Below are 57,671 nucleotides of genomic sequence, written 5' to 3' on the forward strand. Positions count from 1 at the left end.
CGAGATGGGCGCACCGAACAGTCGCGCCGACAGGAAGGACTGCACGTCCTCGACGCTGAAGAAGTAGTTCGGCGTCTCGGCGTTGACCTCGGGGGTCAGACCCAGCTGACCGATACCGGTACCGGTGCGGTTGAAGGACCGGAGCACATGGAACAGGCCGATGAAGACCGGTGCCTGCGCCAACACGGGGAGGCAACCCATGATCGGATTGAAGCCGTGCTCCTTCTGGAGCTTCTGCATCTCCACGGCAAGCTTCTGACGGTCCTTGCCGTACTTCTTCTGCAGTGCCTTGATCTGCGGCTGCAGCTCCTGCATCTGTCGCGTCGTGCGGACCTGCTTGACGAAGGGCTTGTAGAGAATCAGCCGGAGCGTGAAGACGAGGAACACCACCGACAACGCCCACGCGAAACCGCTGTCCGCGCCGAGAACGGCACCGAACACTTTGTGCCAGACCCAGAGAATTCCGGATACCGGGTAATAGATGAAGTCGAGCACGGCTCTATGTACTCCTCTGTTGGTTCACCCTCACGGGGTCATGAGACTGCGGGGAAGCGTGTTCGGTCGCATCGCGGCGACGCGGTGGAACCGGGTCCCATCCTCCAGGGTGCCAGGGCGCGCACTTGAGGAGTCGAACCACGGCGAGAACTGTGCCGACGACCAGGCCGCGTGAGCGCAGCGCATCGACGGCGTACTCGCTGCATGTCGGTGTGAACCGGCAGGTGGGCATCCGCATCGGGGACACATACGTGCGGTAGAGGTCGATCACGAAGATGGCCAGCCGGGCAGGTGACGCGATCACCCGCTTCGCCATGTGCCTCGCCGATCCCGTCATCCCGTCACGGACCTGGCCGAGGCAGCGTTGCTCTCGGAGGGGACCGGGGGAGAGGAATTCATGGCGGGTAGTGCTCCGAGTCGACGCAGGCTCGACACCACCTGGCGCTCGAGGTCCGACGACGTTGCGACGGCAGCACCGGGAAGTGCGCGAAGTACGACGTCGACGTCCTTGGACACGACAGGAAGTACCGAGCTGCAGATATGACGAAGCCGGCGTGCGACTCTGTGTCGAGTCACCGCCGGCCCCACTGCTTTACTCACGACCAGTCCGAACCGAGCGCCGATCGGCGACTCCAACGACGTCGTGTCGTCCCGCGCATACAGGTGGACGACGACGTCGTGTCGGCCGGTTCGGCGACCGCGGCGGACAGCGTTCTGGAACTCGGACGTGCGGTGCAGCCGATGCTGCTCGGGAAGCACCGCGCGTCCAGGTAGGAAGAACTGTCAGGCAGTCAGCGACGCGCGGCCCTTGCCGCGACGTGCGGACACGATCGCGCGACCGGCACGCGTCCGCATACGCAGACGGAAGCCGTGCACGCGTGCACGACGACGGTTGTTCGGCTGGAACGTCCGCTTGCCCTTGGCCACGGTGGTACTCCTCGAAGATATCGGCAGTCGTGACGACGTACCGGTGTGTGCTGGTGGTCGCGAGTTCGGCGAACTCGAGTGTGTGGACTCCCGCGCAAGAGGAGGACGGCACAACCGTCCCGCGCACATGCTGCAGGTGACCGTTCGAGGGTACTGACGCCGTCGAACGAGGTCAAACTGCGCTACCTCACCGGACGCCGCGGCGCACGCACGACACGCCACGGACGGGCCTCGCCGTCCGGACCACCGACGGAACCGTTCGTCTTGTTACGACTCACTGATCCTGCTAGCTTCGCTGCTGACGAGTTCACGGACCCGGGGTCCGTGCACTCCGCCGCCGGTCACCCTTTCTCCACAGGGACGACTGCCTGCACGCATGTCCGCTGTCCGCCCTCCCGTCGAGGCCTGACGACGAGACACGACGAACCTGCAGGTCAGAGCGTCACGCTGTCGGATCGACTGTCGGGAACCCGCCGCGGAGCTACACCGATGTCGTTTGTCCACAGCTGTGGATAATTATGTGGAAACACAGGTCGGGTGGCATATTCGACTCGTCGGACAGGGCCCGTGGGGACTGCCGGCGAACTTCGGCCGAGGCACCGTCCACGGCCCGATCGGAGGCACCGTGGAGGACGATCCGGACGTGTTGGCCGCAGTGTGGCCGACGGTCGTCGCAGAGTTGACTGCCGAATCGAACTCGGGTGCATCTCTGTCCCGCGCACAGAAGGCATGGCTCGCTCTCGTACGTCCCATCACTCTGGCGCAAGGTTTCGCTCTGCTGTCGGTCCCGTCCTCGATCGCGCAGGAAGCGGTCGAGCGGGGCCTGCGCGAACCGATTCTGGCGTCGCTCGGACGGCATCTCGATCAACCCGTCGAAGGACTCGGAGTCCGTCTGGCGCCCAACGCCGAGGTTCCGGACGCCGTCGCCGTGGATATCGAGACCGACCGCAAACCCGAGGTGACCCACAGTGCACCCGTCTACCGGCGACGGCTGCTGACGGAGTCGACGGCCGGCGAACCGTCCGACTCGGAGAGCAGCGACTACGGAGACCACGAGGAAGTCGACGACGACCGCGACGCACTGACCAGCGTGCAGAACTCGTGGCCGACGTCCTACACAGTTCCTCCACGGTCCACGTCGATCCCGACCGGCAGCACGAGCCTGAATGCGAAGTACACCTTCGACACGTTCGTCATCGGGGCGTCCAATCGTTTCGCCCACGCCGCCGCCGTCGCTATCGCCGAAGCCCCCGCCCGTGCGTACAACCCGCTGTTCGTCTGGGGAGCATCCGGTCTGGGAAAGACCCACCTGCTGCACGCTGCCGGCCATTACGCCCAACGTCTCTTCCCGGGGATGCGCGTCAAGTACGTCTCGACCGAGGAATTCACGAACGACTTCATCAACAGCCTCCGAGACGACCGCAAGGTCGCGTTCAAGCGCCGCTACCGCGAGACGGACGTGCTGCTGGTCGACGACATCCAGTTCATCGAGGGCAAGGAAGGCATCCAGGAGGAGTTCTTCCATACCTTCAACACGCTCCACAACGCCAACAAGCAGATCGTGGTCTCCTCGGACCGCCCGCCCAAGCAGCTGGCGACCCTCGAGGAACGTTTGCGCACCCGCTTCGAGTGGGGCCTCATCACCGACGTCCAGCCGCCGGAACTCGAGACGCGCATCGCGATCCTGAGCAAGAAGGCGCAGATGGATCGCCTGGACGTGCCGCACGAGGTGCTCGAGCTGATCGCCAGTCGTATCGAGCGGAACATCCGTGAACTCGAGGGTGCGCTGATCCGTGTGACGGCGTTCGCGTCACTCAACGGCCACACGCTCGACACGGCGCTGGCCGAAGCCGTGCTGCGTGACCTGATGCCCGACTCCTCAGGCCTCGAGATCACCGCTGCCACGATCATGGCCGTCACGGCCGAGTACTTCGACACATCGATAGACGAGCTGTGCGGGCCCGGCAAGGCGCGCGCACTGGCGCAAGCCCGGCAGATCGCGATGTACCTGTGCCGTGAGCTGACCGATCTCTCCCTGCCGAAGATCGGACAGACGTTCGGCCGCGACCACACGACCGTGATGTATGCCGACAAGAAGATCCGCAAGGAGATGGCCGAGCGGCATCGCACGTACAACCAGGTTCAGGAACTGACCGCAAGGGTCAAGCAGCGCTCCAAGCGCTGATCTCGGTGACCGATCACGGCCGTCCGGACGCCCCTCGTGGGCTCCGGGCGGCCGTTCTCGTTCCGGCGGCAGTCGAATTCCCACTCGACGAACACCCGATTCGGCTCGATACACACCTGTGGACAACTGTGTGAATAACGTGGATACCCCGGGGATGAAACGTGTAGTTCGCGCACAGTCCACCGTTCGTCCACATGCCACCCCGTCGAACCGGTCATCGATGCCCGGGTTCATCCTCGAGCCGCCACGCCGTACCACCAGCACCGGACATACTCGATCCACAGATTCCACAGGACCTATGACTGTTGCTTGTATCTCTATCCAAGAAGATCCTTTTGAAAACAGGGTGGGGACAGATCCATTCACAACCCTCCGCCCCGGTCCCGGATCGAGGGTGGCCCGACTTTTCAGCGCGCCCTCGAGGGCATACGGTGTGGTTTGCCCACCAACTCGTGTGGAGCAGGTCAGCGAGAGGATCAACCGGGCGATGGAGCTTGGCAGTGTGAAGTTTCGAGTTGCTCGAGAAGATTTCTCCGATTCGGTGGCCTGGGTAGCTCGATCGCTCCCGTCCCGGCCCGCGGTTCCTGTTCTCGGTGGCGTGTTGTTGTCCGTCGACGACTCCGGCCTGACGGTCTCCGGCTTCGACTACGAGGTCTCGGCGCAGGTTCGCGTCCCCGTCGAGGTCGCCGGCGGCGGCCAGGTCCTCGTGTCCGGCAAGTTGCTCGCCGACATCACGCGTTCGCTGCCGAACAAGCCGGTCGACGTCTCGGTCGACGGCACCAAAGTTCTCATCACCTGCGGCAGCGCGAAGTTCTCGCTCCCGACGATGCCGGTCGAGGACTACCCGCAGCTCCCGGAGCTCCCCTCGCAGACCGGCACCATCCCGGTCGAATTGTTCGCCGAGGCCATCGGTCAGGTCGCCATCGCCGCCGGTAAGGACGACACTCTTCCGATGCTGACGGGTATCCGCATGGAGATCGACGGTGACTCCGTCGTCCTCGCGGCGACCGATCGCTTCCGCCTCGCCGTGCGCGAGTTGGACTGGACCCCCGCATCCGCAGGTACTGCCGCCGCGGTGCTCATTCCCGCCAAGACTCTCTCCGAATCCGCGAAAACCATTGGTGGAGGCGCGGAGTCGGCTGTCGAGCTGGCTCTCGGCTCGGCGTCCCACATCGGCAACGACGGTCTGCTGGGCATCGTGAGCGACGGTCGTCGCACCACGACACGTCTGCTCGATGCGGAATTCCCCAAGTTCCGACAGCTGCTGCCGTCCGAGCACACCGCGGTGGCGACCGTTCCCATCGCACCGCTGCTCGAGGCCATCAAGCGTGTAGCCCTGCTCGCCGAGCGCGGAGCGCAGGTGCGTCTCGAGTTCGCCGCCGACACCGTCACCCTCTCCGCCGGCGGCGACGACGCCGGTAAGGCCGAGGAGTCCATAGAGGCCAACTTCCAGGGCGAGCCGCTGGTGATCGCGTTCAATCCGGGGTACCTCATCGACGGGTTGAACTCACTGCACACGGAGCGGGTGTCGTTCGGTTTCACCACACCCAGTCGGCCGGCTGTTCTGCGACCGGCGGGCGAGGACGAACTCCAAGCCGACGAGACGGGCACCTTCACCGCTCCCCGCAGTGCGTACACCTACCTGCTGATGCCGGTTCGCCTCCCGGGCTGATTCTTCTCCGTCGGTCCGTTTCGGGGAGCATCCGCGTTCGTCCATCGAAAGGAAGCCACGTATGAACATCGGTCTGATCGGTCTGGGAAAGATGGGCTTCAACATGCGTGAGCGCCTGCGGCGCCACGACATAGAGGTCACCGGATACGACCCCCGTCCCGAGGTCACCGACGTCGAGTCGCTCCAGGCTCTCGCCGAGGCGCTCCCCGCTCCGCGCATCGTGTGGGTCATGGTTCCGTCGGGTCCGGTCACGCGCGACACCGTCACCAGTCTCTCGGAGGTCCTCTCGGAAGGTGACCTGGTCATCGACGGAGGAAACTCGCGCTTCACGGACGACGCTGTGCACGCGGAACTGTTGGCAGCCAAGGGAATCGGCTACATCGACGCCGGTGTGTCGGGCGGCGTCTGGGGGCTCGAGAACGGGTACGGCCTCATGGTCGGCGGTGCCGCGGCGGACGTAGAACGCGCGATGCCGCTGTTCGACGCGCTGCGTCCCGAGGGTGAGCGTGCGGACGGCTTCGTCCACGCCGGACCCGTCGGTGCGGGTCACTACGCGAAGATGGTGCACAACGGTATCGAGTACGGGCTCATGCACGCGTACGCCGAAGGATACGAACTGCTCGCCGCCGAGGACCTCATCGAGGACGTCACCGGTGTGGTGCGAGCGTGGACCAAGGGCACCGTCGTCCGCTCGTGGCTGCTCGATCTGCTCGTCAAAGCGTTGCAGGAGGATCCGGGCTTCACCGACATCTCCGGGTTCACGCAGGACTCGGGCGAGGGTCGGTGGACTGTCGAAGAAGCGATCCGGCATTCCGTTCCCGCGCCGGTCATCTCGGCCGCGCTGTTCGCACGATTCGCCTCGCGTCAGGTGGACTCGCCGGCGATGAAGGCCGTCTCCGCTCTGCGTAACCAGTTCGGCGGTCACGCCGTGCAGCGTGCGCCCAACACGGAGAGCACCGGGGCGTAAGTGTTCGTCCGCTCGGCGACCCTGGTCGATTTCCGTTCCTGGCAGCAACTTTCGGTCGACCTGCGTCCGGGGGCCACGGTGTTCGTGGGCCCCAACGGCCACGGGAAGACCAACATCCTCGAGGCCTTGGGATATATCGCGACGTTGTCGTCGCATCGCGTATCGGGAGATGCGCCGCTGATCAGGACGGGTGCCGAGCGGGCGCTGGTGCGTGCGACGGTCGTGAACGACGGCCGAGAACTCACGGTGGACGTCGAGATCAACGACGGCAGGGCCAACCGCGCACGCATCAACACCTCACCGGCGCGTCGTCCGCGTGACGTTCTGGGCATCCTGAACACCGTGCTGTTCGCACCCGAGGACTTGTCGATGGTGCGGGGAGATCCCAGCGATCGACGACGCTATCTCGACGAGCTGATCGTCGCCCGATCTCCCCGAATGGCCGCCGTGCGAGCCGATTACGACAGGGTCCTGCGTCAGCGGTCGGCCCTGCTCAAGACCGGTGGCGGGGCGCTGCGACGTGGGTCCTCGTCGACGGACGGGGCCAACGCACTGGCCACCCTCGAGGTCTGGGACGCGCAACTCGCGGCATTCGGTGCGGAGATCATCGGTCATCGCATCCGGGCTGTCCGTGATGTCGGGCCGTACGTGGCCGCGTCGTACGGCAGTATCGCCCCGTCGTCGCGGCCGGCGCGGATCGACTACCGCTGCAGTATCGGCGAGTCGATGCCGCCGGAGATTCTCGACACGACGCGCGCCGAAGAACCCGATGACATCGAGGTGCTGGAAGCTGCTTTCCTCCAACAACTCTCGGTGGTGCGCTCTCGCGAGATAGATCGTGGGGTGACTCTGGTGGGTCCGCATCGCGACGATCTGGATCTGACACTGGGCACCGATCCGGCGAAAGGCTTTGCCAGCCATGGGGAGTCCTGGTCGTTCGCGCTGTCGCTGCGGCTCGGGTCCTTCGAGCTTCTCCGTGGCGAGGGGTCGGATCCGGTACTTCTCCTCGACGACGTGTTCGCCGAACTCGATCGAGCTCGGCGTACCGCCCTGGCCGGTGTCGCCGTGACCGCCGAGCAGGTCCTCGTCACCGCGGCCGTCGCGGAGGACGTTCCGCCCGAGCTTGCCGCGAGACGCTTGGACGTGCGCGCACACGATACCGAGCAGGCGCGTGCCTCCGAGCTGACGGAGTTCGACGACACCTCGGTGGATGTCGGAGTACCGATCCATACTGGCGACGACACAGCGGAAGGGGGCGAGCGATGACCGACGACGACGCGGCGGTGCCGTTCGCCGGGGGTTCGGACGAACCACCCCTGCGGGGAGCGGACATCGCGCGTCGAGCGCTGGAGAACGCACGCGCCGCGGCGAAGGCCAACGGTAAGGCCGTCGGTCAAGGACGCGCGTCGACACAGCGTCGGCCGCGTCGGTCCCGCACCTGGTCGGGGTCGCGGCCCGACGATCGTGATCCGCAGGCGCTCGGGTCGTTGGCCAAGTCGTTGGCCAAGTCGCGCGGATGGTCGGCCAAGGTCGACGAGGGAACAGTGCTCGGCAGGTGGAGTCAGGTCGTGGGGGAGGACATCGCCGCACACACCAGTGCGGTCTCCGTGCGCGAGGGCGTTCTGTCCGTGTCGGCCGAGTCGACGGCGTGGGCGACGCAACTCCGTCTGCTGCAATCCCAGATTATCGCCAAGATCGCTGCATCGGTAGGGCACGGTGTCGTGACGTCCCTGCGTATCACCGGTCCGGCCGCCCCCAGTTGGCGGAAGGGCGAACGCCACGTGTCCGGTCGAGGACCCAGGGATACGTACGGCTGACCTCAACGGGTGTTGATCACATCGGCGTGGGTGCGTAGCGTCGATCTCCGAGGGATCGGTCGGATAACCCGGACGTCGGCGTACCTACGGTTTTTTACGGTGCCAACCCGATCCATCGGAGCGACCGGCGGCGAATGATCGAAGGTTCACCGAACGAGAGGGAGACTGTGACGCACGACGACCCGGGACCTGTAGTTCTGCAAGCACGCGACGTCTCGTTCGACTGGGACTCCATGCGCATGCACTACATGGACGACGATCCGCTGGCCACGCACCTGATGAACGTGATGCACCTATTCCTCCCCGAGGGCGAGGAATGGTTCGTTCGCGTGTTCAAGGAAGCGTTGCCGCTGATCCACGACGAGAAGCTGCGCGCCGACGTCATCGGTTTCATCGGGCAGGAAGCGATGCACGCCCAGGCCCACACGGGCATCCACACGTTCCTGAAGGACCAGGGCCTCGATCCCTCGCCCTACGTGAAGCAGATGGAGTACGTGTTCCGGATCGCGCTGGACAAGCGCTCGACGGACACGAAGAACAGCCTGGTGGAACGCCTGTCGCTGATCGCCGCCATCGAGCATCTGACGTCCTTTCTCGGTATGTGGGTTCTCACCGAGAAGGGGCTGGACCGCGCCGACGTCGATCCGCGGATGCTCGATCTGGTCCGGTGGCACGGCGCCGAGGAAGTCGAGCATCGCGCGGTCGCGTACGACGTCCTCCAGTACTTCGACACCCGTCGTTTCCGGCGTATCCGCACGTACGTCCTCGTGGCACCGACAGTCGTCGTCATGTGGGGCCGTGGACTCAGCTTCCTCATGAAGAACGATCCCACTCTGAGCGACGAGCAGCGCAAGTACACCCTCAAGCAGGTCAGGGCCGTCACACAGCGCGGATTGTTCCCCACGGCGAAGGCCGTCGGAAAGGCATCGGTGCGGTATCTGCGGAAGGACTACCACCCGTCCAAGGAAGGTTCGACGTCCTTGGCGGTGGCCTACCTCGCATCGTCCCCGGCGACGAGGGCAGCATCGGTCTGATGGGACAGCGCAGATTCGGACGGGCCATGGAGGCCGTCCGTGAGTACCGCGCATCGCGCACGATCCCCGAGGATCTGCACGGTCGCGGAGGTATGGACGAGATGCTCGCCCAGATCACCGACGGTCTGGACAAGATGTTCGCGATCCTCGACCACTCCGAGTACAAGGCGCGAGCGGCGCCGATGCAGGTGCGCATTCTCGACATGGTCGTGTCGGAGAAGATGTCGATCTGTGTCGACGAGAACGTCGTCGGTCTGACGTTCCGGCGCGCAGACGGTGCCGATGTTCCGCCGTGGCGTGCGGGTAGTCACCTCGACATCGAATTGCCGTCGGGACGGCGTCGTCAATATTCACTCTGCGGTGACCCGCGGGAGACCGACGCGTACTCGATCGCGGTCCGGCTGGTTCCGGACGGCGGCGGTGGATCGGTCGAGATGCACGCGCTCGAGGTGGGTGACCGTGTCTCGATCACCGGTCCCCGCAACGCTTTTCCGTTCGTAGCCTCGGGTTCGGCCCTCTTCGTTGCCGGCGGCATCGGCATGACGGCGATCATCCCCATGATCCGCAAGGCGCGCGAGGTCGGCATGGACTGGCACCTCGTCTACAGCGGCCGCACGACCGAGTCGATGCCGTTCCTCGACGAGGTGTCGACGTGGGAACAGGACCGTGTGACGGTGCGTACCGACGCCGTCGACGGATTGCCGGGCGCTGCCGATCTGCTGAGGGACGCACCCGACGGTGGGTCGGTGTACTGCTGTGGTCCGCCCCCGATGATCGCGGTGGTCCGCGAGGGAATCACCGCGACATCGGCGACGCGTCTGCACTACGAACGCTTCTCGGCGCCTCCCGTCGTAGCCGGCGAATCGTTCTCCGTGGAGCTCGCGCGCACGGGCACCGTCGTGGACGTCGCATCCGACGAGACGGCCCTCGATGCCGTGCGCCGCGTCCGTCCCGGTGTGCCGTACTCCTGCCGACAGGGATTCTGCGGAACGTGCAAGGTTCGCGTTCTCGCCGGGGTTCCGGAGCATCGCGACCGTCGACTCAGCGACGACGAGCGGGCCGACCACATGTTGATCTGTGTGTCCCGGTCGGCGGGTGAGCAGCTGACGCTCGATCTCTGATGTGGCCTGTGGCGATTTCACCCACGAATTCTGTCGCGGGAACCGAGAAAAGTCCGTCTCCGACGCAATGAGGGGCCGTTTCGGGCGTGGACATGAGGCCCGAGGTCGTCCGTACCGGTAGGATGGGCGGGTAAAGACCGACGATCGCGTGCTGGCACGTGGGTCGAGGTCCTCATCCCGTCTCTCCGGTTCCGGCGAGCGCGGGCGTTCGAGGCGAGAAGGAGCACACCGGAAAAGTGGCTGACCGGAACTCAGGCAAGGGTGACAAGCCCAAGGAGTACGACGCATCGTCCATCACCGTTCTCGAAGGACTCGAGGCGGTACGCAAGCGGCCCGGTATGTACATCGGCTCGACCGGAGAGCGTGGTCTGCACCACCTCATCTGGGAGGTCGTGGACAACTCGGTCGACGAGGCGATGGCCGGCCATGCCACCACCGTCGACGTCACGTTGCTCGCGGACGGTGGCGTCCGGGTGATCGACGACGGCCGCGGTATCCCTGTCGGCATGCACGCCTCGGGTGTCCCCACCATCGAGGTCGTCATGACTCAGCTGCACGCCGGCGGCAAGTTCGACTCGGACTCCTACGCGGTGTCCGGCGGTCTGCACGGCGTCGGTATCTCCGTGGTCAATGCCTTGTCGACGCGCCTGCTCGCCGAGGTCGACAACGACGGATTCCACTGGGAGCAGACCTACACGATGTCTGTACCCGGTGAGCTGATCAAGGGTCAGCCCACCAAGCGAACCGGCACGTCGATCTCGTTCTGGCCCGACGCGAACATCTTCGAGAAGACGGTGTTCAAGTTCGACACGGTCGCCCGGCGACTGCAGGAGATGGCGTTCCTGAACAAGGGACTGACCATCAAGCTCACCGACGAGCGCGCGTCGGACATCGAACGCATCGCGGACGAGGCGTCGGAGAGCGAGCTGGCGGAGGTTCCCAAGAACGAGGACGAGTCCGGCTCGACCCCGAAGATCAAGACGAAGACCTACCACTACCCCGGTGGCCTCGAGGACTACGTCAAGTACATCAACCGAGCAAAGACGCCGCAGCACCCGTCGGTCATCGGTTTCGCCGCGAAGGGCCCGGGGCACGAGCTCGAGGTCGCGATGCAGTGGAACTCCACGTACGCGGAGTCGGTCCACACGTTCGCCAACACCATCAACACGCACGAGGGTGGAACCCACGAAGAGGGCTTCCGATCGGCCCTGACCAACGTGGTCAAGAAGTATGCCAAGGAGAAGAAGCTCATCAAGGAGAAGGACGGTGACATGACGGGTGACGACATCCGTGAAGGTCTGGCCGCCATCATCTCCGTCAAGGTCGGTGAGCCGCAGTTCGAGGGTCAGACCAAGACCAAGCTGGGCAACACCGAGGTGAAGTCGTTCGTGCAGAAGGCCGCCGGTGAGCACCTCACACACTGGTTCGAGGCCAATCCCGCCGAGGCCAAGCTGATCATCTCCAAGGCCGTCGCGTCGATGCAGGCACGTACTGCCGCTCGTCGCGCACGAGACCTGGTGCGCCGCAAGAGCGCCACCGATATCGGTGGTCTGCCCGGCAAGCTCGCCGACTGCCGTTCCAACGATCCGTCGAAGTGCGAGATCTACATCGTGGAGGGCGACTCGGCCGGCGGTTCCGCCAAGTCCGGGCGCGATTCGATGTACCAGGCCATTCTTCCGTTGCGCGGCAAGATCATCAACGTCGAGAAGGCTCGCATCGACCGCGTTCTGAAGAACACGGAAGTCCAGTCGATCATCACCGCGTTCGGCACCGGAATCCACGACGAGTTCGACATCGCGAAGATCCGGTACCACAAGATCGTCCTGATGGCCGACGCCGACGTGGACGGCCAGCACATCTCGACTCTCCTTCTGACCCTGCTGTTCCGGTTCATGCGCCCCCTGGTCGAACACGGATACGTGTACCTGGCCATGCCGCCGCTGTACAAACTCAAGTGGCAGCGCGGATCGGATCCCGAGTTCGCGTACTCCGACCGTGAGCGTGACGGACTGATCGAAGCAGGTCTCGCGGCCGGCAAGAAGATCAACAAGGACGACGGCATCCAGCGCTACAAAGGCCTCGGCGAGATGAACGCCAAGGAACTGTGGGAGACCACGATGGATCCGAGCGTGCGTGTCCTGCGTCAGGTGACGTTGGACGACGCGGCAGCCGCCGACGAACTCTTCTCCATTCTCATGGGAGAGGACGTCGAGGCGCGTCGTAGCTTCATCACCCGTAATGCCAAGGACGTTCGTTTCCTCGACGTATAGCGAATTCGCCTGCGCGACTCGGTGATCGAGATGCGCAGGTGACGACGCACGAAAGGTTTCTTCTTCGATGACCGACACCACCCTGCCGCCGTCCGGCGGAGACGGACCCACGTCCGATCGCATCGAGCTGGTCGACATCCAGCAGGAGATGCAGAACAGCTACATCGACTACGCGATGAGCGTGATCGTCGGTCGCGCGCTGCCCGAGGTCCGTGACGGCCTCAAGCCCGTGCACCGTCGCGTGCTGTACGCGATGTTCGACAACGGCTACCGCCCCGACCGCGGCTACGTGAAGTCGGCTCGTCCCGTCGCCGAGACCATGGGTAACTACCACCCCCACGGCGACAGCTCGATCTACGACACTCTCGTCCGCATGGCCCAACCCTGGTCTCTCCGTTACCCGTTGGTGGACGGACAGGGTAATTTCGGCTCCCGCGGCAACGACGGCCCGGCCGCCATGCGGTACACCGAGTGCCGTCTGACGCCGCTGGCGATGCAGATGCTGGCGGACATCGAGGAAGAGACCGTCGACTTCGTCGCGAACTACGACGGACGTACGCTCGAACCCACCGTGCTCCCGTCGCGGTTCCCCAACCTGCTCGCGAACGGCAGCGGAGGCATCGCCGTCGGCATGGCGACCAACGTTCCGCCGCACAACCTTCGGGAACTGGCCGAGGGCGTCTACTGGATGCTCGAGAACTTCGAGGCCAGCGACGAGGTCGCCCTCGAGGCGATGATCGAGCGCATCAAGGGACCCGACTTCCCCACCCACGGCCTCATCGTCGGATCGCAGGGCATCGAGGACGCGTACCGCACCGGTCGCGGATCGATCCGTATGCGCGGTGTCGTCGACATCGAGGAGGGTGAGCGCGGCGGCACCCAGATCGTGGTCACCGAGCTCCCGTTCCAGGTGAACCCGGACAACATGATCGCCTCGATCGCCGAGCAGCTGAAGGACGGCCGCATCGCCGGTATCTCGGACATCGAGGACCAGTCCTCGGACCGAGTCGGCATGCGCATCGTGATCAAGCTGCGCCGCGACGCGGTGGCGAAGGTCGTGCTGAACAACCTGTACAAGCACAGCCAGCTGCAGACCAGTTTCGGCGCCAACATGCTCTCCATCGTCGACGGCGTTCCGCGCACGCTGCGCATCGACCAGATGATCAAGCTGTACGTCACCCATCAGCTCGATGTCATCGTCCGCCGTACCCGGTACCGGCTGCGCAAGGCCGAGGAACGTGCACACATCCTGCGCGGACTGGTCAAGGCACTCGATGCACTCGACGAGGTCATCGCCCTGATCCGTCGGTCCGCCGATGCCGATGTCGCTCGCCAGGGCCTGATGGACCTGCTCGACGTCGACCAGATCCAGGCCGACGCGATCCTCGCGATGCAGCTGCGCCGTCTCGCGGCCCTCGAACGTCAGAAGATCATCGACGAGTTGGCGTCCATCGAGATCGAGATCGCCGACCTCAAGGACATCCTCGATCGTCCCGAGCGCCAGCGCGAGATCGTCCGGTCCGAGCTGAAGGAGATCGTCGACAAGTTCGGCGACGACCGTCGTACCCGGATCATCGCCGCCGACGGCGACGTCAACGACGAGGACCTGATCGCTCGCGAGAACGTCGTCGTGACCATCACGGAGACCGGTTACGCCAAGCGCACACGCACCGACCTCTACCGCTCGCAGAAGCGTGGCGGCAAGGGTGTGCAGGGGGCCGGGCTCAAGCAGGACGACATCGTCAGCAAGTTCTTCGTCTGCTCCACCCACGACTGGATCCTGTTCTTCACCACGAAGGGCCGTGTCTACCGCGCGAAGGCGTACGAACTGCCGGAGGCGAACCGCACCGCACGTGGCCAGCACGTGGCGAATCTCCTCGCGTTCCAGCCGGACGAGCGCATCGCCCAGATCATCCAGATCAAGACCTACGACGACGCGCCGTACCTGGTGTTGGCGACGAAGGCGGGCCTGGTGAAGAAGTCCAAGCTGTCGGACTTCGACTCCAACCGTTCCGGCGGCATCGTCGCGGTCAACCTCCGCGGCGACGACGAGCTGGTCGGAGCCGTGCTGTGCAGCTCGGACGACGATCTGCTGCTCGTGTCCGCCCTGGGCCAGTCGATCCGCTTCTCCGCCACCGACGAGGTACTGCGTCCCATGGGCCGCGCCACGTCGGGTGTGCAGGGCATGCGCTTCAACGGTGAAGACCGGCTGCTCTCGCTCAACGTCGTCAGGGAGGGCACGTTCCTCCTGGTCGCGACGTCGGGCGGCTACGCCAAGCGCACCGCCATGGACGACTACCCGCCGCAGGGCCGCGGGGGCAAGGGCGTGCTGACAATTCAGTACGACCCGCGCCGTGGCACGCTGGTGGGCGCACTCATCGCCGACGACGACGACGAGCTGTACGCCATCACCTCGAGCGGCGGTGTGATCCGCACCGCGGCGCGTCAGGTACGTAAGGCCGGCCGCCAGACCAAGGGCGTTCGCCTCATGAACCTCGGTGAAGGCGATACCCTGCTGGCCATTGCACGCAATGCGGACGAGCCGGAGGACCTCGTGCTCGACGAGGCCGACGGATCCAAGGAGTCATGAGCTGAGTGAGTACTCCCGAACAGCCAGGTTCGGCCGGTAACGGTCGTCCGGCGCAGACCCAGTCCCCTGCCCAGCCTCCGGCCCCTCGGCCGCCGACGGCCGCATGGCCGCCCGTCGAGCAGGACGGGTCGCGGCCGAATCACCAGGACGTGCCCCGCCAGGGTCCCCAGGACGGGCCCCGACCGGCTCCGCAGGACGCGCCCCGTCAGGGTCCGCGTCCGGCTCGAACCGACGGTGCACCTCAACAGCGTCAGCCCGAGCCGGCTCGTCAGCCGGAGCCGCAGCGGCAACCGCAGACGAACCTGCCCCCGCGGGGCTCGGATCAGACGCGGCCCGAGCAGACGCGGCAGGAGCCGAACCGCACCACGGTGCAGCCGGCCGCGCGAGCAGTGGACGGTCAGAAGGCAACGGAGCGTCCTCGTCAGTCCCGGCCTGCCGAAGCCACCGCCAAGGCTGCGGTGATCGACGGTCCGACGCGCAACATCGCGCGCAACGACCTCCCCACCGACATGCCCGACCTCTCGACGGTCCGGCACCCGATGCACGAGGAGCAGCGGTCGGAGCGGCAGGCACCGGTCGCCGTGGCACAGCCTGTCGGGTCCGGTGATCCGCTTCGGGCCACGGTGCAGATCCGCAAGATCGATCCGTGGTCGATGTTGAAGCTGTCCCTGGTGATTTCCGTCTCGTTGTTCTTCGTGTGGATGGTGGCCGTCGGGCTGCTCTACATGGTTCTCGACGGCATGGGCGTGTGGGATCGACTGAACAATGCGTTCTCCGACATCGTCGCCACGTCCGGTGAGTCGGGACTGGTGTCGGCGGGTCAGATCTTCGGATACGCCGCGGTCATCGGTCTCATCAACGTCGTTCTCTTCACGGCGCTGACGACGATCGGCACGTTCATCTACAACCTGTGCTCCGACTTGGTCGGCGGACTGGAAGTGACGCTCGCCGATCGGGATTGACCTCCGGACACCGGCGTTTTGGTCTTCGGCGCCGGTGTACGGTAATCTCGTTCCTCGGTCCGGCTACCACTGGAAACAGTGAGTTGCAGGGCGAGTGCGGGCCTATAGCTCAGGCGGTTAGAGCGCTTCCCTGATAAGGAAGAGGTCGGAGGTTCAAGTCCTCCTAGGCCCACGAACGAGTGCGATGGAGGAAGATCTGTGAAGTTCGGTCTCCCCGCGCTCGTGGCGTCGGTAGTTCTCGTCGTCGTTCTTCGCGCAGTGCGCGTGGAGAGTCAGCGATGGCACGAGCTTCCCGATTCCGATCCGGGGCCTTAGCTCAGTTGGTAGAGCGCTGCCTTTGCAAGGCAGATGTCAGGAGTTCGAATCTCCTAGGCTCCACACCGGTCACCACAACACCCTGTCTCGCATCGCGAGGCAGGGTGTTGTCGTTTCCTGTACATGTCACGACGCCGTCGGAGAACGCTTCGTGCACCCATACGCTCCCTATCGTCGATACTCGACGTGTGAACTCCGGACGACGAACCGACGCGACGACCGCTCTGGTCGTCTATCTGGGGCTCACGTCCATTCTTTTCATCGCCGGCGCGGTGCCGTTCTCGGGAACGACGAGCGGAACCCTCGTCATGGTGCTCGCCGGTATCGCGCAGCTGGGCGGAGCCGCTTTCCTGTACTTCGGCCCGCACCCGACCGATACCGGTCGGCTCGGCATCGTGACCGGCGGCGCAGTGGCTGCGCTGTGTGCCATGTTCCTGACCGCCGACGGTGCGGTCGCGTACCTGTTGCTCAGCCAGTCGGCGATGTTCCTGGGGATGCAGCTGGCGGGCTACTGGAGCGAGCGCGGCGGCTGGGTGTGGGTGACGGTGCTGACGGTCGGCTCCATGGTGTCGGCGGCTCTGGCGTCGTCGTCCTCGATGCCCGCGGTCGCCTACGTGCTGACGGCGCTGGGAATCGTGGCGGGGGCGGAGTTCTTCGGCTCGCACGCCCGACGCATGCGGCACTCGGCGTCCCGTGACGCGCTGACGGGTCTGCTGAACCGTCAGGGACTCGAGGGGCGGGTGGAGAAGCTTCTCCCCGGATACGCCTCACGGGGGCTGCCTGTCAGCATGGCCGTACTCGATCTGGACAACTTCAAGACCGTCAACGACGTCTACGGTCACATCGCCGGAGACGTGCTTCTCGAGCGCGTGTCCGCCGCCTGGATGGGACAGCTCCGCAAGGGTGACGTCCTGGGCCGACTGGGCGGCGACGAGTTCGTGTTGTTCATGCCGGGGACCGACGAGGCCGAGGCGACCGAGGTACTGGCCAGGCTCCGACGCGCGCACTCGGCGGAATGGAGCGTCGGAATGGTGTGCATGCCGACGGTGCGGAAGTGGTCGGAGATCTACCGCGCGGCGGATGCAGAGTTGTACAAGGCGAAGCGGAGCCGCGGAGTCGAGCGCACCTCACGCCCGGTACCGCGCGCTGTCGTCGAGGACACCGGGGTTACAGCAGATCCTCGCTGAGCTGTCCACAGCCTGTGGATGAATCTGCACGCGTCGGATCGTTCGTGCTGTGCACTGCTCGTCGACGACGACGCGGTGGGAGACGGTATGGGCGTGCTGTGGCATGCGGACGACATGTGGACCCGACACACGACTCTGGTGGCATTCGGGGTGCGGCTGGCCGTAGTGGCGGACAGGGTGCGGTCGATCGGCGGACTGTACGGCTGGGACGGTGAGGCTGCCGACGCGGCGCGGTCCGCCGTCACGGCGCTCGCCGACGATCTGGACGACGCAGTGGCGACGCTGCGGCGGACAGCGGCTGTCGCCGCCCGCGCCGGTGACGATCGAGCGTCACTGTCGCTGTGGGACCCGGACGACCACACGGGTGCCGCGTCGGAACTCGATGCACGCGTCGCACTCGAGTTCGCTCGGGCACAGGCTGACGGTGTCGGTCCCGCCGAGCCGGCGCCATCGGGTCCAGCGGCGATCCTGGACGCGGTCAACAGGGCCCGTATGGAACGAACACGCGCCGGCCTCGTCGAGGTCGAGAGGAGTCTGGCGGCGGAGGTCGACCGTTCGCTGTTCGGCGGCCTCCTCACCGACGCCGACGCCGGTCTCGAGCAGACACGCGCTCGGCTGGCATCGATCGACGCTCTGACGACCGTGCTCGCACTCCCCGGTCGGCGGTTGGTCCACTTCGAGGAGGGACCCCGTCGCACGGTGGCTGCCGTGTCGATCGGTGACGTCGACGCCGCCGATCGGTTGGCCGTCTTCGTTCCGGGCGCCGGCACCACGGTCGACGGTGACCTCCTGCATCACGATGCCGAGGCTGCGGCCGTCGTCGCTGCGGCCGGCACGATGTCGGGCTCGGTCGTCGCCGGCATTTCGTGGTTGGGATATGAAGCACCGCAATGGAACTCGGAGCTGGTGAACCCGGACAGCAGTGTCGCATCGAGAACACCGGCTACCACGGGTGCTCCCGCGTTGGCGCGTGCGCTCGACGGACTGCACGGCCGTCGGCACGGGAGCGAGGCTCCCGTCGTCACCGTCATCGCCCACTCCTACGGCACGGTGCTGGCGGCGGAAGCCTTGGGACGAGGTGCCGCGGTAGACGACGTCGTGCTCATGGGATCACCCGGGTGGCAGGACACGACGCCGGACATCCCCGCGCCGTACGTGGCCGAGGCGCGGTGGGATCCGGTGGCCGACCTCGGCTGGTTCGGGCCCGATCCGAGCGAGCGCAGCGATGCCGTCCTCCTGCCGACGGACGGCAGCAGCGGCCATGGCGACTACCTCGTGCCCGGCTCGACGAGTGCACGCGGCATCGCCGCCGTCGTCGCCGGTGTGCCGGGGACCCCGCAGCCGCGACGTATGGACGTCGCGGACCTCGCGCGCCTACTGGTGAGGTTGCTGTGACCGGTCGACGCTGTGATGGCCGTTGCTGCTCGCACTGCCGTTGCTACCCGGCGTGCCCAGGCTGGGCGGCTCCGCTGCCGGCGGCGGGAGGTCGGTGCGTCGGGCCCGCGAGAACGCGACAGCTCCGGCGCCCGCGAGAACGAGCAGGCCGACCAGCCCCGCGCGCCGAGCTGCTGCGAAGCGGCGACGGTCCTTCCGAGCGGGAGCGGGCACGGACGGTCGACCGGCGCGTTGCTGGGCGCGTCGGGACCGGAGAACCGAGACGCCCTTCCGGGTGACGACGAATCCTGTTGCCGCGGGCCCCTTCGCCAGCGTCAACGCGGTGTCGCGGGCGATGCCCAGAGCCTTCTTCGCTGTTGCCGTGTCAGGTGTAGACGTCATCCGTTCACTGTTCCATATCGACCGAGTGGCACGATGGATGACGTGACCTCACCTTTACAGACTCAGACCGCGACCCTGCACACGAACCACGGCGACATCGTCATCGCCCTCTTCGGCAACCATGCGCCGAAGACGGTCGAGAACTTCGTCGGCCTCGCCCAGGGAACGAAGGACTACAGCACCAAGAACGCCGCCGGCACGTCCGAGGGCCCGTTCTACGACGGAGCGATCTTCCACCGCGTCATCTCGGGCTTCATGCTGCAGGGTGGAGACCCGACCGGCACCGGCACCGGCGGCCCCGGATACAAGTTCGGTGACGAATTCCACCCCGAGCTGTCGTTCGACCGCCCGTACCTGCTGGCCATGGCGAATGCCGGTCCCGGCACCAACGGCTCGCAGTTCTTCATCACCGTCGGCCCGACGCCGCACCTCAACCGTCGCCACACCATCTTCGGTGAGGTCATCGACCCCGCGTCGCAGAAGGTCGTCGACCAGATCGGTTCCGCTCCCACCGGCCGCGGCGATCGCCCGGTCGAGGACGTCGTCATCGAATCGGTCACCATTGCGTGACCTGAGCACCCGAGCATGACGGGTCCAGGCTGGGGCGGTACTTCGGGACCGCCCCAGCCCACCTGTGTACGCCATCCGGACAGGCCCACGGGGTTGTCGTGCACCCGCTGCGATCGTCCGGCGTGCCCCGAATGCCTTCGGCCCGCCTCGGTGGGTCAGCACTGCGTGGACTGTGTGGCCGCTGCTGCGTCGTCGGTCCCACGGGCGCGGACTGTCGCCGGTGGTGTGAGTCGACCGGCCTCCACCCCCGTGGTGACCTACGCGTTGATGGCGCTGAACATCCTGATGTTCGCTCTCACCGCAGCGCAGGCGGGTGGTTTGAGCAATCAGACCAGCGCCCTGTTCCGCGAGTGGGCACTGGTTCCGCTGCTGGTGGCCGACGGAGATCTCGTTCGAATTCTCGGCAGCGGCTTCCTGCATTCCGGCATCGTGCATCTCGCCGTCAACATGTTCGCGCTCTACGTCATCGGTCGTGACTGCGAACTCGTTCTCGGCCGCGCGCGATATCTGGCGGTTTACCTCGTCGCCCTCCTCGGCGGCGCTGCTGCCGTCATGTTCCTGTCGAATCCGCTCGTCGCGACCGTGGGTGCCTCGGGCGCCGTCTTCGGCCTGCTCGGAGCGCAGGCCGTGATCCTGGTGAGGCTCCGTCAGAGCCCGACGCCCGTCCTGGTCGTCATCGGCTTGAACGTAGTGCTGAGTATCGCGATCCCCGGTATCTCCCTGTGGGGCCACCTCGGTGGTCTCGCGGCGGGAGCGGCCGCGACCGCGGCGGTGGTCTTCACGACGGGCCCACAGCGGTCCCGCGTGGGCTGGGCGGGGATCGTCGCTCTCGCTCTGATCGCGCTGGCTCTGATCGGTCTGCGCGCAGCGAGTCTGTCCTCCGCGTTCTGACCTCGGTCCGGCCGGTCCCGCGTCAGTCGCGGGACCAGTCGGCCGGCACCCATCCCCTGAGCTCGAGCGTGTCGAATACCGCTCGCGGATCCTCTCCGAGGTCCCACCTGCCGAAGATGAGCAGGCGCTCGTCCTCACCGTCCCGCACGTCCATCTCCAGCATCGGCACTCGGCGTCCGAGTCGCGGGTACGGGACCAGGCGGACCGTGATCACGTCGTTGCGTCGATAGGTACGACGCCCGCGCAGGGTCTTCACCCTCATGACGTCGGCATCGACCGACAACTTCGGCCGCTGGACCGCGGCCAGCAGGGCGAGACTCAGTGCCGCCACGGCGGCGAGCGAGATCAACAGACGGCCCGCGGGATCGCTCGATGTCGCGACTGCCGAAACGCCCAGCGCGACGGCTCCGACACCCAGAGCTGCGACCGCGACACGAGGCGTAGCCCACGCCGCGACCGACCCGTCACCCCCTGTGGATAAGTTATCCACAGAAGTTATCCACAGTGTTAGTGAACGACACGCGTGTAATTCGCGCGCACGTCGACGCGACGCTCCTGGTCAACGCCACTTCATCGTCATGACGAGACCGATGATCCAGAAACCGAAGCCGATGAGCAGGTTGTACGCCCCCAGGCTCGCCATCCAGCCGATGTTGTCCTGTGCGAGGTAGTAGACGATGAGATACACCAGACCGAGCACCATGAAACCGAACATGACCGACAGATACAGCGTGCTCGACGGCGCAGCCTTGACCTTGACGGGCGTCCGTGACGCCGGGTCGATGGTGTAATCGGCCTTCTTGCGGACCTTCGACTTGGGCATTGATCTCCTCGAACTCTCCTGCTCGGAATGCGTGTGGGCTGCGAGAACAACGCGCAGTGCCGTGGTCCACGATAACCTGCAGCCGGCCCGGGACAGTGTCGGCATTAGTGTGGTGACATGCGCATCCTCGTCGTCGACAACTACGACAGCTTCGTGTTCAACCTGGTCCAGTACCTCGGACAGCTCGGAACGCGGGCGCAGGTGCTGCGTAACGACGACCCAGCCGTCCTCGACGTGGACGCCGCCGTGAAGGACGTGGACGGGGTGCTGCTGAGCCCGGGACCGGGTACACCCGAGCGCGCCGGCGTCACCATGGACATGGTGCGGGCGTGCGCCCGCACAGGGACTCCGCTCCTCGGAGTGTGCCTCGGGCACCAGGCGATCGGCGCGTCGTTCGGAGGCGTCGTCGAGCGTGCGCCGGAACTGCTGCACGGGAAGACGAGCGTCGTCCACCACTCCGGAGAAGGAGTGCTCGCCGGTCTGCCGGATCCGTTCACCGCCACCCGATACCACTCGCTGACGGTGCGAGAGAACACGATTCCCGACGAGCTCGAGGTGACTGCTCGGACCGACAGCGGCATCGTGATGGCCATGCGGCACCGCGAGCTGCCGATCCACGGCGTGCAGTTCCACCCGGAGTCGGTGATGACCGAGGGTGGTCACCGCATGCTGGCCAACTGGCTCGCAGTCTGCGGTGACGCCCCCGAGGAGTCACTGGTGTCCGACCTCGAGAACGCCGCTCGGGTCTGACGTCCGGGCCTGCTAGATCCCGAACTTCCCGACGCTGACGTTCACGCGGTCCGTCTTCGAGATGGCGGTGCCGGGAGCGACGGCCTGCTGCTGGATCCTGTTCACCTGACTTGTGTCGAGCGTCTGGACGTCGACCTGGTCGATCTCGGCCAACGTTCCCTGCCACCCCGCCGCCCGCAGTGTCTCCACTGCCTGGACCGGTGTCTGACCCGTCAGGCTCGGGATCTGGAACTGGCTGCCGTTGGACACACGGAGCACCACGGTGCTGCCGTCGGCCGCGCTGCTGCCACCTGCGGGACTGGTCGAGACTACCTGTCCCTCGGGTAGTGCCGAGTCCACGTTCTGACGATCGACGATGAAGCCGGCACCTGCGACGTTGGGCTGTGCGACCTCGATGTTCTGCCCGGTGACGTCCGGGACGCGGATCTGACGCGGTCCCGACCCGAGGGTGATGCGCACTGCGCCACCCTCGGCCATGGACGAGCCGCGGGCCGGTTCCTGGCCGATCACCTTGTCGACGTCGGTGCGGGCGGATGCACCTCGGCCGATCGCGGGATCGAGGGTCAGCCCGGCCTGCTCGAGGGCCTGACGAGCCGCGTCCTGCGTCAAGCCGGTCAGTTGGGGTACCTGGATCTGCTCCGGACCCGTGGACACCTCCAGCACCAACGTGCTGTTCTCGTCGACGGTGGTTCCCGACACGGGCCGGGTGCCGATCACGGCGCCTTCGGGAACCGTGGCGTCCGAACGTTGCTGCACGTCGACGCGGAATCCCGCGTTCTCGAGAGTCGTCCTGGCGATGTCGGCGGTCTGGGCCGTCACGTCGGGAACGGTCACGGATCGCGCGGGCGCGCCCGGTCCGAGATTCCACAGGAAAAGACCGACGACCCCGACGACGACGATGGCAGCGACGGCCATCAGTGCGACACGGACGCCCTTGCGTTTCGGTTCGACGTCGTCATCGTTGTCGGCATGGGCGTGGCGAGCAATCTTGCGCGACTCGCCGTTGTTCTCGGTGGCTGTCGACGTCGCCGACGCTCGGGGCGCATCCATTGATCCCAGAATGGACGTGCGGTCCTCGTCGTTCATGACCATGGGCGCCACCGGGCGCTGGCCACCGAGTACCCGGATGAGATCCGATCGCATGTCCGCGGCGCTCTGGTAGCGGTTGGCCGGGTTCTTGGCCATGGCCTTGAGGATGATCGAGTCCAGTTCCCGGGGGATATCCGCGTTGACCGACGACGGGAGCCGGGGATCCTCGCGAACGTGCTGGTAGGCCACCGCGACGGGCGAGTCGCCCGTGAACGGAGGCTCACCGGTGAGAATCTCGAACAACACGCATCCGAGTGAGTAGACGTCGGACCGAGCGTCGACCTGCTCGCCGCGAGCCTGTTCGGGCGAGAGGTACTGAGCGGTCCCGATCACGGCCGCGGTCTGTGTCATCGGGCTCGAGCTGTCGGCGATCGCGCGTGCGATACCGAAGTCCATCACCTTGACCGCGCCGGCCCGGTTGATCATCGCGTTGGCCGGCTTGACGTCGCGGTGCACGATGCCGTTGCGGTGGCTGAAGTCCAGTGCTGCGCAGACGTCGGCGATGACTTCCATGGCACGCTTCGGCGCCATCGGGCCTTCCGCGCGGACGATGTCGCGCAGCGTGTCACCGTCGACGTATTCCATGACGATGTACGGCAGCGGTCCCGTGTCCGTCTCTGCCTCGCCCGTGTCGTACACGGCGACGATGGCCGGATGGTTCAACGCGGCAGCGTTCTGAGCCTCCCGTCGGAAGCGCAGGTAGAACGTGGGATCGCGTGCCAGATCCTGCCGCAGGACCTTGATCGCGACGTCCCTGTCGAGCCGGACGTCCTTGGCCAGGTGAACCTCGGACATGCCGCCGAATCCGAGAATCTCACCCAGCTCGTACCGGGACGAGAGCTGGCGTGGTGTGTTCATCGCTGCCCTCCCGGTGCGTAGTTGAACGGATTGCCGTCGTTGCCGTTGCCGTTGCCGTTGCCGTTGCCGTTGCCGAGGCCGGGAATGTTGAACAACCCACCGCTGGTGGTGGTTGTCGTCGTCGGCTCCGTGGTCGTCGGTTCCGTCGTGGTGGTGGTCGGCTCGGTGGTCGTCGTGGTCGTGGTCGTCGTCGTCGTGGTGGTGGTGGTCGTGGTGGGTTCCGTCGTGGTGGTCGTCGGACGGGTCGTCGTCGTGGTCGGTTCCGTCGTGGGCGCGGCGGTGCTGGTCGTCGTGACCACCGGTGTCGAACCGTTGCTCTCGGTGAAGACGAACAGCCCGAACGCCACGACGGCCGCCAGGAGGAGGAGACCTCCGGCCGCCCATGCCAACGCCTTCTGACCGGGCGACATGCCGGACTCCGGCTCGGGTTCCGGTCGGCGTGGCGCTGCAGCGGCGGCGGCGTATCCCGTCGCCGGTGCCGTCATCATCCGGGTGTTCGGATTCGCGCCCGTCATGGGAGCCATGACCCGGGACGTCCCCGATGCGGTTCCCGGCTGGGGAGGACGACGTCCCGCCCGCACGGCAGCGACAGCGTCCGCGAACTCGCCGCCGTTCTCGTACCGGGACGCCGGATCCTTGGTCATCGTGATCTCGATGAGTTCACGGACCGGCGCCGGCAGATCAGCAGGAAGGGGCGGAGCCGCGTCGCGGACATGCTTCATCGCGACCGTCAAGGCGCCGTCGCCCACGAAAGGCCTTGTGCCACTGATCGCTTCGTAGCCGACCACACCGAGCGAGTACACGTCCGAGGCCGACGTCGCGTCCTGTCCCAACGCCTGTTCGGGTGCGATGTACTGCGCGGTGCCCATGACCATGCCCGTCCGTGTCACGGGCGACGCGTCGACTGCTTTGGCGATACCGAAGTCGGTGATCTTCACCGTGCCGTCCGGCGTGATCATGATGTTGCCGGGCTTGACGTCGCGGTGCACGATGCCGGCGCGGTGCGCGGCCTGCAGCGAGCGGCCCGTCTGCTCGAGCATGTCCAACGCATGCACCAGCGGCAACCGGCCCATACGGGTGAGCACCGTGTTCAGGGGTTCACCGATGACCAGTTCCATGACCAGGTAGGCCAGCGACTGCCCGTTGGCGTCCTGCACCTCGCCGTAGTCGTAGATGTTCGCGATGCCCGGATGGTTCAGCAACGCCGTCGTGCGCGCTTCCACGCGGAACCGCTCGACGAATTCCGGGTCGTTCGAGAACTCGGGCTTGAGGATCTTGACGGCGACGCGGCGATCGAGCCGGTTGTCGGTCGCTTCCCAGACCTGTCCCATCCCGCCCGTCGCGATCAGACGCAACAGTCGGTAGCGATCGGCCACCAGTGCGCCGTTACCCAGGCCTCCACTCATGCGGGGCTCACCTCCCCTGCAATCCGGCGCCGAGCACAGCTCTCGCCACTGGTGCGGCGACCGATCCGCCCGTCGCGGCGAGCGCACGGTCGCCACCGTTCTCGACGATGACCGCGATGGCGATCTTCGGGTCCTCGGCCGGGGCGAAGGCGATGTACCACGCATGGGGAGGGGTGTTGCGAGGATCGCTTCCGTGCTCCGCGGTACCGGTCTTGGACGCGATCTGAACGCCCGCGATCTTGCCCTGTCCACCGGAATTGTTCTCCGAACCCACCATCAGATCGGTGAGCGTGGAGGCCACCTCCGGCGAGACGGCCTGTCCGAGGGACGTCGGCTCCGTGGTGTCGAGCGTCGACAGGTCGGGGGCCTGCAACTGAGCGACCATGTGGGGTGCCATCCGCACTCCACCGTTCGCGATGGTGGCCGCGATCTCCGCATTCTGCAGCGGTGTCAGGGCGACGTCACGCTGGCCGATGCTGCTCTGGCCGAGGGCCGCGTCGTCGGCGATCTCACCGACCGTGCTGTCGGCCACCGGGATCGGCACCGACTGGTTCGTCTCGCCGATGCCGAACGCCGACGCCGCATCCTTGACGCCCTGGCTGCCGGTGTCGATGCCGAGCTCGACGAAGGCGGTGTTGCAGGAACGCGCGAATGCCTCGCGCAGTGACGCGGTCGCGCCGCCACCGCACGTGGAGCCGTTGTAGTTCTCGAGCGTCGTGGACGTGTCGGGCAGGGTGATGGTCGGTGCCGCGGTGAGCTGCGTGTCGGGCGTCGACCCGGCGGCCAGTGCCGCTGCCGTCACGACCACCTTGAACGTCGATCCGGGCGGATAGGTCTGCGAGACAGCACGATTGACCAGTGGCTCACCGGGATCATTCGCGAGCCGCTCCCATGCCTGCGTGGACTGCTCACCGTCGTGCGAGGCCAGTTCGTTGGGGTCGTAGCTGGGCGTGCTGACCATCGTCAGGATCTTGCCGGTGGACGGCTCGATGGCCACGACCGAACCGGTGTACCCCTTCGAGGTGAGTTGGTCGTACGCGACCTGCTGCATCACCGGGTCGATGGTGGTGACGACGTTGCCACCGCGCGGATCGCGGCCCGAGAGAAGGTCGAAGAACCGCTTGCCGAACAACCGGTTGTCGGATCCGTTGAGGACGGCATCCTCGGATCGTTCGAGGCCGGCGCTCGAGTAGAGCATCGAGTAGAACCCGGTGACAGGCGCGTTCGCCGCCGGGCTCGCGGGCGCAGCCGGATTCGACGGGTACGTCCGCAGGTACTTGTACCGGTCCTCGGTCGCGACGGACGAGGCCAACACCTGGCCACCGCTCGAGATCTGTCCGCGCTGACGTGCGTACTCGTCGAGCAGGACACGCGAGTTGCGGGGGTCCGTGCGGAGGTCGTCGGCCTTGATGACCTGGACGTAGGTGGCGTTGGCGAGCAGGACCACGATCATGGCCATGACGCCGATGGCCACGCGGCGAAGGGGAGTGTTCACGGGCGCTTCACCACCTCGGTCATCGCGTCACCGATCGGCGCGGCCGGCGAGCGCTTCTGCGGCACGACAGGTGCGCGGGCGGCATCGGAGATCTTGATGAGCAACGCGACCAGGGCGTAGTTCGCGAGCAGGGAAGAGCCTCCGTAGGACATGAACGGTGTCGTGAGACCGGTAAGGGGAATGAGCTTGGTGACGCCGCCGACCACGACGAACAGCTGGACGGCGATGGTGACGGACAGGCCGGCGGCGAGGAGCTTGCCGAAGCTGTCGCGCACCGCGAGCGCCGTCCGGAGCCCACGCAGCACGAACATCATGTAGAGCATCAGCACTGCTGCCAGGCCGATGAGCCCGAGCTCCTCACCCACGGTGGCGATGATGAAGTCGGTGCTCGCGAACGGCACCTGCGACGGACGGCCGCTGCCGAGGCCCGTGCCGCCCATCCCGCCGGTCGCGAGGCCGAAGAGAGACTGTGAGATCTGGTACCCGGTGTCGTTGTAGTCGGCGAAGGGGTCGAGCCAGGTGTCGGTACGAATCTTCACGTGCCCGAAGAGCTGGTACGCGAGAAGGAATCCCAGGAGCAGCAGGGCGACCCCGATGACGATCCAGCCGACACGCTCGGTGGCGACGTAGATCATCACCAGCACGGTGCAGTAGATCAGCAGCGACGTGCCGAGGTCCTTCTCGAACACCAGGACGCCGATCGAGACGATCCACGCCACGACGATCGGTCCCAGGTCGCGTGCTCGCGGGAAATCCATGCCCAGCACGTGCTTGCCCGCCGTGGTGAACAGCTCACGCTTGGCCACCAGGACCGACGCGAAGAAGATCAGCAGCAGGATCTTGGAGAACTCACCGGGCTGGATGCTGAAGCCCGGCAGTCGGATCCAGATCTTCGATCCGTTGACCTCGGACAGTGACGACGGAAGGATCGCCGGGAGCGCGAGGAACACCAGTCCGCCCAGACCCAGGGTGTAGCCGTAGCGCGCCAACGTCCGGTAATCGCGGATCAGCACCAACACGGCGACGAAGCCGGCGATGGCGAGCGCGGTCCAGAGAACCTGCTGGTTGGCGTCGGGCGACGGTTCCGTGTCACCGAGATAGGTGGCGGACTGTTGCGCGGCCAGATCGAGGCGGTGGATCAGCACCAGCCCGAGACCGTTCAGCAGCGCCACCAGCGGCAGCAGAAGGGGATCGGCGTGCGTGGCGAAGCGGCGAACCGCGGCATGCGCGACGGCGAACATGGCGAGGTATGCCACTCCGTACTTCGCCAGGTCCCACGTGATGGTCTGTTCCTGGCTCGCCTCGACGAGCACCAGCGACACGGTGGTGATGAGCGCCGCGGCTCCCAGGAGGGCTGCTTCGACCCCACGCTTGGTGGACTGCGGGGGTGCCGGAGCGAATCCGCCCGGAGGACTGGGGAACGACGCCGAAGACTGGTTCGGGGCGGACATCAACTGCCCGTCCTGCAGGTCTGACCTGCCACGAGTGTCGGCGTCGGCGTCGGAGTCGGCTCGGGTGTCGTCGTCACGGGCGGCGCCGCCGGGTCGGCGGGAGGCGGTACAGGTGCTGCCTCGGTCGGCGGAACGGCCGTGGTGGTGGTCGGAGGAGCCGTCGTCGCGGTGACCGGCTTCTCGCACAGCGGCAGCAGGTCACCGGCCACGAGCCGGTTCACCTGCGAGCGTGCGTCGTCGAGAGTGCCGGACGGCAGGCCCGAACGCACCTGTTCGCGGGCGGACGGCTGCAGGTCGTCGACACCGAGGACGCGGCACTGAGCGTCGGCGGGGGATCGCAGATCGATCGTGGCGGGGTCCGACGTCTCACGGACGCACCCGACCAGATCCACTTCCTGCAGGGAGAAGCCGAGTACCGATCCGGGGACTCCACGCATCACCACGACGCGTCCGTCGTCGGAACCGACGTAGTAATTGCGCTGCAGGAGCTGCCATCCGACGATCGAACCGACGACCAGCAGGGCGACCACGGCGAGACCGGTCAGGGACCAGCGGAGCTTGTGCGACTTCTTCTCCGGGGCCGGCGGCGGCGGAGTGACCACCCTCTTGGGCGCGGTCCGGGGAGGGCGCATCGCGGCTGCGCGTCCAGCTGCGGTGTTCGGTGGGGGCGAGTCCTCCTCGTCGTCCATCGATGCGGCGCCGGCGAGGATCGGATGGGACTGGCCGTAGTCGAGATCGATGACGTCGGCCACCACCACGGTCACGTTGTCGGGGCCACCGCTGCGCAGTGCCAGTTCGATCAGGCGGTCGGCGCACTGGTCGTTCTCGCCCTCACGCATCGTGTCCGCGATGGTCTCGCTGCTGACGACGTCGGACAATCCGTCCGAACAGAGCAGATAACGATCCCCCGCCCGAGCCTCACGCACGGTCAGAGTGGGTTCGATCTCGTTGCCGGTGAGAGCCCGCATGATCAGCGACCGTTGCGGGTGCGAGTGCGCCTGCTCGGCGGTGATCCGCCCCTCGTCGACCAAGGACTGGACGAACGTGTCGTCGCGGGTGATCTGCGTCAGTTCGTCGTCCCGGAGCAGATACGCCCGGGAGTCGCCGATGTGAACGAGCCCGATCTTCCTGCCGCCGAACAGGATCGCCGTCAACGTGGTGCCCATGCCGTCGAGTTCGGGGTCGTCCTCGACCTGTTCCGCGATGGTGGCGTTGCCCTCACGGGTAGCTCGCTCGAGCTTGCCCAGGAGATCGTCGCCCGGCTCGTCGTCGTCGAGATGGGCGAGCGCGGCGATCATCAGCTGCGACGCCACTTCTCCGGCGGCGTGGCCACCCATGCCGTCGGCGAGAGCGAGGAGGCGTGCACCCGCGTAGACGGAGTCCTCGTTGTTGGATCGCACGAGACCGCGATCGCTGCGCGCGGCGTAGCGGAGAACCAAGGTCACGGGCGCAACTCGATCACGGTCTTGCCGACGCGTACAGGCGTTCCCAGGGGAACGCGAACCGCCGTCGTCACCTTGGCGCGGTCGAGGTAGGTGCCGTTCGTCGAGCCGAGATCCTCGACGTACCAGTCACCTCCGCGAGGTGACAGACGCGCGTGGCGTGTGGAGGCGTAGTCGTCGGTGAGGACGAGAGTCGAGTCGTCCGCGCGGCCCATGAGGACCGGCTGCGACCCCAGCGTGATGCGTGTCCCGGCGAGCGACCCGTGGGTCACCACCAGGTATTTAGCGACCTTCTGCTTCCGGCCCTGCAGAGAGACCGGCGACTTGCGTGACCGAGGTGCGACACGAAGACCGGACGCCGCGTAGATGTCGGAACGCAGAGTGCGCAGCACTGCCCAGACGAACAACCACAGGATCAGGAGGAAACCAGCTCGCGTGAGCTGCAAGATCAATCCCTGCACAGCGTGTCACCTCCTCGTTCCTCGACAGCTCGGACACCACACGCATGGGGATGCGCGCACGGGGACTCCCCGTCTCGGAGCATCATAAGGGCAGGGACCGACTGCCCCGTGTCGGCCGCCGCGCGACGGCCGCCCTTCTCGTGGTCCGGGGTCTCGTCAGACGATACGGACGAGGATCTCCGAGTGGCCGGCGCGAACGATGTCGCCGTCGGCCAGCTGCCAGTCCTGGACCGGCGCACTGTTGACCGTCGTTCCGTTCGTGGAACCCAGATCCGACAGCATGGCTACGCGGCCGTCCCACCGGATCTCGAAGTGACGACGCGAGACGCCCGTGTCGGGGAGTCGGAACTGCGCATCCTGGCCGCGCCCGACGACGTTCCCACCCTCGCGCAGCTGGTAGTGACGGCCACTGCCGTCCTCGAGCTGGAGCGTCGCGGACAGTCCGCGCTGCGCACTCGGGCGGTCGTAGTCGTCACCGTCGTCGGCGAGCGGCTGCTGGTATCCCTGCGTGGGCGGCTGGTCGTATGCCGGAGCCGCCGCGGCTGCACCGTAGGCACGCGCGTCGGGGGTCGGTCGTCCGTAGCCACCGTCGTCGTAGCTCCGCTGGCCGTACGCCGGCTGGTCGTAGCCGGCCTGGTCACGACCGGACTGGCCGTATCCACCCTGCTGTCCGTATCCCTGCTGATCGCGGTACGCCTGCGGCTCGTAGCCACCGGCGCCCTGATCCTGCTCGCGACCACGCTGGTCGTACCCGGCCTGGTTGTACCCGCGCTGGTCGTAGCCGCCCTGGTCATAGCCGCCCTGGTTGTAGCCGCGCTGGTCGTAACCCTGCTGGTCGTAACCCTGCTGGTCGTACCCCGCCTGGTTGTAGCCGCGCTGGTCGTACCCGCGCTGGTCGTACCCGCGCTGGTCGTAGCCCTGCTGGTCGTTGTCGGGCTGGTCGTAGCCCTGCTGGCCGTAGCCACGACGGTCGTACCCGCCCTGGTCCTGACCGCGCGGGTCCTGCGCCCGAGGATCGCCGTTCTGCTGGCCGTAGGCCTGACGGTCGTACGGCTGCTGGTCGTACGACTGACGCCCGTACCCACCCTGGTCGTAGCGGACCTGCTCCCGCGGATCCCCGGCCGGCTGTCCGTAGCCGCGGTCCTGCTCGGGGTAGTCCTGGTACGCCCGCGGAGGACGGACTCTGTTCTCGGCCGACGGGTCGACACCGCGAGGTGCCTCCGACGGGTAGGCACTGCCGTTCCGTGGTGCGCGTGACGCGACACCGGACGCGGGCCGCTGGCCTTCGTGGTCGGGCTCGTCGCCCTGGTTCTGAGTCCCTGAGTTCTGGGTCATGGGGCCGGCTCCTGATATCGACGACGGTTGGGCTGTGCCTGAGGTGAGTTTCGGTGGGTCTGGCTGATCGACGTCCGGATCGACGGTGGCCGATGTGCGGAACTGCCCGGTGTGCAGCGTCGAGGACGGTGCGAACCGGACGACCACCTTGCCGTAGGTCTGCCATCCCTGTTCGGTGATGAAGTCCTGGAGGTGTCGGGAGAACGCCTTGGTGGTCAGGTCGTGGTCGGACGCCAACTGTTCGTGATCGGAGTCGCTGATGGCGATCACGTACGCGTTGGGAGCCAGGAGGTGCCCGCCGTCCAAGGTGCGGACGGACGCGGTGGCTTCCTGTTGCAGGGCCGCCTCGACCTCCTGCGGGACGACACCGCCGCCGAACACTCTGGCGAAGGCGTCTCCGACAGCGCTCTGCAGCTTTCTCTCGAAACGCTGGACAACTCCCATGACACCCTCCTCGTCTCGCCTCGGTCGATCACGCGTCGTCGCACGACACGGGGCGCGTCACATCATCGGGAGTACCCGATCACGTGACGCTCCGAACGTCCTCCGAACGCCCACCACTGTGCGGGTGGTCGGTGGCGCGTGTCCTACCGCCGTGCGACTGCTGATCCATGCTATACGGCCGGAACCGAGTTTCCGCCCCGGCTCGGGCCCGGAACTCGGTCGGGAGGTATGGATTTCGGTCGGCGAGACAGGTCGTGTTAGCCTCGTTCCCGTCGCTCGGGCGAGTGGCGGAATGGCAGACGCGCTGGCTTCAGGTGCCAGTGTCCTTCGGGACGTGGGGGTTCAAGTCCCCCTTCGCCCACCACACTGGCCGTAGTCGAGATCACTCGCTACGGCCAGTAGTTTCTTTGCCAGGTATTCTGGTAGCGAATTCGAAGTTCACCGCGCAGCGTGGCGCGGACATCACGTGATCTCGTCGACATCGACGACAGTATCTGCAGGTCGGCGCAACATGAGGATGCCCTGATTTGTGGATTTGCCGGGGTGCTGACTTATCGTTCTGCTGAGGGGCCGACCCACAACAGTCGCCCCTGCCCGAAAACACTCGGCTATCGCCTCGGAACAGATCGTCCACCAGGAGTAGCCGGAGCCCCATCGGAGTGCGTGGTTCAACGGCGAACCCGCTCTCGCATCGCCCCGCGGTGGCTCGTTCTTTTCTCGAACGAGGTCGAATCTCCGCGGATCTTGGCTCGACTCGTCAGTTAGGCAAGACACATGCAGCTTCCCGGTCACCGGTACCCATCAGCTCGAGGCCTCTACGACCCGGCGAACGAACACGACTCCTGTGGTGTCGCGTTCGTGGTCGACATGCACGGACGTCGTAGTAGGGACATCGTCGACAAGGCGATCACCGCGCTGATCAACCTCGAACACCGCGGCGCTGCGGGCGCAGAACCCAACACCGGTGACGGTGCCGGCATCCTGATCCAGGTTCCGGACAAGTTCTACCGCGCCGTCGTCGACTTCGAGCTGCCGCCGGAGGGTTTCTACGCCACCGGCATCGCCTTCCTCCCGCAGGCACGTGTCGCGTCCGAGGAAGCCTGCGCAGGAGTCGAGCGCGTCGTCGTCGAGGAAGGCCTCGACGTTCTGGGGTGGCGCGACATCGACACCGACGACGCGTCGCTCGGTGCCCTGGCCCGCGATGCCATGCCGACCTTCCGCCAGCTGTTCGTGGCATCGCCCGACCGTTCCCTCTCGGGAATCGATCTCGAGCGGCGAGCCTTCGTCGTGCGCAAGCGCGTCGAGCACGAGCTCGGCCTCGAGGGCCCGGGCAAGGACGGCCCCGGCCGCGAAAGTGTCTACTTCCCGTCGCTGTCCCCGTCGACCATCGTCTACAAGGGCATGTTGACGACGCCGCAGCTGCGTGGCTTCTACCTCGACCTGCAGGACGACCGGGTCGAGAGCGCGCTGGGCCTGGTGCACTCGCGTTTCTCCACCAACACGTTCCCCTCGTGGCCGCTGGCGCACCCGTTCCGCCGTGTCGCGCACAACGGTGAGATCAACACCGTCACCGGCAACGAGAACTGGATGCACGCCCGCGAGGCGCTCATCGAGTCGGACGTCTTCGGTGGACCCGAGAAGCTCGAGAAGATCTTCCCCGTCAACACGCACGGAGCATCGGACACGGCCCGCTTCGACGAGGTGCTCGAGTTCCTGCACCTCGGCGGACGCAGCCTGCCGCATGCCGTGCTGATGATGATCCCCGAGGCGTGGGAGCACCACGACAAGATGGATCCCGCCCGCCGGGCGTTCTACCAGTACCACTCCACTCTCATGGAGCCGTGGGACGGACCGGCCTCGGTGTGCTTCACCGACGGCACGGTCATCGGTGCGGTCCTCGACCGCAACGGCCTGCGCCCCAGTCGCCTGTGGGTCACCGACGACGGCCTGGTCATCATGGCGTCCGAGGTCGGCGTGCTGGACATCGAGCCGTCGAAGATCGTGCGCAAGGTCCGCCTGCAGCCCGGCCGCATGTTCCTCGTGGACACCGCGCAGGGCCGGATCGTCAGCGACGACGAGATCAAGGACGAGCTGGCTGCGGAACACCCGTACCAGGAGTGGCTCGACGAGGGCCTCATCAGCATCGACGAGCTGCCCGAGCGCCCGCACGTCCACATGACGCACGACCGTGTGCTGATCCGTCAGCAGATCTTCGGATACACCACCGAGGAGCTGAACATGCTCGTCGCGCCGATGGCGAAGGCGGGTGCCGAGGCGATCGGGTCGATGGGAACCGACACGCCCGTAGCTGTGCTGTCGAACCGTCCCCGCATGTTGTTCGACTACTTCTCGCAGCTCTTCGCGCAGGTGACCAACCCGCCGCTCGACGCGATCCGCGAGGAAGTGGTCACCAGCCTGGGCGGAACCATCGGTCCCGAGCGGGATCTGCTGCAGCCCACTGCCGAAGCGTGCCGTCAGATCGTTCTCACGTCACCGATCCTGCACAACGACCAGTTGTCGAAGTTGGTGCACATCAACGACGACGGTCTGCAGGACGGACTCCGCTCCGTCGTCGTCCGCGGCCTCTACCCGGTGGCGGAAGGTGGTGAGGGACTTCGTCGTTCGCTCGAAATCATCCGTTCGCAGGTGTCCGCAGCCATCGCCGGCGGCGCACGCATCGTCATCCTGAGTGACCGTGAGTCGAGCGAGAAGTTGGCGCCGATCCCCTCGCTGCTGCTGACGTCGGCCGTGCACCACCACATGATCCGCGAGAAGACCCGGACCAAGGTCGGTCTCATCGTCGAAGCGGGTGATGCTCGCGAGGTGCACCACATGGCGACGCTCGTCGGATTCGGTGCGGCAGCGGTGAACCCCTACATGGCGTTCGAGTCGATCGAGGACATGATCGACCGCGGCAACCTGCAGGACATCGACTACGACACCGCGGTGAAGAACTACATCAAGGCGGCCGGCAAGGGCGTCCTGAAGGTCATGTCGAAGATGGGTATCTCGACGCTGGCGTCCTACACCGGCGCCCAGCTGTTCCAGGTCATCGGCCTGTCGCAGGAACTCGTCGACGAGTACTTCTACGGCATCGCGTCGCCCCTGGGCGGGATCGACCTCGACCAGATCGCCGCCGACGTGTCCGTGCGACACGGAGTCGCCTACCTGGACAACAAGTTCGAGCGCGCGCACCGCGAGCTCGAGACCGGTGGCGAGTACCAGTGGCGTCGCGAAGGCGAGTACCACCTGTTCAACCCGGACACCGTCTTCAAGCTGCAGCACGCCACCCGCACAGGCCAGTACTCCGTGTTCAAGGAGTACACCCGGATGGTCGACGACCAGTCGGAGCGTCTGGCGTCGCTCCGCGGACTGTTCCGCTTCAAGACCGAGGGTCGCACCGCGATCTCGATCGACGAGGTGGAGTCGGCGCGCGAGATCGTCAAGCGTTTCTCCACCGGCGCGATGAGCTACGGCTCGATCTCGGCGGAGGCGCACGAGACTCTGGCCATCGCGATGAACCGTCTCGGTGGACGTTCGAACTCGGGTGAGGGCGGCGAGGACGTCGCCCGCTTCACGCCCGACGAGAACGGCGATTCCCGTCGGTCGGCCGTCAAGCAGGTCGCGTCGGGACGATTCGGTGTCACGTCGAACTACCTGACCAACTGCACGGACATCCAGATCAAGATGGCCCAGGGTGCGAAACCGGGTGAGGGCGGCCAGCTTCCGGCTCACAAGGTGTACCCGTGGGTCGCCGAGGTCCGGCACTCCACGCCGGGGGTGGGGCTCATCTCACCGCCGCCGCACCACGACATCTACTCGATCGAGGATCTCGCTCAGCTGATCCACGACCTGAAGAATGCCAATCCGCAGGCTCGCATCCACGTGAAGCTGGTCTCCGAGGTCGGCGTCGGAACGGTCGCCGCCGGTGTGTCCAAGGCACACGCGGACGTCGTGCTGATCTCCGGCCACGACGGTGGGACGGGCGCTACGCCGCTGACTTCGGTCAAGCACGCGGGCGCTCCGTGGGAGCTCGGCCTGGCCGAGACCCAGCAGACGCTGCTCCTCAACGGTCTCCGTGACCGCATCGTGGTGCAGGTGGACGGTCAGCTCAAGACCGGCCGCGACGTCATGGTCGCTGCTCTGCTCGGCGGCGAGGAGTTCGGTTTCGCCACCGCCCCGCTGGTGGTCTCGGGCTGCATCATGATGCGCGTGTGCCACCTGGACACCTGCCCCGTGGGTGTCGCGACGCAGAACCCGGTGCTGCGCAAGCGGTTCGCCGGCCAGCCCGAGTTCGTGGAGAACTTCTTCCTCTACATCGCCGAGGAGGTTCGCGAGCTGCTCGCGGAGTTCGGTTTCCGCACGCTCGACGAGGCCATCGGCCAGGTCGCGCTGCTGGACACCACGGCCGCCAAGGAGCACTGGAAGGCGTCGAAGCTCGACCTGTCGCCGATCCTCGACGTTGCCGAGTCCGCGTTCATGAACCAGGACCTGTACTGCACGGGCACCCAGGATCACTCGCTGGACAAGGCGCTGGACCAGCAGCTGATCGTCCAGAGCCGCGACGCTCTGGACAAGGGCGAGAAGGTCGAGTTCGCCACGCGGATCACCAACGTGAACCGCACCGTGGGCACGATGCTGGGTCACGAGGTGACCAAGGCGTACGGCGCCGACGGTCTGCCGCAGAACACGATCGACATCACGTTCACCGGTTCGGCCGGCAACAGCTTCGGTGCGTTCGTGCCGAAGGGAATGACGCTCCGGCTCGAGGGCGACGCCAACGACTTCGTCGGCAAGGGCCTGTCCGGTGGTCGACTGATCGTCCGCCCCTCGCGGGATGCGAACTCCGATTTCGTCGCGGAGAACAACATCATCGCGGGCAACGTGATCCTGTTCGGCGCCACCGAGGGCGAGGCTCTGATCCGCGGCGTCGTCGGTGAGCGTTTCGCCGTCCGCAACTCGGGTGCCGTCGCGGTGGTCGAGGGTGTCGGTGACCACGGGTGCGAGTACATGACCGGTGGCAAGGTCGTGATCCTCGGTGAGACGGGCCGCAACTTCGGCGCCGGCATGTCCGGTGGCGTGGCGTTCGTCTTCGACCCGAACTCGACGTTCGAGGACAACCTCAACACCGAGCTCGTGGACATCGAGGATCTCGAGGGTGACGAATTCGCGTGGCTCAAGGACGCGATCACTCGTCATCGCGAGGAGACCGGGTCCGAGGTTGCCGAGCGCATCCTCGCGGACTGGTCCCAGCAGGTGAATCACTTCGTGAAGGTGATGCCGCGCGACTACAAGAAGGTACTGCTCGCGATCTCCGAGGCCGAGAAGAACGGCGCGGACGTGGACGAGGCGATCATGGAGGCAGCTCGTGGGTGACCCGCAAGGATTTCTGAAGAACACGTCACGAGAGCTGCCGAAGCGGCGTCCCGTGGACCTGCGCCTGATGGACTGGAAGGAGGTGTACGAGGACTTCTCCGCGGACACCCTCCGCACCCAGGCCAGTCGGTGCATGGACTGCGGCATTCCCTTCTGCCACAACGGTTGTCCCCTGGGGAACCTGATTCCCGAGTGGAACGACCTGGTCTACAAGGACCGGTGGCGCGAGAGCATCGATCGTCTGCACGCGACGAACAACTTCCCCGAGTTCACGGGTCGGCTGTGCCCGGCTCCGTGTGAGGCATCGTGCGTCCTGGGCATCAACCAGGACCCGGTGACCATCAAGCAGGTCGAGGTCGAGATCATCGACCGCGCCTTCGACGAGGGCTGGGTCCAGCCCGTCTACCCGACGTACCTGACCGGCAAGAAGGTCGCCGTCGTCGGCTCGGGTCCCGCGGGACTCGCTGCCGCACAGCAGCTCACGCGCGCCGGTCACACGGTGACCGTGTTCGAGCGGGCGGACCGTATCGGTGGCCTGCTCCGCTACGGCATCCCCGAGTTCAAGATGGAGAAGCGCCACATCGATCGCCGGTTGGCGCAGATGGAGGCCGAAGGCACCATCTTCCGCACCGGCGTCAACGTGGGTGTCGACATCACCGCCGAGGAGTTGCGCGCCGAATTCGACTCGGTCGTTCTCTCCGGTGGAGCCACCAAGGCTCGCGATCTCGAGGTGCCCGGCCGCGAGTACGGCGGAATCCACCAGGCAATGGAATTCCTGCCGTGGGCCAACCGAGTGCAGCTCGGTGACGACGTGGTGGACGACTACGGTCAGCCGCCCATCAGCGCCAAGGGCAAGAAGGTCATCATCATCGGTGGCGGCGACACCGGCGCGGACTGCCTCGGTACGTCGCACCGCCAGGGCGCCGCGAGCGTGCACCAGTTCGAGATCATGCCGCGACCGCCCGAGGAGCGCGCCGGATCCACGCCGTGGCCGACGTACCCGTTGGTCTACCGCGTGTCCTCGGCTCACGAGGAGGGCGGCGAACGCGTCTTCTCCGTCAACACCGAGCGCTTCACCGGTGAGAACGGTTACGTCACCGGACTCGACGCGCACGAGGTCGAGTTCAAGGACGGTCGCTTCGCCAAGGTCGAGGGCTCCGACTTCCATCTCGAGGCCGACATCGTCTTCCTCGCCATGGGATTCGTCGGACCCGAGCAGCCGGGACTGCTCACCGATCTCGGTGTCGACCTGAACGAGCGTGGCAACGTCGCCCGCACCGATCAGTGGAACACCAACGTCGAAGGCGTGTTCGTCGCCGGAGACATGGGTCGCGGTCAGTCCCTCATCGTGTGGGCCATCGCGGAGGGCCGCTCGTGCGCCTCGGCCGTCGACACGTTCCTCATGGGCAAGACGGCACTGCCGGCGCCGATCGTCCCGACGCAGGCGCCCCAGCGCTGACGGAGTTCACACTCCCGAACGACCACAACGCCCCCTGCAGCGACGCTGCAGGGGGTGTCATCGTGTGAGCTTCAGCGTGATCGGCGGAACAACGCCGCAGCGGCTGCCCCGGCGATCAGCAGGATGACGACCGTGGCGCCGGAGGCTGCGACGATGCCGTCGACGTACGCCTCGCGTGCGCGACCGGCGAGGTCGGCACCGAGGTCGGGATCGAGTTGCCGTGCGTCCGACAGGGTGGCGGCGAGAGTGCCGTCGCCGGCCGCATCGGCCGGACCCAGCACGATGCGGTAGGTGGCGACGCTGATGGATCCGAGCACCGCGATGCCCAGTGCGCCACCGAGTTCGGCGCCCGTCTCCGACACCGCGCCGGCTGCGCCGGCCTTCTCCGGAGCGGCGGTGGCCAGCACGCGATCGGACCCGAAGGTGGTTCCGGTACCGACACCGACCGCGGCGATCACCATGCCGCACAGCAGGATCGCCAACGTCGCACCCGACCCGACACTCGACGGGACCGCCACGAATCCGATGACGACCGCGCCCAGCACCATCACCGAGATGGCGCCGACCAGGATCACCGACGGTCGGCGGCGCTTCATGATCAGCGGCGCGCTCAGGGACGCGGCGGCCGTCGCTATCGCAGGGATCAGGGACCACAGGCCGGCCTCGAGGGTTCCGAGGCCCATGACGAGCTGGAGATACTGCGACAGCATCAGATTGAAGCCGGTGATGATGAAGACCGAGACCAGGATGACGATCACCGCGACCGAGAAGGCCGGGGTGCGGAACAGGTCGAACTCGATGACCGGGTGCGTGCTCGCGCGTTGACGTCGGACGAACCACCAGCCGACCACGAGCCCCACCGCGAGCGCGGCGGCCACCTGCCAGTCGAGCCCGCTCTGCGCAGCGTGCTTGAGCGCGTACACGATTCCCAGCATGGCGACGATGGACGCTGCGACGGCGGGGAGATCGAAACGGCCCGGAGCGGGGTTCTTGGCTTCGGGGAGGATCAGCGGCGCCGCGATCAGGAGAACGATCATGATGGGGATGTTGATGAGGAAGACCGAACCCCACCAGAAGTATTCGAGCAGAGTGCCGGCGATGACGGGCCCGAACGATCCGCCCCCGGCGAACCCGGCGGTCCAGATGCCGATGGCAACGCCGCGCTGCACGGGATCGACGAACAGTTTGCGCAACAACGACAGTGTCGACGGGGCAAGCGTCGCACCGCCGACGCCCAGCAACACCCGGGACGCGATCAGTGCTTCGGGTGAGTGCGAGAACGCTGCGGCGACGGAGGCGATGCCGAAGACCAGCGAGCCGATCATCAGCAGCCTGCGGGTGCCGATGCGGTCACCGAGCGACCCCATCGTGACCAGGAGGCCGGCCAGCATGAAGCTGTAGATGTCGAGGATCCAGAGCTGCTGCGAACTGCTCGGCTGCAGATCCTCGGTCAGGGAGGGTAGCGCCAGGTAGAGCACCGACATGTCCATCGACACCAGCACGATCGGCACGACCAGCACCGCGAGACCCCACCACTCGCGACGCCCTGCCCGCTCGGTCGTGGTGTCGGTGTCGGTGCTGGACATGCGTGGTCCGTTCTTCGGTGCGTGTGGGGTACACCTTGATGGGAACACACGGACGGGGTCGACAGAGAATCGACGTCGTCGACGAGAGGGGTCGGACATGCAGGTCGCAGTACTGGGCATCGGAACGATGGGCGCGGGCATGGCGGGGTCGCTGCTCCGCGGCGGCCACGAGGTGACCGTCTGGAATCGCAACGCCGAGAAGGCGCGGCCCCTCGAGGAACAGGGTGCGACCGTCGCGTCGGATCCGCAGTCGTGTGTCGAGGGCGCCGACGTGGTCGTCACCATGTTGTTCGACGAAGCGGCCACGGCCGACACCGCGGAGAAGTTTCTCTCCGCCATGCGCCCCGACGCGGTGTGGCTGCAAAGCGCGACCGTCGGTCCGGCCGGGGCACGCCGCCTGGCAGACCTGGCTGCGGCGCGCGAGCGGGCTTTCGTCGACTGCCCGATGCTCGGAACCAAGGCGCCCGCGGAGTCGGGCAAGCTCACTGCCCTGATCTCGGGATCGGCAGAGACGATCGAGACCGTCCGGCCGGCACTGGAGTCGATGACGGTGAAGACGGTGACGGCGGGCAGTGAGCCGGGTAGCGCCAGCGCCCTGAAGCTGGCCTGCAACGCCATGGTGGCCACACTGACAGCGGCCACCGCACAATCCGTGGCGATGGCCTCCGAGCTGGGCCTCGACCCGGCTCTGGTGCTCGAGGCGCTCGACGGCGGGCCGGTGAACGCGCCGTACACCCAGTCCAAGGGGAAGGCCATGATCGCCGGTGACTTCACACCGTCGTTCGGAGTCGACGGCGTGGTCAAGGACGTGAGTCTGATGATCGACGCCGTTCCTCCGCGAACCGGCCGACTGCTCGAGGCGATCCGCCGCGCGTACGTCGACGCCGGCACCTCCGGGCATGGGGCGGACGATCTGTCGGCCGTCGTCACGGCGTTCGAGGCGGATCGGGAATCTCAGGACTGAATCGGTACCACTCCGTACGTTGTGACCGATCATGTCCAACAGTGCGACAAAAACACGGTCATTGTCATCGACACCGACTTGTGCTGTACTTCTGTCCGACAAGGAAGTCACCAGCGCAAGGCGGTTGCAGTCATGAGCGTTCTCGACAGGGTCCTCGACAAAGCTCGGGCGACGGTCCCGATGGACAAGCAGGTCCAGGGCCTGCGTCTGGCGCAGAAGGCCAAGAGGCTCGTGCTGGGGGAGCGCCAACCGACGTTCGTCGAGGACGTGATCCCTGACGTCGACGGGCTGGATCTGACCGAGATCGACGTCAGCAATCCCTTCCTGTACGGCCAGGGGAAGTACGACTCCTACTTCGCCCGCCTGCGGGACGAGGCACCGGTCCACTACCAGGCCCACAGCGCATTCGGGCCGTACTGGTCGGTCACCCGGTACGCCGACATCCTCGCGGTGGACAAGGACTTCGAGACGTTCTCGGCGGAGCCGCAGATCGTCATCGGCACGCCGCCGGAGGGCCTGGACGTCGAGATGTTCATCGCGATGGACCCGCCACGTCACGATCGACAGCGTGACGCGGTGCAGGGTGTCGTGAGCCCGCGGAATCTCGAGGAGATGGAAGGCCTCATCCGCTCACGCGTGCAGGAGGTGCTCGACGAGCTCCCGGTCGACGAGCCTTTCGACTGGGTCGACAAGGTGTCCATCGAGCTGACCTCCCGGATGCTCGCGACACTTCTCGACTTCCCGTACGAGCAGCGCCGCAAGCTCGTGTACTGGACCGAACTCGCAGCTGCCAGCGCCTCGGCTACCGGGGGCTCGAACGACATGGACGAGGTCTACCGGGGAGTGGCCGACATGGCGCGCAGCTTCAGCGAGTTGTGGCACGACAAGGCCGCGCGGCTCGCGGCGGGCGAGAAGCCGGGGTACGACCTCATCACCTTGATGCAGATGTCCGAGGACACCAAGGACTTGATCGAGCGGCCGATGGAATTTCTCGGCAACCTGACCCTGCTCATCGTGGGCGGCAACGACACCACGCGGAACTCGATGACGGGCGGCGTGTACGCACTGAATCAGTTCCCGGATCAGTTCGATCGGCTGCGGTCGGACCACGGCCTCGTCCCGAAGCTGGTCAACGAGATCATCAGGTGGCAGACCCCGCTGGCACACATGCGTCGGATCGCGACCAAGGACACCGTGTTGAACGGCCAATTCATCCGCAAGGGCGACAAAGTTGTCATGTGGTACGCGTCGGCCAACCGTGACGAACGGACGTTCGAGAATGCCGACGACTTCGTCATCGACCGCCCGAATGCGCGCCAGCACCTGTCGTTCGGAATCGGTGTCCATCGATGCATGGGAAGCCGGCTGGCAGAGATGCAGCTCCGGATTCTCTGGGAGGAGTTGCTGGCGCGGTTCGAGGACATCGAGGTACTCGGTGAACCCGGATACCTGCAGTCGAACTTCGTCAGGGGCTACACCGAGATGATGGTGACCCTCACACCGATCGGTCGTCCGCCCCGGTCCGGTGCCCGTCGCCGCGACCGATCCGCCGCGTCGCGCCGCGCCCCCGCTGTCACCTCGGTCGGCGAGTTCACGGCCCGGGTCGCCGGGCGCCGCGAGGTGGCCGACGGAATCGTGGAACTCACGCTCAGCGACCCGGCGGGCGCGACCTTGCCGTCCTGGACCGCCGGCGCCCATGTCGACCTCGTCCTCGACAACGGACTGGAACGGCAGTACTCGCTCTGCGGAAGCGCCACCGACACATCGTCGTGGACAGTCGCGGTTCTCCGCGAACCGAACGGCCGCGGCGGATCGGCGTACGTCCACGACATCCTCGTGGACGGTGCCACCGTGCGAGTGCGCGGTCCGCGCAACAACTTCCGACTCCTTCCGTCGCCGCGGTACCTGTTCATCGCCGGCGGAATCGGGATCACCCCGATCCTCCCGATGATCGACGCGGCCGAGGCGGTCGGCGCGGAATGGTCGTTGCTGTACGGCGGCAGATCCCGTGAGTCCATGGCGTTCCTCGACCGGCTCGAAGGTGATCCGCGGGTCACGGTCTGGCCGCAGGACGACAAGGGCCTGCTCGATCTGGCGTCCGCGCTCGGCATGCCGCTGCCGGACACCCTGGTCTACGCCTGCGGTCCCGGCGCGCTGCTCGACGCCGTGGAGGAACGGTGCGCGGCATGGCCTGACGGCAGCCTCCACATCGAGCGTTTCGCAGCGAAGAAAGTCGAGCCGGCCGAGGGTGCACTCGACTCGTTCGAGGTGGAGTGTTCGCGTTCCGGCGTGACGGTGTCGGTACCTGCGGGTGTGTCCGTGTTCGACGCGGTCGAGAGAGCAGGCGTCGACGTGCTCGGGTCGTGCATGGAAGGTGTCTGCGGAACCTGCGAGGTCGACGTCCTCGCGGGCACGCCCGACCACCGGGATTCGATCCTGACCGCGTCGGAGCACGAGCGAGGCACCACGATGATGCCGTGCGTCTCACGATCACTGTCCGCGAAGCTGATCCTCGATATGTGAGTCTGCGTCGTCACACCAGGGCGGAGACGACGCGGCGGATGCGGGTGACCGCCTCGTCGATCGAGACGGTCGGCTGCAGAAGGTGACTGAGCGTGAGTCGGACCACTGTGTCCACCGTCGCCTCGGCAAGACCGCGGCTCTCGGTGATCACCTGCACCGCCTGTTCGAGCACGGCGTCGCTGCGCACGGTGAGCAGTCGGAGCAGCTCCGGGTCGTGACCCGGGGTCAGGACGGCCTTCAGCACGGTGTTGTCCTGGCCGTGTTCGAGGACGTGCCGGACTCCGGCCGACAGACCGTCGACCACCGAGTCCGGCTGGGCGTCGAAGCTGTCGAGTACCCCGGCCATGAATCGCTCGACCTCGCGAGCGACGATCGCCTCGCCCAGTTCGGTCTTGGTGCCGACCTCCTTGTAGAGGCTCTGGCGGGGGATGCCGGACCGTGTCGCTACCCGCGTCATCGACAGTCGATCCCACCCCTCCTCGACGATGATGGCGACGCCGGCGTCGAGCAGGCGCTCCCTGCGCAGAGCGCGGAGTTCGTCGTAGAAGGCGGGTGCGTTCACCGTCTCAGCCTACGACACATCGCTGCCTACTGTTCTTCTCGAATACAGAACCGCGGTGGTTGTCCAGCTCCGTGACACTGGACGGGGGCGAATCCCGACCGCCGCGTCCCCGGTCGCCGTACGTTCGGGTGGACCGATGAGGACTAGCGGAACGAGGAACGACATGAGCGATCTACACGTGGTGGCGACGATCCCGGTGACCGAGGGATTCGACGAGGTGCTGCAGGCGATGCGTGAGTTCGCCGTCCTCACACGCGACGAGGACGGGTGCCTGGAGTACGACGTCTACACCTCGAACGCTGCGGCCGACACGATCGTGACCGTCGAGTTGTGGCGAGATCAGGCCGCGCTGGACGGGCACATGGCGTCGCCGCACATGGCCGACGTCATGGGTAAGCACGGCGCCAAGCTGGGGGCCCTCGCGATCCATCCGCTGACCCCCGCCTGACTCAGGCGTAGCGCGGTTCGTCCCGGTACGTCGAGGCGTCGTCACCCGGTTCGGACCGCGCGACCACGGAGTACACCACTCCGGCGACCGCGAGCAGCGCGACCATGACCAGCACGGCGAGCCAGCCCGTGGAGTCCATGGAGTCGGCAGCGATGCGCTCCAGACCGGCGGCCAGCCAGCCCACGGGCGTGAACGCCGCGGCCTTGCCGAAGATCGAACTGTCGGGCGAGGACACCAGTGCCCCACCGGCCAGAACCAGCTGGACCAGCAACAGAACGAAGTTGATCGACTGTCCGACGACGCGTCCGAAGGCCATCTGGATGGCTCCGGCCGCGGCGAGGAACGCCGCCGAGGACAGCAGCAGGAAGACGATGCCGCCGAGCAGCGAGCCGAAGCTCGGGCCGTCTCCGACGAACCAGTAGACGACACCGGCTGCCGCCGTGACGGCGACCGCTCCGATCACGGGCGCGAGACGCGCGATCCGGTCACGGCGGGTGAGCAGACGCATGAGGCTGACCGCAGCCGCGGCAGCAACCGCCACCAGCGCGGCGATCAGGTAGTAGCTGGACGTCGAGCTGCTCGAGACGACCATCGTCGTCTGCGTCCCGCCGTTGTCGTCCGTCGTCGTCGTGGTGGCCACGGCGTTCGCTGCGGGCAGCGAGGTCGTGGCCGTCTTCACGTTGGTCTGCAGGCTGGTGACGACACCCTGGATCGGCGCGATGCCGGTCGTGAGCTGGTCCGTGCCCGCCTTCAGCTGCTTGCCGCCGTCGTCGAGCTGGACGATGCCGTCGAGAAGCTGGTTCGAGCCGGTCGCCAACTGGTTGCTGCCGTCCACTGCCGTGGCGACGCCGGTGACGAACTCGCTCGACGGATCGTCGAGCTGGAAGGCGAGCAGCGCAGCGCCGTCACGCAGCTGGTTGATCTGGGAGATCGCGTCGGGACCTATGCCCTGGCGGTTCAGCTCGGCGATCAGGTCGCGCAGCTGCCGTGCGGCATCGGTCGTGATCGGGTTGTTCAGCGTCTCGATCGTGTTGGCCACATCGGCGATCGACGAGGTGACCTTTGCCTGCTTCTCACCCAGCGCGAGCAACGGCGTCGTCAACTGGTTCACGCCGCCGCTGATCTGCGACGCACCGTCACCGAGCTGCCCCACGCCGCCCTGGAGCTGCACCAGACCTGCTGCAAGCTGGGTGTTGCCGTCGGCGAGCTGGACGGTGCCGGTCCGCGCCTGGCCCAGCCCGTCGGACAGCTGCGTCACGCCGTCGGTCAGCAGCGGCGCCGAGTCGGTGAGCTGCGTCAGGCCACCGCTGAGGAGACTGAGCGGGAGCTGCGTCTGCGACAGCGCCGAGCGCGTCTTGGCCAGCGGATCCGCTGCAGCGGCGGTGCCACCGGTCTGATCGCCCGAGTCGGTTCCTGCGTCGCTCGAGCTGGTGGACGACGACACCGGTTGGACGTCGCGTCCGCTGAGGGAGGCGAAAAGGCCGGCGAGGATCAACGGGAGCGCGATCACCAGGATGACGATCACGGGCCGCGACAAGGTCGAGGCGAGACCGGATCGCTGAGCGCCGTGTGCAGTGGAAGAAGTCATGATGAGCCTCAGGCTAACGGGTGGACGACCGTGGTCGACACCGTGTGCGAGGCCGTCGACGCGTCCGTACTACCCGTGACCTGGCCGATTAAGAAGTCGGTGAGGATTTGCCGCGGTGCCGGGGGAGCAGATCCCACACGTGCGCCGTTTCGTTGATCGACGCTACCGTACGCCTTCCGCTGCGCGAGAACAGTATTCGGGTCACCGAGCAGTAGTCGATCGGGAAGGTCAACGGCATCTGCGTGCCCAGCAGGTGGTGCAGGTAGATGTTGATCACACCGCCGTGCGCGAACGCGGCGACCGTGTCGTCGTGATCGGCATCGTCCGCGACGGTCGCGATGTCGGCCAGCACCCTCCCGGAGAAGGCGTCCGCGTCGACCGCGCTGGGGAGGTGTCCGGCCTTGATGCGCGCGAACTCGTCGGGGAACGCCTCACGTGCCTCCTCGATGGGCAGGTAGCCCGGGAAGTCACGGTCGTACTCCGCGAGCCCGTCGAACACGTCCACGGGCAGGCCGGTGTGCGCAGCGAGCGGTTCCGCGGTCTGCCTCGCCCGCAGCTGCGGGCTGCTGACGATGCGGGCTACCGGGTAGTGCAGCAGCCCCTGCGGCACCGTGGCCGCCTGCTCGTGGCCGAGGGACGCGAGCGACGGGTCGGCGTCGGCGTCGGAACGCACGGGGAGAGCATGGCGGATCAGCAGCAGTTGCACACCGGACACTGTCGCACGAGTTCAGTCACGACTGTCCAGTTCTGCCACCAGGCGCTTCGGCGCTGTCCTCCGATACGACATGTCCAGCAGCTCGGCGACCTCGTCCCAGTCCGGTCGGCCGATCGTGAGGTCGAGGCCCACCCACCCGCCGGTAGCGGTGTAGGCCGGCTCGAAGAATCGCTCGTCCCCGAGGAGGGCGGCTCGCTCGTCGGCGTCGGGAAGGATCTGCAGCGACCTGTCCCACCGGGTCGACCGGTGCTCGCCCTTCACAGTCGCCCCGTAGATCGCAAAGACCTTGACCGTGACGAAGTTCGGGCGTCCGTGTGACACCTTCTCGCCGGCACCCGGTAGCCGGAGGGCCAGCTCGCGCACTCGACTCAGCAGGGGATCGCCGTCGTCGAATCGCACCGGATGCGCCATGACCGAGAAGACTAGGCGCTCGGGCGGTCGATCGACATCACGACGTGGTCGGTGGGGTCGATCGGGTTGTCCGGAGTCAGGTGGGCGTCGGCGACGCGTCGGAAACCGGCCTTCTCCAGCGCCCGCCACGAGGCGACGTTCCCGGCCGCCACCGGGACCACGATGCACGTCGCGGCCGGGTACCGCCGCCACGTGTCGGCGGTGAACGCCGCGAGCATGCGAGTTCCGAGACCGTGCCCGACCATCTGCGGCTCGCCGATCAAGTAGTCGACGGTGACGGCCTCCACGGGCACGGGCCAGTAGGGCGCCAGTTCGGTGACGTACTCGGGGTAGTCGTGCCAGCGAGCGCGCTGCAGCAGGCCGAACGCGGCGCCGTCCTCGAGGGTGAGATAGTCCTCGGACGGTTCCTCATCCCGCGCGGACGCCCCGAAGTCGCGGGCAACTGCCTCGGCGGTGAACTCGTGGTTCCACCAGCGCGCCACGTGAGGACGGGACAGCCACTGCGCGAGCAGCGGGAAGTCGTCCTCGGTGACCCGCCGGAACGTCAGCATGTCAGCGCATGGACACGAGTTCGGTCACGTCGTCGTACGGCAGATTCCCGTCGACCGTGGCCATGACCTGCATCCGGTTCAACAGGATGTAGCCGTCGTGGTTGTCGAGGAACGCCGTGTCGGCGGCGTCACGGCCGGTCGCGATGCGGACCAGGCTCTGGCGGGGAGCCAATCGGGTGGCGTCGACCACGCGCCACGCCCCGTCGACGTACGCCTCGGCGACGGCGTGGAAGTCCATCGGATCGCATCCGGGCGCGTACACCGCGACCAGCCTGGCGGGCACGGTCATCGCACGGAGCAGAGCCACGACGAGGTGCGTGTAGTCACGGCACACACCACTGCCGGCGAGGAGGGTGTCGGTGGCGCCGTCGATGGGGTCGCTGCTGCCGGGAACGTAGTTCAGGCGCCGACCGACCCACGCGGACACGCGTTCGAGCACGTCCGCGTCGGAGGTGTACTTACCGAATTCGGTGGCCGCGAATCCCAGGAACTTGTCCGACTCGCTGTAGCGACTGGGGCGAAGGTACGTCGACAGATCCCGCTCCACGACCGGTACGGGATCGGCGTCACCCTCGATCCGTGCGCGGTAGTCGACGATGAGAGTTCCACGGTCGCAATCGAATCGGTGGATGCGCCCGCCGGTCTCGGTGCGGATCACCGTCGGTGTGATGTCACGCCCGTCGAGACGGAACGACAGCGATTCGGTGACCGTCGTGCCCGGAAGTTCGGCCACGGCGATCTGGAACTCGAGGTTGCTGGGGTCGACGATCTGTACGTCGAGAAATGCCGATACGTCGCGCGTCACGATCGAATGATGCCATTGATCACGGGCGGAAGATCGCGCGGACGCAGCTGTCCTTCTTCTCCTTGAAAATCGCATACCCGGCAGGCGATTCCTCCAGGGACATGTCGTGCGTGATCAGGAACGTCGGGTCCAGTTCGCCGGACTGCATGTGGTCGAGCAGGGTAGGAACGTATCGCTGTCCGTGCTGCTGAGCGGAGCGCAGCGTGAGGCCCTTGTTCATGACCAGACCCATCGGAAATTTGTCGGTGACGCCGTAGACACCGAGCACCGAGACGATGCCGCCTTTCCGCACTGTTCGGATGGCCTCACGGAGGGCGGTCGCTCGGTCCGACTCGAGCCGCAACGCCTGCTTGGCCTTGTCGTACACCTGTCCGACGCCCGTGCCGTGGCCTTCCATCCCGACCGCCTCGATCACCGCGTCGGGTCCGTGACCGCCGGTCATCTCCCGGATCTCGTCGGTGACGCTGTCCGTAGAGGAGTAGTCGACGGTGTCGGCACCGAACTCCTCACGCGCCATGGCGAGGCGTTCCGGGATCCGATCGACGACGATGACGCGGCCCGCACCCATCAACTGGGCGCTGCGCGCAGCCATGAGTCCGACCCCGCCCGCACCCCACACGGCGACGGTCTCGCCGCCGGTGATCGAGCAGAAGTCCGCACCCATGTAGCCGGTCGGAACGGCGTCGGAGGCGAACAGTGCCTGCTCGTCGGTCACCCCGTCGGGAACCGTGAAGCAGTTCTGGTCGGCGAACGGCACGCGAATGTATCGAGCGTGCGACCCCTGATAGCCACCGAACGGATGCGTGTAGCCGTAGATGCCGCCGGTGGGATACCCCAGCAGCGGTCTCTGCAGATCGGCATTCGGGTTGGTGGTGTCGCAGAGCGAGTACTGCTCGTGATCGCAGTACCAACAGTTGTTGCACGCGATGAAGGACGGCACCACCACCCGCGTGCCGACGCTCGTGGCCGACACCTCGGCCCCGACCTCGACGACCCGGCCCATGAACTCGTGGCCGATGACGTCACCCTCCCGCATGCCGGGCAGGTAGCCGCTGAGGAAATGCAGGTCCGACCCGCAGGTCGTGGTGACCGACACCTCGATGATGGCGTCGTGCGGATTGACGATCACAGGATCGTCGACCGTCTCGACGGACAGTTGGTTCACACCGGTCCAGCAGAGTGCGCGCACGTCGGTCTCCTACTTCTCGCCCGGTCGGGCGGCCGGGGTGGGAACCAGCGTGGGTATCTCGCCGGTCTGCAGCAGGGCTCGGGCTCGATAGAGCACCTTGAAGGCCGCGACCCGTACAGCGACGTCGGGAACTACGGGGAGGGCCAGATCCAGCGTCACCTCGGTGCCCAGGTCGAGGGGGGCTTCGGCGAACCGGACGACGGCGAGGTCGGTGCCTCCGTCTGCTCGGGCGAAGCGCACGGTGTTCCCGTCCTCGGAGCGGGTGGTGTCGACGCTCGGGTCGTTACCGGACCCACCGTCGTCCGACGCACCGTCGAGTGTCCACACCACGACGTCGCCCTCACCAGGAGAGACCGTGGCGACGTCACCGAGCACGGACGACAACCGCTCGGTGTCCAGCCACAACCCGCGAGCCGTAGGGATGTCGACCGCGATCGTCAGCGTCACCGGCCCTGCGGGCTCCGTCTGGCCGCGACCGGTGACCTTCTGGACGGCCTGGCTGCTCAGGGCGGTCTCGGCCGCCGCCTTCACTGCGTTCCGCGCTGTATCGACGATGCTCACGTGCACTCCTCGGGTCTGCGTGAGCCCCGCATACCCGGCGATCGTCCCCGGAAACAGCCGCCGGGCGATCGGGTTCAGCTCGCCTGTCGAGCACCCTCGTCGTGCTGGGGCGGCGGTACGGATCCGAGTGCCCACCGGATCGCCGTCGTGACGGCCATTCCGCTGGCACGCACTGCCGTCGCCTCGGTGAGCGGCAGGTAGGGGAGCCGGAGAGGAAGTCGCGTCCACCAGGGCATCATCGACACCGCCACCGTGGACAGGAGCCCATAGGCCGGCCGTACCGCGAGCGGAATCGGCGGGTTGAGCAGGATGAAGCGAGCGGTGCTGCGTGCCGCGGCGGTGCCCTTCAGTTCCGGCCGGTAGAGGGCCAGCATCTCGTCCAGTTCGGCCACCGTCTCCGGAACGTCGACCGCTCCGAGCCCCCTCGCGACCCAGGCGGTCTCTCGCACGTACGCATCACGGCCGGCAGCGTCGAGTGGGTGCGCGCCGTAGCGGTCGTGCGCACGGAGGAAGCTGTCGATCTCGGCGACGTGGACCCAGCGGATCAGGTGGGGATCCGACGCCGCGTAGGGACGACCGTCCGGCGCGGTGCCGGTTATGCGTTTGTGCACCGCGTTGACGATGCGGATGGCTCGGTCGGCGTCCTCGATGGTGCCGAACGTGGTTTCGGCGAGGAAGGTGCTGGTGCGCTGCAGCCGTCCCCAGGGGTCGCCGCGGTACCCCGAGTGTTGGTCGACCGCCGCCATCGCGAGAGGGTGCAATGACTGCAGCAGGAGAGCGCGCATGCCGCCGACGAACATCGACGCGTCGCTGTGCACGTGATGCACCGCGGAGTCCGGGCCGTAGCGCCGGGGCCCGGTGGAGAGGTGGATGCGGTCGCGTCGTGCCGGGCCCTCGTCGCCCGCGATGCGAGCGAAGATGGTCTCGCCGACGCGCTGCTGGACGGAACTGAGAGGGTTCATCTCCCCAGTGTGCGCTCGCGCGGCGATCAGCCGACGGAGACAGTTCTCACCAGCGCCGCGACTCGCCGAGGCTGATCGATCATGGCGTGGTGGTGGGACGGCGACACCACGGCGAAGCGGCCGCCGAGGTAGCGGGCCAGTCGCTGCTGGCGGCGGAGCCACTGCGCTCCCCACGGCGTCCGGCGTCCGGTGTGCGCCGCGGCGACGACGACAGGAACTGCCGGCATCGGCGTCCGACGGCGAAGACGATTCAGCTCGATCGCCAGGTCGACGTAGACGGCGTACTCGACGGTCGCCGCTGTCAGGTAGGACGGTCGGCGATAGATGCGACGCAGGTCGTCGATCCTCTCGGGCGCATAGCCGTCGGGCGGGATCGCCTGCGTCAGCACGTGCCTGACCGCGTCGGCCAACAGCCACTGCACGCCGATCGCCGAGGCCACCCGCGCCAGCGCACGAGCGATCGGGATCCGGACAGCAGGAGGAACGAGAGCCCCCGGCCGCTTCTCGACGCTGGCATCGAGGAGCACCAAGCCTGCCGTCCGCTCAGGGCACAGGCGGGCGAATGCTTCGACGTAGAACCCGGCCATCGAGTGGCCGACCAGGACGACCGGATCGTCGATGCCCAGCGCGTCGAGCACCGCCTCGATGCGTCGGGCTTCCTCGTCGACGGTGGGTACGCGACCGGCGGGAAGGGGCTCGCTCTCACCGAACCCGGGTCGGTCGATGACGATGCTTCGACGGCCGGCGTCGGTCAGCAGAGCGGAAACGTCGATCCAGTCGTGCCACGTGGACGCCAGGCCGCCGCACAGGATCACGGGCGGGTGATCGGACTCCTCCGGCCCCGCCAGGACTACGTGTACCGACGTCCCGAGGACGTCGACGAACCGTCCATGGCTCGGTTTCATGTGAAACATTCCAGCGTTCACGTACGGGGTTTGGCGAGCGGAAACGCCAACGTCTCCCGGATGCTGCCGCCGGTGATGAGCATGACGACGCGGTCCACACCCATTCCCAGACCGCCCGTCGGCGGCATCCCGTGTTCGAGAGCCTGGAGGAAATCTTCGTCGAGTTCCATGGCTTCGGGGTCACCGCCCGATGCGAGCATCGACTGCTCGGTCAACCGGGCTCGCTGATCGACAGGGTCGGTCAGTTCGCTGTACGCGGTGCCGAGCTCGACACCCCACGCCACGAGATCCCACTTCTCGGCGACACCGTCGATGCTGCGGTGCGGACGGGTGAGGGGCGACATCGACGTGGGGAAGTTGGTGTAGAACGTCGGGAACTCGGTGAAGTCCTCGACGAGGTGTTCGTACATCTCCTGCGCGACCGCCCCCTTGTCCCACGTCGACTGATACGGAACGTCGTGGAGGTCGCAGAGCCGCTGGAGCTCTTCGAGGGATGTCTCGGGTCCGACGTCTTCTCCGATCTTCTCGGCCACGGCGCCGTGCATCGTCTTCACCGGCCACTCGCCCGAGATGTCGATCTCGGTCATCGTCCCGTCCTCGGCCGGGCGATAGATCACCTCGCGGCCGTAGGCCGCGGTAGCAGCTCGCTGAATGAGCTGACGGCACAACACCATTGCTTCTTCGTAATCGCTGTGCGCCTCGTAGGCCTCGAGGATCGTGAACTCGGGATTATGTTTGAAATCCGCGCCCTCGTTGCGGAACACCCGACCGATCTCGAACACCTTCTCCATACCGCCCACACACAGTCGCTTGAGATACAGCTCGGGCGCGATGCGGAGATACAGGTCGAGGTTGTAGGCATTGATGTGGGTGAGGAACGGAGCAGCATTCGCCCCGCCGTGGATCTGTTGCAGCACAGGTGTTTCCACCTCCATGAAACCACGCTCGCCGAGGGTGTCCCGAAGCGACTTCACGACGGCACTGCGGGCGCGCATCAGCTCACGCGCGCGAGGGTTGATCTCCATGTCGACGTACCGTTGGCGGACCCGCGACTCGGGATCGGTCAGGCCGCGGTACTTGTCGGGCAACGGATGCAGCGACTTCGCGTTCATCCGCCAGTCGGCGACCAGCAGAGCCAAGGCGCCGTTGCGGCTGCGTCCGACCACGCCGGTGCAGGAGATCAGGTCACCCAGATCGAAGTCGGAGGCGAACTGCGTCAGGCGATCTCGCCCGACACGCTCGCGGTCGAGCAGGATCTGCAGGTCACCGCTCCAGTCGCGGACCAGGCCGAACACGACGCCGCCGTAGTCCCGCACCCGCAGCAATCTTCCCGCGATCCGCACCGTCGTTCCCTCGGGTGACCGGGACGCATCGACGATCGTGTGGGTCGGTGGGTGTGCGGTGGGATACGCGTCGACACCGCTGCGGGAGAGCCGGTCCAGCTTGGCCAACCTGACGCGCACCTGCTCGGGACGTCGGGGTCCGGCGCGATCGACGGTGGCGACGTCGTCGGGCTCACTTCCGTCCGCGTGCAGCGAGCCCGCCTCGAGCAGTGCGGCCGGAACTGCCTCGCGGGTTCCGGTGTGTGCCTTCGCACCCAGGCCCGGCAGAGTCAGGAATCCTTCCGCGATGGCCGACGCCGTGCCCACCTTGGGCAGGTCGCGGTTGTCCTCGAAGCAGAGGTACCGGGGCACCCACTCGGGCTGGTACTTCAGGTTCGATCGGTAGAGGGCCTCGAGCTGCCACCATCGGGAGAAGAACACCAACGTCGAACGCCACAGGCGCAGAACGGGTCCCGCGCCGATCCTGCCACCGGCCTCGAAGACGGACCGGAAGACCGCGAAGTTCAGCGAGACCTTGGTGATCCCCACCGTGTCGGAGCGCGCCGCCAGTTCGGACACCATCAGCTCGACGGTGCCGTTGGGCGAGTGCGGGTCTCGGCGCATCAGATCCAACGATGCTCCGTTGCTCCCCCAGGGCACCAGGGACAGGGTGCCGACGACCCGGTTCTCGTCCAGCACCGCCTCGACGAGGAGGCAGTCACCGTCCAACGGGTCACCCAGGCGACCGAGAGCCATCGAGAACCCGCGCTCGGTCTCGGTGTCGCGCCACTCGTCGGCCCGCTCGACGATGGCCGGCCACTCCTCGTCGGGGATGTCCCGGTGCCGACGGATCCGTACCGTGACGCCTTTGCCTTTCGCGCGATTGACCGCCTGGCGGACGGGCCGCATCTCCGGCCCGTTCAGGGCGAAGGACCGCGTCTGGAGAATCGCTTCGTCACCGAGCTCGAGGACGGTCAGACCGGCTCTGCGGAACGCCGCGGCACCGGTCTCGCTCGCGCCCATCACCGCCGGGGCCCATCCGTACTGCGACGACATCTCGAGCCATGCCTCGATCGCGTGCGGCCATGCTTCCTGGTGCCCGATGGGGTCACCACTGGCCAGGCAGACGCCCACTTCGACGCGGTAGGTGATCGCCGCTCGTCCGTTGGGAGCGAAGACGACCGCCTTGTCGCGACGCGTCGCGAAGTAGGCCAACGAGTCGTCGTTCGCCGATCGAGCGATGAGCCCGCGCAATGCGGACTCGTCGGTGCCTGTCAGCGCGTTGGTCGCCCGCTGCGACCGGAACAGCGTCACCACGGCCGCTGCGAGAGCGAGGAAGGCGAACAAGCCGAGCAGGAAGTTCAGGAAACCGTGAGGCCGCCCGCTGAACTGCTCGTTGTCCACCAGAGCGAGGCCGGCCACCCTGTTCAGTGACCAGAGAAAAGCTTCTCCGCGGGGAAGGCTGCCGGGGAAGGCTTCGAGTAGCGCCCATCCGATCATGATCCCGACCGCCAGACCCACGGCGAGCACGCCGATCGCCTTCCAGCCCGCGCCCCGCCGAACCTTGGTGTCGAACTCCGGGCGTGCTGCCACCAGCAACGCGACGACCGCCACCTGCAGGGCCAGCCCGATCCACGACCCGGCGCTGCGGACGTCGTCGACAAGTGTCAGGACGTTGACGACCGCGGACGCCGTTCCGTACAGCACCGCGATCCACCAGGCGATCCGCTTGCGCGTGGAGAGGGCGGCGGCGACCAGTGCCAGCACCAGTCCGTACGACAGGCTCGTGTCCGGCGCATCGATGACGTAGGCGTCGATCCACTCCCGCGGCACACGCACGAGGGCGCGTAGTGCCGGCGACAGACTCCACAGCAGGACGATCGTCGCGTAGATGCCCAGTGCCAGACCCACGTGGTGCGGAACGTTGCGGAACCGGCCCTTGTGGCGAGAGCGTCGGTCCGCCTTGGCGACCCGCGTCGCGTCGGACAGCGGGGATGCCGTCTGGGTCGTGGACATGTGAGCTCCTCCTGCAGCGCGGCGTGCGAAGACAACTATGCAACGACTTGTCCCACGGCGCGTGGTTGTTCCGGCGACGTCGCCCCGGGAACCGGATCGCCGTCGGGTTCGTTGGCGGGACAGCACCGGTCCAACAGGACTTATCGGTCGAAAACGACGAAGGGATTCATCACCATGGGCGTCAGCTTGACCAAGGGCGGCAATGTCTCACTCACCAAGGCAGCACCGAACCTGACGGCCGTGTCCGTCGGACTGGGGTGGGATCTGCGGACCACCACGGGAACCGACTTCGACCTCGACGCCAGTGCGATCGCCCTGGGACCGGACAAGAAGGCTCCGGGTAACGAGTACTTCGTCTTCTTCAACAACCTGAAGACGCCCGACGGTTCCATCCAGCACACCGGTGACAACAAGACCGGTGAGGGCGACGGCGACGACGAGGTCATCGACGTCGACCTGGCCGCCGTGCCGTCCACCGTGGACATCGTGACGTTCCCCGTCTCCATCTACGAGGCGGATGCGCGCTCGCAGTCCTTCGGCCAGGTGCGCGGCGCGTACATCCGCGTCATCGACAAGTCGAACGGCACCGAGTTGGCCCGCTACGACCTCACCGAGGACGCCTCGACCGAGACCGCGATGGTCTTCGGCGAGCTGTACCGCAACGGCGCCGAGTGGAAGTTCCGCGCAGTCGGCCAGGGTTACGCCTCGGGTCTCGCGGGAATCGCACGGGACTTCGGCATCACCGTCTGACCTTCTCGCGGTCGGCCCTCCGCTTCATGCGGACGAGGCCGGCCGCGGCGATGGCAACACCGACGACCGCCAGCAGGTCGGACTCGGTGATGCCGTGGTAGCGGGTGAACACGACCAATACCCGCCCCTCGAGCGGGCCGTTGAAGAACACCTCGGCCACCGACGCGGTGAGCAGTGCGACGACCGACAGCGCGTTGGGGCGCGCGAGGCACCACGCGGACGCGGCGAACAGCGCGTTCAACACCACGAGCGAGTGGAAGATCTGGTTCATGCGGAGCGTCCGCCCTTCATCACAAGTACGTGGACAGCAGGCGGTGGCCACCTGCTGCTTTGGCTCGATACATCATCGAGTCGGCACCACGGGTGGCGCGTTCGATGGCCGAGGGACCGCTCTGCCACAACGGTGAGTCCGGGGTCAGGACGGCGACGCCCACACTGGCGGTCACCGGAATCGGATCTTCGCGATCGTGCACAGCGTCGTTGGTCCGGGCGACCACGGATTCGAGACTTCCCGCGGCATCGGTCATCACCGCCACGAACTCCTCACCGCCGGTCCTGGCGACGACTCCGTGGTCGGAGAACAGCTCGGCGAGCCGCTCGGCGAACAGCACGATGACGGAATCGCCCTGCTCGTGGCCGAATCTG

The 57,671-nt window shown here is 66.6% G+C and carries 49 protein-coding genes and 3 tRNA genes (2 of these 52 only partly in view); 24 read left to right on the plus strand and 28 right to left on the minus strand.

Annotated elements, in window-relative coordinates:
- The 4 genes in view from yidC to rpmH are tightly spaced (at most 24 nt apart) and all read right to left on the minus strand, a layout consistent with a single transcriptional unit that may run on beyond the window.
- Positions 1 to 495, minus strand: partial view of a membrane protein insertase YidC gene (yidC, locus tag ASG64_RS14770; RefSeq protein WP_042573470.1) — the 5' end (the start) only. 600 nt of this gene lie to the left of the window's left edge; 495 of the gene's 1,095 nt are visible here — the first part of the coding sequence; the start codon lies at positions 493 to 495; its stop codon lies beyond the left edge, outside the window.
- Between the two features lie 4 nt (positions 496 to 499).
- On the minus strand, positions 500 to 832 hold the full coding sequence (gene yidD / locus ASG64_RS21315) for a membrane protein insertion efficiency factor YidD (protein ID WP_082042906.1): 333 nt from the start codon (positions 830 to 832) through the stop codon (positions 500 to 502).
- The gene (gene rnpA / locus ASG64_RS14775) at positions 829 to 1,254 is read right to left on the minus strand and encodes a ribonuclease P protein component (RefSeq protein ID WP_042573471.1); all 426 of its coding nucleotides are present in this window, start codon (positions 1,252 to 1,254) and stop codon (positions 829 to 831) included. The genes yidD and rnpA overlap by 4 nt, the downstream gene beginning before the upstream one ends.
- 24 nt (positions 1,255 to 1,278) lie before the next feature.
- Positions 1,279 to 1,422, minus strand: a complete 144-nt coding sequence (gene rpmH / locus ASG64_RS14780; protein ID WP_027505944.1) for a 50S ribosomal protein L34 — start codon at positions 1,420 to 1,422, stop codon at positions 1,279 to 1,281.
- A gap of 625 nt (positions 1,423 to 2,047) precedes the next feature.
- Here rpmH and dnaA point away from each other — a divergent pair.
- From dnaA to ASG64_RS14850, 14 genes are all read left to right on the plus strand, one after another.
- On the plus strand, positions 2,048 to 3,607 hold the full coding sequence (gene dnaA / locus ASG64_RS14785; RefSeq protein WP_042573559.1) for a chromosomal replication initiator protein DnaA: 1,560 nt from the start codon (positions 2,048 to 2,050) through the stop codon (positions 3,605 to 3,607).
- Between the two features lie 487 nt (positions 3,608 to 4,094).
- On the plus strand, positions 4,095 to 5,279 hold the full coding sequence (dnaN, locus tag ASG64_RS14790) for a DNA polymerase III subunit beta (protein ID WP_056074421.1): 1,185 nt from the start codon (positions 4,095 to 4,097) through the stop codon (positions 5,277 to 5,279).
- A gap of 43 nt (positions 5,280 to 5,322) precedes the next feature.
- Positions 5,323 to 6,246 (plus strand): phosphogluconate dehydrogenase (NAD(+)-dependent, decarboxylating), encoded by a 924-nt coding sequence (gene gnd, locus ASG64_RS14795; protein WP_442970461.1) that lies wholly within the window; start codon positions 5,323 to 5,325, stop codon positions 6,244 to 6,246.
- A complete protein-coding gene (recF, locus tag ASG64_RS14800) occupies positions 6,247 to 7,512 on the plus strand; it encodes a DNA replication/repair protein RecF (protein ID WP_056074221.1) in 1,266 nt (421 codons plus the stop codon).
- On the plus strand, positions 7,509 to 8,063 hold the full coding sequence (locus ASG64_RS14805) for a DUF721 family protein (protein WP_056074222.1): 555 nt from the start codon (positions 7,509 to 7,511) through the stop codon (positions 8,061 to 8,063). The genes recF and ASG64_RS14805 overlap by 4 nt, the downstream gene beginning before the upstream one ends.
- A 134-nt stretch (positions 8,064 to 8,197) precedes the next feature.
- Positions 8,198 to 9,097 carry a metal-dependent hydrolase gene (locus ASG64_RS14810; protein ID WP_042573475.1) on the plus strand — a complete coding sequence of 300 codons (900 nt, stop codon included), beginning with the start codon at positions 8,198 to 8,200 and terminating at the stop codon, positions 9,095 to 9,097.
- Complete coding sequence (locus ASG64_RS14815) at positions 9,097 to 10,218, plus strand: PDR/VanB family oxidoreductase (protein WP_082518444.1); 1,122 nt, start codon at positions 9,097 to 9,099, stop codon at positions 10,216 to 10,218. Before ASG64_RS14810 ends, ASG64_RS14815 begins: the two co-directional genes overlap by 1 nt.
- A gap of 236 nt (positions 10,219 to 10,454) precedes the next feature.
- Positions 10,455 to 12,488 (plus strand): DNA topoisomerase (ATP-hydrolyzing) subunit B, encoded by a 2,034-nt coding sequence (gyrB, locus tag ASG64_RS14820; RefSeq protein ID WP_042573476.1) that lies wholly within the window; start codon positions 10,455 to 10,457, stop codon positions 12,486 to 12,488.
- Between the two features lie 67 nt (positions 12,489 to 12,555).
- Positions 12,556 to 15,078 carry a DNA gyrase subunit A gene (gene gyrA / locus ASG64_RS14825; protein WP_056074223.1) on the plus strand — a complete coding sequence of 841 codons (2,523 nt, stop codon included), beginning with the start codon at positions 12,556 to 12,558 and terminating at the stop codon, positions 15,076 to 15,078.
- 5 nt (positions 15,079 to 15,083) lie between these two features.
- On the plus strand, positions 15,084 to 16,040 hold the full coding sequence (locus tag ASG64_RS22095) for a DUF3566 domain-containing protein (RefSeq protein WP_156388384.1): 957 nt from the start codon (positions 15,084 to 15,086) through the stop codon (positions 16,038 to 16,040).
- Positions 16,041 to 16,138: 98 nt separating this feature from the next.
- Positions 16,139 to 16,212: transfer RNA gene (locus ASG64_RS14835), tRNA-Ile, on the plus strand.
- A gap of 133 nt (positions 16,213 to 16,345) precedes the next feature.
- Positions 16,346 to 16,418, plus strand: a tRNA-Ala gene (locus ASG64_RS14840).
- 125 nt (positions 16,419 to 16,543) lie between these two features.
- Positions 16,544 to 17,542 carry a GGDEF domain-containing protein gene (locus ASG64_RS14845; protein WP_042573478.1) on the plus strand — a complete coding sequence of 333 codons (999 nt, stop codon included), beginning with the start codon at positions 16,544 to 16,546 and terminating at the stop codon, positions 17,540 to 17,542.
- Between the two features lie 18 nt (positions 17,543 to 17,560).
- Positions 17,561 to 18,937, plus strand: coding sequence for an alpha/beta hydrolase (locus tag ASG64_RS14850; RefSeq protein WP_056074224.1), 1,377 nt, complete (start codon positions 17,561 to 17,563; stop codon positions 18,935 to 18,937).
- Here ASG64_RS14850 and ASG64_RS14855 read toward each other — a convergent pair.
- The gene (locus ASG64_RS14855) at positions 18,917 to 19,318 is read right to left on the minus strand and encodes a hypothetical protein (RefSeq protein ID WP_056074225.1); all 402 of its coding nucleotides are present in this window, start codon (positions 19,316 to 19,318) and stop codon (positions 18,917 to 18,919) included. The two genes, ASG64_RS14850 and ASG64_RS14855, sit on opposite strands and share 21 nt — an antisense overlap.
- 33 nt (positions 19,319 to 19,351) lie before the next feature.
- On the opposite strand from ASG64_RS14855, the gene ASG64_RS14860 reads away from it, so the two are divergent.
- Entirely contained in the window at positions 19,352 to 19,888 is a 537-nt protein-coding gene (locus tag ASG64_RS14860) for a peptidylprolyl isomerase (protein WP_082518445.1), read from the plus strand.
- A 15-nt stretch (positions 19,889 to 19,903) separates the two neighbouring features.
- A complete protein-coding gene (locus ASG64_RS14865) occupies positions 19,904 to 20,779 on the plus strand; it encodes a rhomboid family intramembrane serine protease (protein WP_056074226.1) in 876 nt (291 codons plus the stop codon).
- A 22-nt stretch (positions 20,780 to 20,801) separates the two neighbouring features.
- Here the strand turns inward: ASG64_RS14865 and ASG64_RS14870 are convergent, their stop codons facing one another.
- Together ASG64_RS14870 and crgA are read right to left on the minus strand one after the other, a co-directional pair.
- Entirely contained in the window at positions 20,802 to 21,269 is a 468-nt protein-coding gene (locus ASG64_RS14870; protein ID WP_056074227.1) for a PH domain-containing protein, read from the minus strand.
- Between the two features lie 69 nt (positions 21,270 to 21,338).
- Positions 21,339 to 21,602: a cell division protein CrgA gene (gene crgA / locus ASG64_RS14875; RefSeq protein WP_056074228.1), complete on the minus strand. Its 264-nt coding sequence runs from the start codon at positions 21,600 to 21,602 to the stop codon at positions 21,339 to 21,341.
- Positions 21,603 to 21,719: 117 nt separating this feature from the next.
- On the opposite strand from crgA, the gene ASG64_RS14880 reads away from it, so the two are divergent.
- Complete coding sequence (locus tag ASG64_RS14880; protein WP_042573483.1) at positions 21,720 to 22,352, plus strand: aminodeoxychorismate/anthranilate synthase component II; 633 nt, start codon at positions 21,720 to 21,722, stop codon at positions 22,350 to 22,352.
- 12 nt (positions 22,353 to 22,364) lie between these two features.
- Here ASG64_RS14880 and pknB read toward each other — a convergent pair whose 3' ends face one another.
- The 7 genes from pknB to ASG64_RS14915 all read right to left on the minus strand — a co-directional run bounded on the left by pknB (position 22,365) and on the right by ASG64_RS14915 (position 32,333).
- Complete coding sequence (pknB, locus tag ASG64_RS14885; protein ID WP_042573484.1) at positions 22,365 to 24,299, minus strand: Stk1 family PASTA domain-containing Ser/Thr kinase; 1,935 nt, start codon at positions 24,297 to 24,299, stop codon at positions 22,365 to 22,367.
- Positions 24,296 to 25,705: a serine/threonine-protein kinase gene (locus ASG64_RS14890; protein ID WP_082518447.1), complete on the minus strand. Its 1,410-nt coding sequence runs from the start codon at positions 25,703 to 25,705 to the stop codon at positions 24,296 to 24,298. The genes pknB and ASG64_RS14890 overlap by 4 nt, the downstream gene beginning before the upstream one ends.
- A gap of 7 nt (positions 25,706 to 25,712) precedes the next feature.
- Positions 25,713 to 27,200 carry a penicillin-binding transpeptidase domain-containing protein gene (locus tag ASG64_RS14895; protein ID WP_042573485.1) on the minus strand — a complete coding sequence of 496 codons (1,488 nt, stop codon included), beginning with the start codon at positions 27,198 to 27,200 and terminating at the stop codon, positions 25,713 to 25,715.
- Entirely contained in the window at positions 27,197 to 28,651 is a 1,455-nt protein-coding gene (locus tag ASG64_RS14900; protein ID WP_042573486.1) for an FtsW/RodA/SpoVE family cell cycle protein, read from the minus strand. The genes ASG64_RS14895 and ASG64_RS14900 overlap by 4 nt, the downstream gene beginning before the upstream one ends.
- The gene (locus tag ASG64_RS14905; protein ID WP_056074229.1) at positions 28,651 to 30,096 is read right to left on the minus strand and encodes a PP2C family protein-serine/threonine phosphatase; all 1,446 of its coding nucleotides are present in this window, start codon (positions 30,094 to 30,096) and stop codon (positions 28,651 to 28,653) included. The genes ASG64_RS14900 and ASG64_RS14905 overlap by 1 nt, the downstream gene beginning before the upstream one ends.
- Positions 30,093 to 30,554, minus strand: a complete 462-nt coding sequence (locus ASG64_RS14910) for an FHA domain-containing protein FhaB/FipA (RefSeq protein ID WP_042573488.1) — start codon at positions 30,552 to 30,554, stop codon at positions 30,093 to 30,095. The genes ASG64_RS14905 and ASG64_RS14910 overlap by 4 nt, the downstream gene beginning before the upstream one ends.
- Before the next feature lie 156 nt (positions 30,555 to 30,710).
- The gene (locus ASG64_RS14915) at positions 30,711 to 32,333 is read right to left on the minus strand and encodes an FhaA domain-containing protein (RefSeq protein WP_056074230.1); all 1,623 of its coding nucleotides are present in this window, start codon (positions 32,331 to 32,333) and stop codon (positions 30,711 to 30,713) included.
- A 278-nt stretch (positions 32,334 to 32,611) separates the two neighbouring features.
- On the opposite strand from ASG64_RS14915, the gene ASG64_RS14920 reads away from it, so the two are divergent.
- From ASG64_RS14920 to ASG64_RS14930, 3 genes are all read left to right on the plus strand, one after another.
- Positions 32,612 to 32,697 (plus strand) — tRNA-Leu (locus tag ASG64_RS14920).
- A 410-nt stretch (positions 32,698 to 33,107) separates the two neighbouring features.
- On the plus strand, positions 33,108 to 37,709 hold the full coding sequence (gene gltB / locus ASG64_RS14925; protein ID WP_056074231.1) for a glutamate synthase large subunit: 4,602 nt from the start codon (positions 33,108 to 33,110) through the stop codon (positions 37,707 to 37,709).
- The gene (locus ASG64_RS14930) at positions 37,702 to 39,168 is read left to right on the plus strand and encodes a glutamate synthase subunit beta (protein ID WP_042573491.1); all 1,467 of its coding nucleotides are present in this window, start codon (positions 37,702 to 37,704) and stop codon (positions 39,166 to 39,168) included. The genes gltB and ASG64_RS14930 overlap by 8 nt, the downstream gene beginning before the upstream one ends.
- 71 nt (positions 39,169 to 39,239) lie before the next feature.
- Here the strand turns inward: ASG64_RS14930 and ASG64_RS14935 are convergent, their stop codons facing one another.
- Positions 39,240 to 40,754 carry an MFS transporter gene (locus ASG64_RS14935; RefSeq protein ID WP_056074232.1) on the minus strand — a complete coding sequence of 505 codons (1,515 nt, stop codon included), beginning with the start codon at positions 40,752 to 40,754 and terminating at the stop codon, positions 39,240 to 39,242.
- On the opposite strand from ASG64_RS14935, the gene ASG64_RS14940 reads away from it, so the two are divergent.
- Positions 40,753 to 41,718: an NAD(P)-dependent oxidoreductase gene (locus ASG64_RS14940; RefSeq protein WP_082518486.1), complete on the plus strand. Its 966-nt coding sequence runs from the start codon at positions 40,753 to 40,755 to the stop codon at positions 41,716 to 41,718. The two genes, ASG64_RS14935 and ASG64_RS14940, sit on opposite strands and share 2 nt — an antisense overlap.
- 132 nt (positions 41,719 to 41,850) lie before the next feature.
- Positions 41,851 to 44,241 carry a cytochrome P450/oxidoreductase gene (locus ASG64_RS14945; RefSeq protein ID WP_056074234.1) on the plus strand — a complete coding sequence of 797 codons (2,391 nt, stop codon included), beginning with the start codon at positions 41,851 to 41,853 and terminating at the stop codon, positions 44,239 to 44,241.
- A gap of 10 nt (positions 44,242 to 44,251) precedes the next feature.
- Here the strand turns inward: ASG64_RS14945 and ASG64_RS14950 are convergent, their stop codons facing one another.
- The gene (locus ASG64_RS14950; RefSeq protein ID WP_056074235.1) at positions 44,252 to 44,803 is read right to left on the minus strand and encodes a TetR family transcriptional regulator; all 552 of its coding nucleotides are present in this window, start codon (positions 44,801 to 44,803) and stop codon (positions 44,252 to 44,254) included.
- A gap of 163 nt (positions 44,804 to 44,966) precedes the next feature.
- On the opposite strand from ASG64_RS14950, the gene ASG64_RS14955 reads away from it, so the two are divergent.
- The gene (locus ASG64_RS14955; protein WP_042573496.1) at positions 44,967 to 45,251 is read left to right on the plus strand and encodes a putative quinol monooxygenase; all 285 of its coding nucleotides are present in this window, start codon (positions 44,967 to 44,969) and stop codon (positions 45,249 to 45,251) included.
- Position 45,252: 1 nt separating this feature from the next.
- On the opposite strand, the gene ASG64_RS14960 is transcribed toward ASG64_RS14955, so the two are convergent.
- The 10 genes from ASG64_RS14960 to lysX form a co-directional block, all read right to left on the minus strand.
- A complete protein-coding gene (locus ASG64_RS14960; protein WP_082518448.1) occupies positions 45,253 to 46,839 on the minus strand; it encodes a hypothetical protein in 1,587 nt (528 codons plus the stop codon).
- A gap of 88 nt (positions 46,840 to 46,927) precedes the next feature.
- Positions 46,928 to 47,545: a histidine phosphatase family protein gene (locus tag ASG64_RS14965; RefSeq protein WP_056074427.1), complete on the minus strand. Its 618-nt coding sequence runs from the start codon at positions 47,543 to 47,545 to the stop codon at positions 46,928 to 46,930.
- Positions 47,546 to 47,566: 21 nt separating this feature from the next.
- Positions 47,567 to 47,965 (minus strand): MmcQ/YjbR family DNA-binding protein, encoded by a 399-nt coding sequence (locus tag ASG64_RS14970; protein ID WP_056074237.1) that lies wholly within the window; start codon positions 47,963 to 47,965, stop codon positions 47,567 to 47,569.
- A gap of 11 nt (positions 47,966 to 47,976) precedes the next feature.
- Positions 47,977 to 48,516, minus strand: coding sequence for a GNAT family N-acetyltransferase (locus tag ASG64_RS14975; protein WP_056074238.1), 540 nt, complete (start codon positions 48,514 to 48,516; stop codon positions 47,977 to 47,979).
- A gap of 1 nt (position 48,517) precedes the next feature.
- The gene (locus ASG64_RS14980; protein WP_056074239.1) at positions 48,518 to 49,321 is read right to left on the minus strand and encodes a transglutaminase-like domain-containing protein; all 804 of its coding nucleotides are present in this window, start codon (positions 49,319 to 49,321) and stop codon (positions 48,518 to 48,520) included.
- A 19-nt stretch (positions 49,322 to 49,340) separates the two neighbouring features.
- Positions 49,341 to 50,510: a zinc-dependent alcohol dehydrogenase gene (locus ASG64_RS14985; RefSeq protein WP_056074240.1), complete on the minus strand. Its 1,170-nt coding sequence runs from the start codon at positions 50,508 to 50,510 to the stop codon at positions 49,341 to 49,343.
- 9 nt (positions 50,511 to 50,519) lie between these two features.
- Positions 50,520 to 51,071 (minus strand): hypothetical protein, encoded by a 552-nt coding sequence (locus ASG64_RS14990; RefSeq protein ID WP_156388385.1) that lies wholly within the window; start codon positions 51,069 to 51,071, stop codon positions 50,520 to 50,522.
- Positions 51,072 to 51,145: 74 nt separating this feature from the next.
- Complete coding sequence (locus ASG64_RS14995) at positions 51,146 to 52,033, minus strand: oxygenase MpaB family protein (protein WP_056074242.1); 888 nt, start codon at positions 52,031 to 52,033, stop codon at positions 51,146 to 51,148.
- A gap of 26 nt (positions 52,034 to 52,059) precedes the next feature.
- Complete coding sequence (locus ASG64_RS15000) at positions 52,060 to 52,938, minus strand: alpha/beta fold hydrolase (RefSeq protein ID WP_235579595.1); 879 nt, start codon at positions 52,936 to 52,938, stop codon at positions 52,060 to 52,062.
- Positions 52,939 to 52,955: 17 nt separating this feature from the next.
- Complete coding sequence (lysX, locus tag ASG64_RS15005) at positions 52,956 to 56,249, minus strand: bifunctional lysylphosphatidylglycerol synthetase/lysine--tRNA ligase LysX (RefSeq protein WP_442971155.1); 3,294 nt, start codon at positions 56,247 to 56,249, stop codon at positions 52,956 to 52,958.
- Positions 56,250 to 56,450: 201 nt separating this feature from the next.
- Here lysX and ASG64_RS15010 point away from each other — a divergent pair, with 201 nt between their 5' ends.
- Entirely contained in the window at positions 56,451 to 57,026 is a 576-nt protein-coding gene (locus ASG64_RS15010) for a TerD family protein (RefSeq protein ID WP_042573509.1), read from the plus strand.
- Here ASG64_RS15010 and ASG64_RS15015 read toward each other — a convergent pair.
- Together ASG64_RS15015 and ASG64_RS15020 are read right to left on the minus strand one after the other, a co-directional pair.
- A complete protein-coding gene (locus ASG64_RS15015) occupies positions 57,016 to 57,297 on the minus strand; it encodes a hypothetical protein (RefSeq protein WP_056074244.1) in 282 nt (93 codons plus the stop codon). The two genes, ASG64_RS15010 and ASG64_RS15015, sit on opposite strands and share 11 nt — an antisense overlap.
- Positions 57,298 to 57,316: 19 nt before the next feature.
- A protein-coding gene (locus ASG64_RS15020) for a GGDEF domain-containing protein (protein ID WP_056074245.1) crosses the window boundary here: on the minus strand, positions 57,317 to 57,671 show its 3' end. The gene runs 710 nt beyond the window's last position; 355 of the gene's 1,065 nt are visible here — the last part of the coding sequence; its start codon lies beyond the right edge, outside the window; the stop codon is at positions 57,317 to 57,319.

The organism is Rhodococcus sp. Leaf247 (genome assembly GCF_001426185.1).
Lineage (GTDB): Bacteria > Actinomycetota > Actinomycetes > Mycobacteriales > Mycobacteriaceae > Rhodococcoides.

What these genes read in the sequence shown, in the direction of transcription:
- ASG64_RS14850 (WP_056074224.1), top strand. Translation starts at nt 17,561, where the DNA reads ATGAATCTGCACGCGTCGGATCGTTCGTGCTGTGCACTGCTCGTCGAC.
- gltB (WP_056074231.1), top strand. Translation starts at nt 33,108, where the DNA reads ATGCAGCTTCCCGGTCACCGGTACCCATCAGCTCGAGGCCTCTACGAC.
- ASG64_RS14880 (WP_042573483.1), top strand. Translation starts at nt 21,720, where the DNA reads ATGCGCATCCTCGTCGTCGACAACTACGACAGCTTCGTGTTCAACCTG.
- ASG64_RS14855 (WP_056074225.1), bottom strand. Translation starts at nt 19,318, where the DNA reads ATGACGTCTACACCTGACACGGCAACAGCGAAGAAGGCTCTGGGCATC.
- yidD (WP_082042906.1), bottom strand. Translation starts at nt 832, where the DNA reads ATGACGGGATCGGCGAGGCACATGGCGAAGCGGGTGATCGCGTCACCT.
- ASG64_RS14970 (WP_056074237.1), bottom strand. Translation starts at nt 47,965, where the DNA reads ATGGCGCATCCGGTGCGATTCGACGACGGCGATCCCCTGCTGAGTCGA.
- ASG64_RS14815 (WP_082518444.1), top strand. Translation starts at nt 9,097, where the DNA reads ATGGGACAGCGCAGATTCGGACGGGCCATGGAGGCCGTCCGTGAGTAC.
- ASG64_RS15010 (WP_042573509.1), top strand. Translation starts at nt 56,451, where the DNA reads ATGGGCGTCAGCTTGACCAAGGGCGGCAATGTCTCACTCACCAAGGCA.
- ASG64_RS14915 (WP_056074230.1), bottom strand. Translation starts at nt 32,333, where the DNA reads ATGGGAGTTGTCCAGCGTTTCGAGAGAAAGCTGCAGAGCGCTGTCGGA.
- ASG64_RS14860 (WP_082518445.1), top strand. Translation starts at nt 19,352, where the DNA reads ATGGATGACGTGACCTCACCTTTACAGACTCAGACCGCGACCCTGCAC.
- ASG64_RS14960 (WP_082518448.1), bottom strand. Translation starts at nt 46,839, where the DNA reads ATGACTTCTTCCACTGCACACGGCGCTCAGCGATCCGGTCTCGCCTCG.
- gyrA (WP_056074223.1), top strand. Translation starts at nt 12,556, where the DNA reads ATGACCGACACCACCCTGCCGCCGTCCGGCGGAGACGGACCCACGTCC.
- ASG64_RS14865 (WP_056074226.1), top strand. Translation starts at nt 19,904, where the DNA reads ATGACGGGTCCAGGCTGGGGCGGTACTTCGGGACCGCCCCAGCCCACC.
- crgA (WP_056074228.1), bottom strand. Translation starts at nt 21,602, where the DNA reads ATGCCCAAGTCGAAGGTCCGCAAGAAGGCCGATTACACCATCGACCCG.
- ASG64_RS14995 (WP_056074242.1), bottom strand. Translation starts at nt 52,033, where the DNA reads ATGAACCCTCTCAGTTCCGTCCAGCAGCGCGTCGGCGAGACCATCTTC.
- ASG64_RS14945 (WP_056074234.1), top strand. Translation starts at nt 41,851, where the DNA reads ATGAGCGTTCTCGACAGGGTCCTCGACAAAGCTCGGGCGACGGTCCCG.
- ASG64_RS14805 (WP_056074222.1), top strand. Translation starts at nt 7,509, where the DNA reads ATGACCGACGACGACGCGGCGGTGCCGTTCGCCGGGGGTTCGGACGAA.
- ASG64_RS14810 (WP_042573475.1), top strand. Translation starts at nt 8,198, where the DNA reads ATGATCGAAGGTTCACCGAACGAGAGGGAGACTGTGACGCACGACGAC.
- pknB (WP_042573484.1), bottom strand. Translation starts at nt 24,299, where the DNA reads ATGAACACACCACGCCAGCTCTCGTCCCGGTACGAGCTGGGTGAGATT.
- ASG64_RS14900 (WP_042573486.1), bottom strand. Translation starts at nt 28,651, where the DNA reads ATGTCCGCCCCGAACCAGTCTTCGGCGTCGTTCCCCAGTCCTCCGGGC.
- ASG64_RS15000 (WP_235579595.1), bottom strand. Translation starts at nt 52,938, where the DNA reads ATGAAACCGAGCCATGGACGGTTCGTCGACGTCCTCGGGACGTCGGTA.
- ASG64_RS15015 (WP_056074244.1), bottom strand. Translation starts at nt 57,297, where the DNA reads ATGAACCAGATCTTCCACTCGCTCGTGGTGTTGAACGCGCTGTTCGCC.
- ASG64_RS14890 (WP_082518447.1), bottom strand. Translation starts at nt 25,705, where the DNA reads ATGAGTGGAGGCCTGGGTAACGGCGCACTGGTGGCCGATCGCTACCGA.
- dnaN (WP_056074421.1), top strand. Translation starts at nt 4,095, where the DNA reads ATGGAGCTTGGCAGTGTGAAGTTTCGAGTTGCTCGAGAAGATTTCTCC.
- ASG64_RS14935 (WP_056074232.1), bottom strand. Translation starts at nt 40,754, where the DNA reads ATGTCCAGCACCGACACCGACACCACGACCGAGCGGGCAGGGCGTCGC.
- ASG64_RS14955 (WP_042573496.1), top strand. Translation starts at nt 44,967, where the DNA reads ATGAGCGATCTACACGTGGTGGCGACGATCCCGGTGACCGAGGGATTC.
- ASG64_RS14940 (WP_082518486.1), top strand. Translation starts at nt 40,753, where the DNA reads ATGCGTGGTCCGTTCTTCGGTGCGTGTGGGGTACACCTTGATGGGAAC.
- ASG64_RS14975 (WP_056074238.1), bottom strand. Translation starts at nt 48,516, where the DNA reads ATGCTGACGTTCCGGCGGGTCACCGAGGACGACTTCCCGCTGCTCGCG.